Raw genomic sequence first — 57,671 nt, forward strand, 5'->3', positions numbered from 1 at the left:
AAGAATTTCAGACTTTCACCACTTCAGACGGTCTTCCGGACAATATGATATTAAACATCCTGGAGGATGCTCATCAAACGCTCTGGATTTCCACGCCGAATGGACTCTGCAACGCTGTTCCCAGACAAAATGATAACCACATCACTTTTGCAGTTGTTAATTACGATGCAACCAATAATCTGCAGGACCGGGAATTCAATGATAATGCGGCACTAAGAACACGGACAGGGGAATTGATCTTTGGAGGGCCGTCAGGATTTAATATCATCAATCCTGCCTCCATTAAACATCCTGTTGGCCACGCTGCAATTGTTTTTACCGGGTTTCAGATACTGGATAAAAATATAGAACCTGGTGAACGGATTAATAACCGGGTATTGCTGAACCGTGCTTTATCACAACTGCAAAGTATTGATCTGAAATATAAGGAAAATGTTTTCTCTATAGACTTTGCCTCACTTGATTTTTCCCATAACCGCAATGATAAATATGCATATATGCTGGAAGGGTTTAATGCCGGCTGGCTGTATACAAACGATAACCAACGTAGAGCCACCTATACGAATCTTAGTCCTGGTCATTATATTTTCAAAGTAAAAGTACTGGACAGGACGGGGGCATGGAGCGAAGTGAAAAGCTTGCAGATCAATATTGAGCCACCATTCTGGCGAACTCCCATTGCATACTTTATATATCTGCTGATCGCCGCTGCCCTGTTTTGGCTTATCCGGCGGATTACCTTAGACAGGATACATATGCGCTTTGAAGTCAGGCAGCAACGCAGAGAAGCCGAAAGGGCCTATGCGCTGGAACAGTTGAAGACAAAATTCTTTACCAATGTAAGCCATGAATTCCGTACGCCATTAAGCCTTATCATTGCGCCGCTGGACAAGATCATTAAACATACTGCTGACCGGGAACAGGTAGAACAACTGAACCTGGTTCAACGGAATGCAAAACGCCTGTTGAATCTGGTAAACCAGCTGCTGGATTTTAGAAAGATGGAAGTGCAGGAAGTAAAACTGCATCCTGCCGTAGGGGACATTGTCAGTTTTTGCAGAGAAACCAGCCATTCTTTCACCGATATTGCAGAAAAGAAGAAAATCCGGTTTTCATTCTCGTGCGACATTGACCACCTTGAGATTTATTTTGATAAAGATAAAATCGAAAAGATTTTATTTAACCTGCTCTCCAACGCTTTTAAGTATACCTATGACAATGGAGAGGTGCGTGTTAAACTGACCTATCATCCGCCTGTTGTTAATGAAGCCGATGGAACAATTGCCATCAGCGTAAAAGATTCCGGTATCGGTATTCCAGCCGCTCAGCATGAAAAAATCTTCGAACGATTTTTTCAGACCGAAGTACCGGAAAGTATGGTCAACCAAGGGACCGGTATTGGGTTAGCCATTACAAAGGAGTTTGTAAAATTGCATAATGGTATCATCACAGTGGAAAGTGAGCCCGAACAGGGAACCTGTTTCACTGTGCAGCTTCCAGCCAGGAAGATGTATGTTGCCCCCCCGTTTGTGACCCCGCCAATAGCTGCGGAAGAAGGGGAGCAATTGATAATTGAAGAAGTTAAGAAAAGGTCCGGGAAAAAAACAATTATGATAGTGGAAGATAATGAGGACCTGCGCTTTTATTTAAAAGATAACCTGAAAGAACGCTATCATGTAGCGGAAGCGACTAACGGAAGGGAGGGGTGGGAGAAAATAAAACAGATTAACCCGGATCTTGTGGTAAGTGATATTATGATGCCTTTAATGGATGGAGTTGAATTGGCCGGGAAAATTAAGTCTGAAACACTCACCGCGCATATCCCCGTTATCTTGCTTACGGCGATGGGTAGTGAGGAAAAACAGTTGGAGGGCTTGAAGGCAGGAGCCAATGATTACATTACTAAACCTTTCACCTTTGAGATTTTGTCCTCACGCATTAATAATCTGATAGCACAGCAACAATTATTGAAAAAGCGATTCCAGAAGCAGATAGAGGTCAGCCCGGAAGAGGTGACGATAACGCCCGTAGACGAAAAATTCCTGAAACAGGCATTGGAGATCATCGAAAATCAAATAGATAACCCTGATTTTTCTGTAGATGAATTCAGCAGACAGATGTTCATGAGCAGGGTCACCTTGTACAGAAAGATAAATTCCCTCACCGGCAAGTCACCGTTAGATTTTATACGGTCCATCCGATTGAAAAGAGCTGCTCAATTATTAAATAAAAGTGGAATGTCTATTGGAGAGGTGACATACCAGGTAGGATTTAATAATCCCAAAGTATTCCGTAAACTTTTTAAAGAAGAATTCGGAATTACTCCTTCAGAGTATGCCGCGAATCTTAAAAATAAGCACCTTTAATCACCCTCTTATCAGGATATTACCAATAATATTCAATCATTTGTAACATTTGAGTCCTGTTATTGAATCATTTGGGGCCCCGGTTTCTGATGGTGTAGCGCTAGTTTTACACCATCTAATCCACGTATATGAACTTTCGATTGTTGCTACTAGGTCTGCTGACTTTTGTATTCGTAAATAAGTTGGTAGCTGTGCCGCCTGCCTATATCACTTTGCCGAATGGGGTGATAATTTTCACGGATTCTCTTAGTACGGGTTCTCCACATGCCGTTAAGCTTGAAGTAATAGCAGATAATATTATAAGGGTAATTGCGGCGCCAGGTAAAGAAATAGCACCCGGAAACAGCCTGGTTACTGTTTATGAAAAGCGACCGGCGCTTACCTGGGATATCGTTCCCTCTAAGGAAAACCTGATACTCAGAACAAAAAAGTTAATGGTTACCGTTAACCGCAAAACCGGGGCGGTTACTTTCACAGACCTGACTGGCAAAAAAATATTGGCTGAAAAACAGCCATTTGGGCGAAATTTTCAGTCTGCCGTATTTGACGGCAAACGATACTATACGCTTACACAAACATTTCAGGGCTCAGATGGAGATGCGTGGTATGGACTCGGACAACACCAGGATGGTATAATGAATTACCGGGGCCAGCAGGTTACTTTCTTCCAGAATAACACCGAGGTCGCCGTTCCTTTTTTAATCTCCAATAAAAACTATGGTATTCTGTGGGATAATTATTCCCTGACCAGGGCAGGTGATATCAGGCCGCTTCATTCACTTTCTTCCATGCAGCTTTTTTCGAAAAAGGGTGAGCCAGGATGGCTTACGGCCTCCTATGCCAATGATACGCGTAAGCCGCAGGAGATAAGTATAGAAAGAGCAGAGACCAGTATAGATATGGAGTTCCTGGGAGAATCGAAGATCCATTTACCCGGAGAATTTACGCCTGCCACCGGTATGGTTACCTGGGAAGGGATGCTTTCCAGCAACCTGGCCGGTATTCATCAATTCCGGTTCGTTTATGGCGGCTCGCTGAAGGTGTGGCTGAACGGCAAGTTAGTACTGGACCGTTGGAGAAAGGCATGGAATCCGGCATCTGCAGTAGTTCCATGGGATTTCGAAAAAGGAGCAAAGGTGCCAGTAAAGATTTTATGGACACCAGAAGGAGGCGAATCCTATCTTTCTTTAAAATGGCAGGAACCATTGAACGAGGAGCAACAGAACAGTTTTGGTTTTTGCTCCGAAGCCGGTAAACAGGTTGATTATTATTTTGTGTATGGCGATAACATGGATGAGGTCATCTCCGGCTATAGAACGCTTACCGGTAAAGCGCCTATTGTACCCAAATGGGCATTGGGCTTCTGGCAAAGCAGGGAAAGATACAAAACACAGGAGGAAATCGTTTCCACTGTTGATGAATTCCGTAAGAGAAAAATCCCTATCGATAACATTGTACTCGATTGGAGTTATTGGAAGGAAGCTGAATGGGGCAGCCAGGAGTTCGACGAAAAACGTTTCCCTTCTCCCGACAGTATGATTGAGGTATTGCATAAAAAATACAATACCCAAATCATGATCTCTGTGTGGCCGAAATTTTATAATGGCATATCAGCCTATAACGAGTTTGATAAGAATGGATGGCTGTATAAAAGAAATATAGCCGATCGGCAAAGAGATTGGATAGGTAAAGGATACGTTTCAACTTTTTATGACGCCTTTAATAAGTCTGCCCGGAAAGGATTTTGGGACCTGATCAATAAAAAAATTTATAGTAAAGGAATTGACGCCTGGTGGATGGATGCCAGTGAGCCGGACATCCTGTCTAATGTAAATCCGGATAGAAGGAAACTACAGATGACCCCAACAGCTTTAGGTAGCGCCGCTGAATTTCTGAATGCCTATCCACTGCAAAATGCAAAAGGAATTTATGAAGGACAGCGCTCTACAGATCCCGACAAAAGGGTTTTTCTGCTGACCCGTTCCGGCTTTGCAGGCTCACAGCGTTATGCTGCTGCTATATGGAGTGGTGATATTGGTTCGACCTGGGTTGATATGAAAGCGCAGATAGTAGCAGGAGTGAATTTTTCTATGTCCGGGCTTCCCTATTGGACCATGGATATAGGAGGTTTTGTGGTGCCCGCGAAGTTTGAAAAACCGGATAGTGAAAGCCTGGAGGAATGGCGGGAGCTCATGACCCGCTGGTCACAGTTCGGCGCATTTGTTCCTTTGTTCCGCTCACATGGACAATTCCCTTATAGAGAGATATTTAATACTGCGCCCGATGATCATCCTGCTTACAAAAGCTTTCTTTATTATGATAAACTGCGTTACCGGCTGCTGCCTTACATCTATTCACTGGCCGGCTCAGCTTACCATGATGACTATACCATCATGCGCGGGCTTGCAATGGACTTCCCAAAAGACACTGCAGTATTAAATATTCCCGACCAGTATATGTTTGGTCCTGCGTTACTGGTAAATCCTGTTTGTGAATACCAACAAACCCAACGTGCCCTGTATTTGCCTGAGAGTGCAGGCTGGTATGATCTCTATTCAGGGAAGTGGTACGCCGGTGGTCAAAAAATTACAGCTGCTGCTCCTTATGAACGCATGCCCCTGTTTGTAAAAGCCGGATCCATACTCCCTTTCGGCCCGGAATTACAGTATACCACAGAAAAACAGGCGGATACTATCACCTTGAATATTTACACCGGGGCCAACGCATCTTTTAACCTTTATGAAGATGAAGGTGGTAATTACAATTATGAAAAGGGCGCTTTTGCTATCATCCCTGTAAAGTATGACGAAGGCACGGCGACGGTTACAATAGGAGACCGGAAAGGTTCATTTAGCGGCATGTTGAAGAAAAGAACATTTCGTATTAACATGATAACACCTGGTCATGCCAGGCGCCTGGATGTTGACGCAACATGCGATAAAGAAGTGGTTTATGAAGGAAAATATCTAACTATAAAAAAATAGCCAATTTAAATTCACACGTATGAAGTCAGCCAAAATTATTCGTTTGCCAATATTGCTGCTATGGGGTATTTTGTTTTTTACCCTTGGCAAAAATAGCTCTGCACAAACTGCGAAGGTGAGCGGAGCAATCACCAGTCAGATCACCTCCTTGCCGGTTTCGGCGGCATCAGTATCGGTAAAAGGTACTCAAACCTCCACTATTGCTGATGAAGCAGGAAAGTTCGCTATCACTGCATCTATCGGCGATATCCTTGTTATTTCTTCCGTTGGTTTTATCCCCCGGGAGGTGAAAGTAACATCGCATGAATTGAAAATTCAATTGCAGGATGCAGAAAGTCAATTGGAAAATGTGGTGGTGATTGGATATGGTGTACAGAAGAAAAAGCTTGTGACGGGGGCCAATGTGCAGGTGAAAGGTGCAGATATTCAGAAACAGAATACCACTAATGCACTGCAGGCATTACAGGGACAGGCGCCCGGTGTACAACTGACTACTTATTCCGGACAGCCCGGAGCTGGTATGAATGTGATTATCCGTGGCAAAGGTACCGTAGGTAATTTTTCTCCGCTTTACATTGTAGACGGGGTGCAAACCAGTGATATTTCCTACCTGAACCCGGCTGACATTGCATCAATAGACATCCTGAAAGATGCCGCTTCCGCCGCTATTTATGGCTCCCAGGCGGCCAATGGTGTTATATTGGTGACTACCAGAACGGGAAAAGTCAATCAGAAGCCACAGGTAACCCTGGATGCTTTTTATGGTGTACAGAACGTGGCGCGCAAAGCAAAATTACTGAATGCAAAAGAGTATGCTACCATCATCAATGAAGCGGCTGTCAACTCCGGTAAGGCACCCTACTTCAGTGACGACGTAGTAAACAACCTGCCGGTAAATACCAACTGGATGGATCAGATGTTTAAAAGCAATGTGCCTACCCAAAACTATGTACTGGGAATACAAGGTGGCGGAGCTAATTCTATTTATTCCATGTCTCTCGGATATACCAGTCAGGGTGGTATTGTGGGCGGTTCCGATATTTCTTATTTCGACCGTTACAATTTCAGAATAAACTCTGAACATAATCTGTATGAGAATATTGTTAAGATAGGAGAGCATCTTACATTCAATTATCAGAACAATCATGGTATTTTGGTAGATGGGCAATACAACAATACTTTACGCAGTGCTTTCGGCGTAAGTCCTTTTCTGCCTATGTATGATTCTGCCGGTAATTATTTCAGCAGTGACAGAAAAGGCTGGTATCCCGGAAAGCCTGACCAGTCGTGGAATAATGGAGAAGCCAATCCCTATGCCGTTATGGATTATACCACGAGGAACCGGAACAGCAGCCAGGGGTTATTTGGAGACGTATACATACAGGTAGAACCCATTAAAGGGTTGAAGTTCCGGTCAAGCCTCGGTTTAAATTATTACTCCAACCAAAGCCACGGCTATACGCCGGTGTATCACCTGTCTATTTATTCCTTTAATGATACGGCCAAGGTAACGCAGTCTATGGGTAATGGACGGACCATCCAGTTCGATAATTTGCTTAGTTATGATTTTAACGTGCATACGGATCATCATTTCAGTGTGATGGCAGGTAGTTCGTCGCTGAAGCAGCAAACCGTGGCTATGAACGGTAGTAACTGGGATCTGCGTATTGCCGATATGCAGCATGCTTACTTATCTGTTGCCCAGAATGTGAACAGGGGTGCACCTTATATGAGCGTTGGCGGTGGCCCGACTGCCAGTGCTTTGCTGTCTTTTTTCGGAAGACTGCAATATGATTTTCAGGAAAAATATTTATTGAATATCACTTTCAGGGGAGACGGATCATCGAAGTTTGCAGCGGATAAGCGTTGGGGTTATTTCCCTTCTGTATCTGCAGGATGGGTAACTACCCGGGAAAACTTTATGCAGGGTATTCAATGGCTTGATTTCCTCAAGATACGTGGTAGCTGGGGACAAGTGGGTAATCAGAATGTAGATGCTTATCAGTTTTTATCGCCTATCAGTTTCTCCAATGCCGGTTATATATTCGGACCTGTTGAAGGGGTAAACACACAGGGGGCTTATCCAAGCCGTATTGCCAATCCAAATGTAAAATGGGAAACTTCAGAACAGACCAATATTGGTTTTGACGCCGTTGTGTTACAGCGCCTGAATGTGACTTTTGATTATTATGTCAAAAAAACAAAGGATTGGTTAATCAGAGTGCCCATCCTGGCTACTGCCGGAGCTGATGCGCCGCTGATTAATGGTGGTGATGTGAAAAATACGGGTGTTGAGCTGGGCCTTAGCTATAGCAACAGTATAGGTAAAGATTTTAGTTACACGATTGGTATAAACGGCGCATATAACAGGAACAGGATAGGAAATATACCTACCAACGATCATGTGATCCATGGTAGTACCAATTCGTTATATGCCAATGCAGGCGAGTTTTACCGTGCCGCAAACGGAGAGCCTGTTGGGTACTTCTGGGGATATAAAACTGCCGGTCTTTTCCAGACTGCAGAAGACGTACAGGCTTATAAAGGAAAAACAGGAGCGCCTATTCAACCTAACGCCAGGCCGGGTGACGTTCGTTATGTTGACTTAAATGGAGATGGCGTTATTGATGCTGCTGACAAAACAAAAATCGGAGATCCTAATCCTGACTTTACATTTGGTTTTAACATCGCCCTTGGGTGGAAAGGTTTTGATTTCTCCGTGCAGGCATCCGGCGTATCAGGTAATCAACTGGTGCAGTCATGGAGAGGCCCGGGTGGTTTCGCCAATTACTCCACTGAAATTCTGGGCCGCTGGCATGGTGCCGGAACTTCCAACAGCATTCCAAGGGTAACAGAAGACGGCACCAACTGGGCCCAGTTCTCTGACTTGTATGTTTACGACGGCAAGTTTCTTCGCATCAACAATATTACGTTAGGCTATGACTTTTCGCATCTCGTGAAGAAAAGTTACCTGGGCAAAGTGAGACTATATGCATCTGTACAAAATGCTTTCATTCTTACCAAATATAAAGGCATGGACCCTGAAGTAGGCTATAATGAAGGCTTTTCGTCCGGGGTGGACGTAGGTTATTATCCGCGGCCCAGAACTTTTATGGTAGGCGCAAATCTCCGTTTTTAATTTAAAATGAATTGGCGATGAAAAACTTAAAATCTTATATACTGGTTACGGCGCTGTTATCATTGACAGCCTGTAAGAAAAACTTTCTGGATACAGAAGATGTAACCTCCGCAACCGAACAAAATTTTTACAAAACACCCAATGATGCCTGGAAGGCGCAGGTAGGTGTTTATGATGGGTTACAGCGGGTTTGGTCAGGGGGGATAGCCTTTCCTGTGGCTTCTACCATTATGTCTGACGAAGCATTTGGTGCTACCGGTAATGCCGACGGATTTGGCTATCAGATGATGGATGAATTTGACAAGCTCCGTTCTCCTTCAGATCAGGATCTGTTTGGTGATTCCTGGGGCCTTTACTATAAGGCTATTTACCGCGCTAATATGTTGTTGTCGCATCTGGATGGGGTGAATTGGGGCGGAGATGCCAGTTCACGTAATATCTACGAAGCGGAAACAAGATTTATCCGTGCCTATTGTTACTTTGACATGGTTCGGTTATGGGGGAATGTTCCGCTGATTACCAAGCCTACCACCGATAATGTGCCGCAGGCCAATGCCGATGATGTTTATAAGCTGATTACGGACGATTTGAAGTTTGCGGCTGCTAACCTGGCGGCTACCAGTTACGGTAGTCAGCCTGCCTCCACCCATGGGCGGGTAACCAAATGGGCGGCTGAAGCCTTGCTGGGCCGTGTATTTCTGTACTATACCGGTTATTATAACAAACCAGACCTGGTGGGAGCCGTGTCAAAAGCACAGGCCCTGGCCTATCTGGAGGATGTTATTACTAACGGCGGATTTGGCCTCGTTGAAAAGTTTGCCAACTTATGGCCGGCGGCTTCGCTGAATGACTATGTGGGAGAAGATAATAAAGAAACGGTATTTGCTATCAAGTATACTTATACCAGTGACTGGAATGGGAATTCAGATGGTAATAACTGGATGGTATTGTATGGCATTCGGATTCAAAGCATTTATCCTTATGGAATGGGCTGGGGCGGCGCCACTATAAATCCAAAACTCTGGAATGCCTTTGCGCCAAATGATAGCCGTAGAAACGCTTCTATTATTTCTATAAAGGATGAAAAACTTGATTTTCAGAATATAAAAGATCAGAGAGAATATACAGGCTATACGATTAAAAAGTATACACCGATGGCAGATGAAGCAGGAAGAAGCCTGGCGGAAAAAATGGGAGGGGCGAGCTTTATGATCAGTCAGTACCAGGACTATGTGTCTATCCGCTATGCAGATGTATTGTTAATGGCCGCTGAATTAGGGTCTGCCAATGCGCAAAAATATTTTGATGATGTCCGCAAGAGAGCATTGGGTGCCGCTTTTGTTCAGCTTCCGGTAAACCAGGCCAATATTATGAATGAAAGGAGACTGGAATTTGCCGCAGAGGGAATCCGGTACTGGGATTTACTTCGTCAGGGAATAAATGTGGCTGCTGCTGCTATTGCGGAATCAACCACTGTTCAAAATGGAGGCGTAAACACCACTAAAACTATTCTGGCATCCAAGGTAGTGGAAACAAAAGGCCTGGTACAAATACCGTATACACAAATCACTTTATCTAACAGCGTACTGAAACAAAACGCGGGATGGTAGTTCCTTGCGTCCTCTTTTAATTTAGATCATCCATTCTAATTATATAATCTGGAAAGCCGGGTGGGGAGAATTTGCGGATGTTGGATGAATGCAATCATGATGATCCCGGCTTTCCAGATTTTAACAACCGGGTGTTATTTCTATAACGCGATAACCGGAAGACAGGAATATATTGATAGAGAATGGATCCCAGACCAGGGGAAATGACAGGCCAATTGTAACAATTGAGGCCCATAGTTGAATCAATCGGGTACCCGGGTAGAGCTGTCGTCACTATATCTTTACAACATTTAATCCACGTATATGAAACTACAATTGATGCCACTCCGCATGCCCGGTTATATTCCCCTTAGGGAGTTTTTACCCGGCTATGCTACCCATAGGGGAGCATCCGGAGTCCTTTTTACCGTTATGAATGCTTTACTCTTTCACTTATCTCAAACTTTTAAAGTGCATGTCGTCCGACCGCACCAGCTTCCATTAAGCATTGTACTTTAACAGGTGATTCCTGTTTGAAGTGTACCAACGTTATGAAATTTCCTCTCCCACTGTTGGAGATAATCATCCACTTAAGAAAAAAATTAAAAATGAAGTCAACCAAAATGATTCGCTTGCGAATACTACCGCTATTGGGTATCCTTTTGGGATTCCTTTCCAGCCCCCCTCTTTCTGCACAAACAATTAAAATAGCCGGTAAGGTGATCAATAAAAGTAATTCCTCTCCCATCCCGGGTGCAACCGTTACCTTAAAAAATACCAGTCGCTTTGTTATTACAGATGAAGCAGGCAAGTTTACTATCGATGCTGCTACCGGGAATATACTTGTCATTTCAATAATAGGTTATCAGAAAAGAGAAGTTTTAGTTAACAAAAGTACTTCCATTGAAGTAGCATTAACAGAGAATATTTCACAACTGAGCGATGTGGTGGTGATTGGCTATGGTAAAGTAAGACGGCCTGATGTAACCGGCGCTATATCTTCTGTTTCCGGTGATGAAATCCGTAAAACACAGCCGGTCACCTTTGACCAGGCTTTGCAGGGAAAAGTTCCCGGGTTAGTGGCGCAGCAAATATCGGGTCAGCCGGGAGGAGCAGTGTCTGTACAGATCAGGGGGCTGTCATCTTTTGGAGGAAGTTCACCAATGTATGTCATTGATGGGATTATTATCGGTGGTACAGCCACATTAGGTGCCGGCGTGAATCCACTGGCGGGAATCAATCCATCAGAAATTGAATCTATTGATGTATTGAAAGATGCTTCTGCAACAGCCATTTATGGCTCCCAGGCGACCAATGGTGTAGTGGTAATCACAACAAAGCGGGGGCAGGTTGCTCCACCAAGCATTACCTACGATATGTACACGGGCTATCAGCAAATACCAAAGAGATTACCCCTGATGAATTTAAGAGAGTATGCCACGTTTATAAATGATAGAAACTCAGGATTGGGCTGGGGGTTTGATACACGTCCGGAATTTGTGAATCCGAAGTACCTGGGCAACGGCACCAACTGGCAAAAAGAACTTTTTAGAAATGCGCCCATGTCCAACCATACGCTCACCATTAGCGGAGGGGATACCAGAACACAATACCTGCTGTCCGGTTCTTATTTCAATCAGGAAGGTATTGCACTTGGGTCCAACTTTCGCAGGATGTCTTTAAGATTGAATCTTGACAATAAAACAACTGATTGGCTAAAGATAGGTACCAGCCTGCAATTGGTTAATATCAAAGAGAGTGTAAATTCTACCAGTTCGAATGTCATCAATACGGCATTGAGCCAGACACCGGATATAGCAGTGAAAAATGAGGATGGTAGCTGGGGCGGCGCTTACAATCCGAACGGATGGGTCAATAGTACGGTGAACCCTTATGCCATCGCCCTTATCAATAAAGACGAAGCAAAGAGAAACCAGCTTTTTGGTAATCTATATGCAGAAATAGCTTTTACCAGGGATCTGACGCTTAGAAATGAAGTAACAGGAAGCTTTTCGATGGCTACAGAAGACCGGTTTAATCCTTCCTATACTTTCGGTCTGGTAAAAAATAATACGAACAGTGCATCGTATAATTTTTCTCAAAACTCATATACCACGCTGAGAAACTTTCTGACCTATTCGCATTTGTTTAAAAACAGGTATAACGTAAATGTGTTATTGGGACATGAAGCACAGCTGGGAACCAACGAGAATTCCTCTACAGGCAGAAGTAACTTTCCGTCCAACAATGTGCAGGTAATCAGCAGCGGAGATCCTACCACTGCCACCAATTCCGGCAGCAAAGGCCAAAGTGCCCAGGAATCATATTTTGGCCGCATCAACTTTGGACTCAATGATAAATATCTCTTTACTGCCAATGTCCGGGCAGACGGATCTTCAAAGTTTGCTCCGGATAGCCGCTGGGTGACTACCTACTCAGGCGCCTTTGCCTGGAAGTTGAATAATGAAGAATTTTTAAAGCAGGTGAAAGCTGTGAATGAGTTAAAGTTGCGTTTGGGTTACGGTTTAACGAATAACCAAAATATCCGTGACTATGCCTATACATCCACACTTGCGACGGTAGCTACCGGGCTGACAGGTATTGCACAACTGACCCAAAATGTTGGTAATCCATATGTGCAATGGGAAAAAACAAAATATGCGAATATAGGATTGGACGGTACACTTTTCAGCTGGAGAATAAATTTCTCGGTAGATTTTTACAATCGTAAAACGGATGGATTGGTGTTGCAGATTCCTTTGCCTTTGTATTCCGGTACGGCTATTGGCTATTCGCCAGGATCACTGGATGCTCCATACGTCAATGTGGGTACAGTGAACAACAAGGGTTTTGACTTTAGAATCAGTTCTACCAATATTAAAGGAAAAAATTTCACCTGGAAAACAGATGTAACGGTTTCGCGTAATATTAATGAAGTATTGAAGCTCAATACAGATGGTGCGTCATTGGACAGGCAATATAGTAAAACAGTGGTGGGCAGGTCCATCGGCGAGTTTTATGGGTATGTGATTGACGGCGGTGTATTTGCAACGAAAGAAGATTTTAAGACACACGCTTTGCCTACTAAAAATGGCGTGCCATTGCCGGTAGGAGCTGCCGGTGGAAGTATCTGGTATGGTGATCTGAAGTTCAAAGATTTTAATGGTGATGGTGTGATTGATGAACATGATCAAACGTTTTTGGGTTCTCCCATTCCCAAATACCAGATCGGTATCAACAATACTTTTTCGTATAAAAATTTTGATCTGAATATATTTTTTGCTGCCAATATCGGCAATAAAGTATATAATCAGCTTCGTATAAATGGCGAATATCCCGGTACCAGTTATGGATATCTCAGGTCATTAATGGACTATGCGAAACTTACTTTGATTGATCCGAATGGAAGCGCTACCAGTATTGATAATATAAAGGTGACTAACCCAGAGACCAGGATTGTGGGTCTGCGAAATGACAATACCAATGATAATAACCGGAACTCTGATAAGTTCGTGGAAAGTGGAACTTTTTTAAGATGTAAGAATATCTCTTTAGGATATACGCTTCCCGAAAGCCTCATTTCAAAGGCCAGCATTAAGTACCTGAGGGTATATTTCAATGTTTCAAATGCTTTCATCATTACCAACTACAAAGGGATGGATCCGGAAATTGGATCATGGGATCCATTGACTGCTGGTGTAGATGGTGGTTATTATCCGCAGCCCCGCGTGTTTACCATTGGTGCCAACATTAAATTGACCAAATAAAATATTCATCTATTAATATCAATAGTTATGAGATCAATATTGGATAGAATAATTGCATTCCTGTTAATAATAATAGTGATGACGGGATGCTCCAAAAGTTTTTTGGATCGTCCGCCGTTGTCACAAATAAGTGCCGATAATTTTTATCAGAATGCCAGTGATCTGAGGTTGGCAACAGCAGCATTATATGCTGGCACCCCCTGGGCCGACTGGAATTACAATTGTTATTTACCTGTTGGCGAAGTGTTGAGTGGAAATATGGCGGTTGGTTACTGGGGAGATGCGGTGCAGTTGAATACGTTTACCGTTACCGGTATGAATGGAATTATGATTGCCAACTGGAAGTCGATGTATAAAATCATCGCTCATTGTAATGTGACCATTAATGCCATCCTGCAAAAAGCACCTAACACCATTTCTGATAAGGACAAAAATGCCGCTATTGCCGAAGCCCGGTTTATACGTGGATTTGCTTATTATAACCTGGCGGTGTTATGGGGTGCTGTTCCTGTTATTGAAGATAACAGCAAGCTGATTGTTTCTCCGCTGGTTAATCGTATAAAAACGGAAGACGTATATAAATTCGCTATCAATGATCTGACATTTGCTGCCGGGCATCTCCCGGCTAACGATGCTGCAGGAAGAGTTACTACCTGGTCTGCAAAGGGCATGCTGGCAAAGGTTTATTTAACGGCAGCCGGCTTGAATCAGCAGGGTACCAGAAATCAGCCATTTCTTGATAGTGCGGCAAAATATGCGGGCAATGTGTGTAAGAACAGTGGGCTGGCATTGGCGGGTAATTATGCCGATCTTTTTAAAACCCAGTTTAATGATAATCCAGAGTCATTGTTTGCATTACAATGGGCTCCGGGTGGCGGCTGGCTGGAAGGCAATATGCTACAGGTGTATTCTCCGGGTGGTACCGAAATATCTGCCAACGGCTCGGCTGGTTGGTTTGCCATCGCGCCAACTGTGGACATGTACAAGTTATACGCTACAAGAGATTCGGTAAGGCGTAAAGCAACTTTTATGATCAACGGCGACTATTATCCGGAACTGAATGCCGCCGGCGGTGGATTTAAGTTTACGGGAGCATGCGGATTGAAAAAGCATGTTATCGGCACCAACAAGGATAATAATGCGCCTACCATGACCTTAACATCTTCCACAGAGCACAATGCTTTATTAAGGCTGTCGGATGTTTATCTCCTGTATGCGGAAGCTATTTTGGGTAATAATGGTTCCACGAGCGATGCCGATGCCCTTTTGTATTTTAACAAAGTTCGTACGAGAGCCGGTATGCTCCCGGCACCTAAAATAGACGCCGACTCCGTGCTTATCGAAAGAAGAATAGAACTGGCAGGAGAGGGTCAGTACTGGATAGACCTGGTGAGGTTATCTTATTATAATCCGGCAAAGGCAATCAATAAATTAAAAGGGGAAGCACGCGTAACCTTTACACTGCCAGGTGGTGTTTTAACGCCTGCCGATCCATATGGGGTGATTACTCCTCCCACTATTCAAAGCTTTACTTTCCCTATACCTTCTTCTGAGGTGACTGCCAATCCGAAACTACTGGAACCTCCGGTATCATATTACTAACCACTAAAAATTATTATACCGTGAATAAAGTAACATTCCATCCGCTATATAAAAGTTTATCGCTTTTCACGCTTGCCGTATTGTTTACCTGTATACAATCGTCCTGTAAGAAAGATACAACAGGGGCAGCGCCGGAAATCACAAGCGTTAGAAATTATGCCGCATCTCCGGCCGACACCCTTGTAGAAACGATTACTACCGGCCAATGGGTAGTGTTGATAGGACATCACTTAAAGGATGCAGTACAGATATCTTTTAATGGGGTACCAGCTACTATCAACAGTGTGATGTTTTCCGATACCAGTGCTGCAGTGTTGGTGCCTGCTGTGATACCGTTTCCCTCCGTACCTGCGGAAACGTTGAATACCATCCGTTATATTACCCGGCAGGGAGCTACTACTTATACATTCAGTATTGCTGCGCCACCGCCTTCTATCACGGCTGTTTCCAACGAAAATGCGAATGAAGGGGACTCCGTGTATATCTCCGGGCTGAATTTATTTTTTATAAAGCAACTCAGCTTCGCCGGTACAGTGATTACAAAGTATAAGGAAGCCAACGACGGGACCTCTGTTGGATTTGTATTGCCAAAGCTTACCCAAAGCGGGCCGGTAGTCGTTACAACCAAGTCCGGTACATTCACTACGCCGTATAACGTAAATGATGTCAAAACAGGTGTGCTCTGTAACTTTGACGATATTAATACCTACGATTGGGGGGGCGACATTCTTAACAGCAGCATCGCTTATCCAGGTAACAAGGGCAGTTATGCCGTGCTGAAGTACGGCGCATTATCAGCCGGTGATGGTAGCTGGTGGGGCGGCGGACGGAGTATAAATATGAAGAAAGTACAATGGCTGCCTGTAGATAGCCTGAATGTGCCCGTTGATAATTATGCATTGAAATTTGAAATCAATGTTCCTGTACCATGGTCTGCTACTTCTATTTACGCGATAAAGGGCTATTCCTTCGATTATCAGGCCCGCTATGAACCCTGGCAAGGTACAAATGGCGCCGTTACTCCTTTTACTACAAAAGGCTGGAATACCGTTACCATTCCGCTTTCATTGTTCAGAACCAATGATGGAAAAGGCACTGCTGCCAGCGACCTGACTACTTTGCTGGGCGAAACCGCCAACGGTGAAATAAGTATCCAGACGAAAAATTATTCCGGCACTGCTACCACCTCGGGATTACAAGCTGCTATTGATAATATCAGGGTAGTGAAAATTAAATAGGATCCATAAATTTTAATCCAATTATATGAATATGAAAATCACCAGAGGATATACGATTATTGGCCTGGTCTTTTTTGCCGTAACCGCTGCTTACTGTAGTAAGAAAAGCAGCGTTACACCGGAATTATCCGTTTCTTCCTCCGAAATTATTTTTGCACCGGAAGGAGGTGCGGTGGATATCGCTGTTACCAGTAACGTAGACTGGAGTATGAATAACCCTGCTGATGGTTGGCTGCAAGTAAGCCAGCCATCAGGCAAAAGCGGAACGGCGACCGTCCATGTAAGCACTACGTCCAATACCACCGGTGCAAGCCGCTCCGCCGTGTTAGTGGTAAATGCCGGAACCAGCCAGGTACGCCGGGTTAACATAAAACAAGCCAGCAGCCTGTATCCTTCTTACAACCTATCACCGGTGCCGGCAGATGCCAGCGGCATGGGAAGCAACGCGGTACAACTGGCCGCCAAATTCAACCTCGGCTGGAATATTGGAAACACCCTGGAAGCAATTGGCGGAGAAACTGCGTGGGGAAATCCTTTGATCACAGAAAGCTATATCAAAGCGGTAAAGCAGCAGGGATTTAATGCTATCCGGCTGCCTTGCTCCTGGAACCAGTTTTCAGACAAAGCAACGGCTAAGATCCAGGATGACTGGCTTAACCGCGTAAAACAGGTAGTACAGTATTGTGTGAATAACGATATGTACGTTTTACTCAATATCCACTGGGATGGTGGCTGGCTGGAAAACAATATCAGCAAACTGAAACAGGATTCAGTTAATGCAAAACAAAAAGCCTTCTGGGAACAAATTGCTACCAAAATGCGTGATTTTGATGAACACCTGATGTTTGCCAGCGCCAACGAACCGGCAGCGGATATCCAGGAACAAACAGATGTACTGGCCGGCTATCATCAAACCTTCGTTAACGCAGTTCGCTCTACAGGCGGCCGTAACAGCTACCGGGTACTGGTGCTGCAGGGCCCTTCCACGAATATTGAAAAAAGTTATGAACAGATGAATACACTTCCAACAGATATCGTGAAAGACCGTTTGATGGTGGAAGTGCATTATTACTCTCCTGCCCAGTTTTGTATCCTGACGGATGGCGACGCCTCCTGGGGTAAAATGTTTTACTACTGGGGCACCGGCCATCATTCTACCATTGAGCCCGACAGAAACGCTACCTGGGGCGAGGAAAGCGATGTGGACAAGTCCTTCCGTTTGATGAAAACCAAATTTACGGATAAACAAATCCCGGTATTATTAGGCGAATATGGTACCTACCGCCGTGGCAACAGCAAGTATGTTCCTAAAGACCTTGCTACTCACAATGATGCAGTGGATTATTGGCTGACCTATGTTACCAGACAGGCCATTGCCAATGGGGTAAAACCTTTCTACTGGGATACCGGCGGCGCATTGGACAGACGTAATAATACCGTGCGTGATCAACGCACGTTGGATGCGCTCAGAGCGGGCAGTAATTAATGATTAAGTACAAACATGGTAAGTATGAAGTTTTCGATTGGCGTTTTTTTCTTTTTTTCTTTTTATGCATTGTCCTCGCTTGCTCAAAAGACAACCGTGCAATCGCCGGATCAGCGGATAAGTGTTGCTTTATTTTCTACTCAGGAAAATAATATAGGAGGATGGTATATTAAAGCATCTTACAATAATAAGGGAAAGGTGGTGGAAGTGATTCCCCGCATCGATATTGGACTGGTACGCAGCGATCAGGAATTTTCAAAGGAACTAAAATTTCTTAAAGCAGGTAAACCCAGGCTAATTCATGAACAGTATACTGCATCACATGGTAAAAGATCAGTTTGCACCAATGATGGGAATGAAGTAACTGTTTCTTTTGAGAATCCTTCCAAAGCTAAGATGAACCTTGTTATCAAGGCTTATAACGATGGCATTGCTTTCCGTTATGAGTTCCCGGAGAAACAGGGCACGTTTGTCGTAAAGGATGAACTGACTGCCTATACTATTCCTAAAGAAACAAACCGATGGATGGAGAAATGGAATACGGCCAATGAAGGATTTTATACTTCCATGTGCGATAGTAGTATTCAAAAACAACAATGGTGTTACCCGGCACTATTTAAGGTAAAAGATAATTCCTGTTGGTTCCTGTTACATGAAGCCGATGTAACAGGGACCTATTGTGGTACCAAACTCAGTAACACAAATGATGAATCAACATACAAGCTGACATTTCCGGATCAGGGAGACGGGAGAGGACTGGGTGCATCACAACCTACCATCACGTTGCCCTGGCAATCTCCCTGGCGTGTAATCATTGCAGGTACCCTGCCCGACATTGTAGCATCTACGCTGGTGGATGATGTATCTGCTCCTTCCGTTGTAGCACATACAGACTGGATTAAGCCTGGCATTGCATCCTGGAATTACTGGTCCAGCAATCACGGTACCAGGGATTATAAAATTGTTTGTGAGTTTGCCGACCTGGCAGCAGAAATGAACTGGCCCTATACCTTGCTCGACTGGGAGTGGGRTGTTATGAGTAATGGAGGGAACCTGGAGGATGCACTTCAATACATTCATTCAAAAGGCGTGAAGCCATTGATGTGGTATAACTCTGGTGGTCCTCATACTTATGTTGGTTCCACTCCCCGCGACCGGTTGCTGACCCATGAAAAGAGGGTGGAAGAATTTACGAAATTGAAGAAGCAGGGCGTTGCAGGTATAAAAGTCGATTTCTTTGAGAGTGAGAAGCAGGATATGATTCAATACTATCTCGATATCCTGAAAGACGCGGCGGATTTCGAAATCATGGTTTACTTCCATGGTTGCCTGGTACCAAGGGGGTGGACAAGAACTTATCCGAACCTGATGACATACGAGGCAGTACGCGGAGCAGAGTGGTATAACAATGGCCCCGATTTTACCATGGCTGCCCCGGCGCATAATACAATTCTTTCTTTCACCCGCAATGTAGTGGGGCCAATGGATTACACACCGGTTACTTTCACGAATTCCCAATATCCACATATCACTTCGTACGGGCATGAGCTGGCATTGAGTGTGGTGTTTGAATCCGGCATTCAGCACCTGGCAGATCGTCCGGACGGCTACCTCCAGTTGCCTGATGCTGCCAAAACATTGCTGAAAGAAGTTCCGGCTGCATGGGATGATACCAGATTGCTGGCCGGTTATCCCGGTAAAGAAGTTATGCTGGCACGCCGTAAAAATAATGCATGGTTCATTGGTGGCATTAATGCTGAAACGTACGAAAAGAAAGAAAAGATAAGTTTCAGCTTTCTGCCTGAAGGGATTAAATATAAGCTGACATTGATTAGCGATGGCGCGCATGATAAAGCCTTTACAACGCGGTATTTAACGGTGGACAAATCCAGTTCCGTAGAAGTTGAAATGCTGCGCCGCGGTGGATTTGTGGCAGTAGTCAAGCCAATACCATAGTAACAGCGATGGATATCGCCATCTTAGCTAACATGCAAAGGGAATCATTCGGGAAGTGCGTCTTCAACCTGGTGAAACCTAATAAAAGAACATATTGAAATTGAAAAATTGATGGAAATGAAAAGAATCGTAAGACAATTGGTACTTGGTTTTACTGGCCTGCTGATAGGAGGTATAGCCAGTGCACAATTGACGGCAAATGATAAGAAACAGGAGGAGAAAATCCGCTCATTGATCCATCGGATGACCCTGGCAGAAAAAGTTAGTTTGCTGCATGGGAATTCAAAATTTTATGTATCAGGAGTAGAGCGATTGGGTATCAGGGAATGGGCATTGAGCGATGGGCCTCATGGAGTGCGTGCAGAAATAAACCGGCACGACTGGGCCTATGCAGGATGGACTAATGATTCCGCCACCTGTTTTCCGCCGGGTACAGCGCTGGCTGCCACCTGGAATCCTAAGCTGGCTTACCAGCGTGGAATTGTGCTGGGTGAGGAAGCTCGTTTCCGGAAAAAAGACATCTTACTTGGACCGGGGATCAACATTATTCGTTCTCCGCTTGGTGGAAGAAATTTTGAGTACATGAGTGAAGATCCGTTGCTTATTTCAAAGATGTCGGTTGCCTATATAAAAGCATTGCAGTCGAAAGATGTGGCGGTAAGTGTAAAACACTGGTTGGCCAACAACCAGGAAACGCATAGGGATTCTGTGGATGTACATATGAGCGAACGTGCCCTGCGTGAAATTTATCTCCCGGGATTTAAAGCTGCGATAACCGAAGGCGGCGCCTACACGGTAATGGCAGCATACAATAAATTCAGAGGAGACTGGTGTGCGGAGAATGAATACCTGAACAGGGAAATCCTCCGAAAAGAGTTTGGTTTTAAAGGCGTGTTGATGACCGACTGGGCAGCTGCACATACCACCGTAAAAGCGGCTTTAACTGGTCTTGATCTGGAGATGGGAACGGATAAAAAGGATTACCATGAATGGTATTTTGCCGATCCGTTGATCAACGCTGTAAAAGAAGGGAAAGTACCGGTAGCCATTGTTGATGAAAAGGTAGCGAATATTTTGCGGGTGATGATGGCGACAAAAATGTTTGATGAAGGAAAACGGGAGAAAGGAAAAATGAATACGCGGGAACATCAGCAGGCAGCGTATAACGATGCCGCTGAGGCAGCGGTGTTGTTGCAGAATAATGGAAATATACTTCCTGTTGATTTTAAAAAAATAAAGTCAGTTGCCATTATCGGCGATAATGCTACGCGCAGGCATTGCGATGGTGGGCTGAGTTCTGAAATAAAAGCCCTGTACGAAATTACACCGCTGGAGGCTATCCGGAAAAAATTCGGCGCTGATGTGAAAATTAACTTTGCACAGGGATATGAAAAGCAGTCGACTTTTAAAGAAGGCAGCAATACAGGTCAGACAAGTGCTGATAAGATCGATTGGAAATTGATTGATGAAGCGGTGAAAGTGGCGAAAGCCTCAGAAGTGGTGATTGTTTTTGGGGGACTCAATCATGATTTTGATACGGAATCTTCCGATAAGCAAAATATGGATTTGCCTTATGGGCAAGATGTATTGATTCGTGAAGTTGCCAAAGCTAACCCGAATACCGTGGTAGTTATTATTGCCGGTTCACCAGTGAAATTATCAGGCATTGTTCAGCGGGTACCCGCCATATTATGGTCGTGGTTTGGTGGAATGGAAGCCGGCAATGCGGTGGCTGATTTACTGAGTGGTAAGGTAAATCCTTCCGGTAAACTACCATTTACGCTGCCGGTATCACTGGACCAGTCGCCTGCACATGCATTGGGCAATTTCCCCGGAAGAGATCTCAATGTAAATTATGAAGAGGATATTCTGGTAGGATATCGTTGGTTTGATACAAGGAAAATTGTTCCCCAGTTCCCATTTGGATATGGTCTTTCCTATACCGGATTTTCGATCAGTAATTTTTCTGCAGACAAATCCAGTTACGGAAAGGAAGAAACCATCCATGCAAGATGTACAGTAACAAATACAGGTTCCCGTGCAGGCGCGGAAGTGGTGCAGCTGTATGTCAGCGATCCGCAATGCTCCGTACTGCGTCCTGAAAAAGAGTTGAAGGATTTTGAAAAAGTTTTTCTTCAGCCCGGCGAAACGAAGGCCATTGAACTGACGGTAAAAGTGGCTGATCTGGCATTTTATGATGAGTCAAAAAGATCCTGGAATGTAGAAGCCGGAGACTTTGTACTACAAATAGGGAATTCATCCCGCGGTATCTCATCGGCTGTGAATATTTTGGTGAAGTGAGGTTAATCAATGAAAATAGGAATTCAGATGAATAAAAGTACCATAGTTGTTCTTATAGCGATTTTAATGTCAGGATTGACTGCAAGATCACAGCAAGTCAATAAATTTTTTCCTGTGGAAAACCTGATCACCACCGGCATCTATTATTATCCTGAGCATTGGAATGAAAACCAATGGGAGCGGGATATAAAAAAGATAGCCGACATGGGTTTCGAGTTTGTACATCTTGCTGAATTTGCCTGGTTTAAAATGGAACCTACGGAGGGGAAATTTGAATTTGAATGGCTGGATAAGGTGGTAAACCTCTGCACAAAATATCATCTGAAGGTACTGATGTGTACTCCTTCCGCTACCACGCCGGCCTGGATGAGGACCAATTATCCGGAAACCTTTGTGATGGACGGGCATTATATCCGTGGAGAGCAAGGTACACGGGGATTGGGATCAATTGTCAATCCTGCTTACCGGAAGTTTGTGCAGGCCATTGTAACGGAAATGGCTAAACGTTACGGAACCAACAAAAGCGTGGTGGGGTGGCAACTCGATAATGAGCCGGATGCAAAGGCGGATTACAGTCCTTCTTCACAGGAAGCCTTCAGACAATGGCTGCAAGGCAAATACAAAACTATTGATGCCTTGAATGCCGCCTGGGGAACAGCCTTCTGGAGTCAGTGGTACAATAATTTTGACCAGGTGATCATTCCAAATACAAACCTGGTAGGCTGGTGGGGTAATAATCCTCATGCTCTGCTGGATTTTAAAAGGTATTGTGCAGATGCGCAGGGGGCATTTCTCGATTTTCAGGCTGATATATTGCGGAATAATATCTTAAAAGATCAGTTTATTACTACTAATTATACGGCAGTTTCCACAGGAGCCGATCCCCGCCGGACGAATAAACTGGATTTCGCCACCTATACCGCTTATCCAAACGGAGGTACGAGTAATATAGGGGATCAGGGTTTTCGTTTGGGAAATGGAAAGGTAATTCTTTTTGCTGCGGAATATTATAAATCAGTGGGTGGCATATCCGGCGTAATGGAAATTCAACCGGGCCCGGTAAACTGGGGCAGCTATAATCCGCTGCTTTTACCGGGTACCGTGCGTATGTGGCTTTATCACACGTTTGCAGCAGGAGGGAAGCTAGCCAGTTCTTACCGGTTTCGCCAGATCAATTATAGTGCGGAGCAATATCATGCCGGTGTTATACAAACGGATGGTGTAACCCCTTCACCCGGTGGAGAAGAGTATATGCAATTCATGAAGGAAATAAAGGCGTTAAGAAAACAATACAAACCTGGCGCCGTGATGCCTGAAAAGTTGGCTGACCGTTCAACAGCGATTCTCTGGAACCTGGAAAATTACTGGACAATTGACCGGCAAAAGCAGACCTGGCAATGGGATACCTGGAATTACCCGGTTAAGTTCCTGGAAATAGCCAAATCATTCGGCGCACCAGTAGATATCATTCCCGAAACCGCTGATTTGTCGGGATACAGGTTTGTCATTGTACCTGCATATGAAATGGTGGATAGTGCTTTGGTAAAGAAATGGCAGGAGTATGCCGCTAAAGGAGGGCATTTAATTATTACCTGCCGTACGGCCACCAAAGATCGTATGGGGCACTTCTGGGAAACAGGATGGGCTGCTCCTATATCCGGGCTGATAGGGGCCAATGTTAAAGCAACTGATATGCTTTCAAACGGCGCTAAAGGAGATATTCTGATGACATCAACTCACTATGGCTGGAATAACTGGGCCGACATACTGGCGCCTGATAAGAACACTGCTTCTCTCGCAGTATATAACAACCAGTTTTATAGTGGAAAAGCAGCAGTAGTAAAACATAGCGTTGGCAAAGGCAGTGTTACCTATATCGGTGTGGATACGGATGATTCGAAACTGGAATCTGATGTACTACAGGAGATCTATACTGGTGCGGGGGCCACCACCGAGCATTATCCGCCGGGTGTGTATGTATACTGGCGGGATGGTTTTTATATGGCCGTGAATTATTCCTCTGATAATTATGAAATGAAAATGCCCGGCCATGCGAAAATATTGATCGGAAGCAAAGTGCTGGAGCCAGGAGGCGTATTGGTCTGGAACGAATAAAATAACGTTATAAAAAAATAAAATGAGTAACAGGTATTTATTTATTTCGATCATCTGTTTGATGGCCAGTCATATCTGTCCGGCTCAAACAGATAGCATCTCAGTTAAAGCGAACACGGTACCTACATTTTCCGACCCGCCTGCCGGGTATAATGCGCAGCATAGTAACGTATCTCATGGCAAATTAACTGTGGTGCAGTACGACTCAAAAACGCTTGGGAAACGCCGGGAAATGAATGTGTATACGCCTCCGGGATATTCCGCTGGGAAGCGGTACCCGGTGTTATATCTGCTGCATGGTTTGGGACAGGACTATCGTCAATGGACGGAATGGTGCCAGGCAGATAATATTGCAGATAACCTGATCGCAGATGGCAAGATGCCACCAATAATAATGGTTTTCCCCAACGGCGATAGCAAACTAACTGTAACAGATACATCAACAGCCGGCCGTTCCGGGAGAGCAGATGGTTTTGAAGGCTACAGAAAACCATTTGAGGAGGATTTACTGAAAGATATTATTCCCTACATCGAGTCACATTATGCTACGATTAATGACCACGAACATCGTGCTATAGCGGGTTTGTCAATGGGCGGGGGACAGTCGTTAAATATAGGGCTACATCATCTGGAAACTTTTGCCTATATCGGTGGATTTTCCTCGGCGCCTAATACGAATAAGTTTGGTGGCATGTATGCGGACGTCGAATTCGTTCCGGATATGAAGGCTGCCCGGGAGCAAATGAAACTGCTATGGATAGGATGTGGGAATAAAGATGGTCTTTTTGGAATTAGTGAAAAGGCGCATCAGTATCTTAACGAGATAGGTGTTCCCCACATCTGGAATGTAGATACTAACGGGCATGACAACAACGAGTGGGACCGTAATCTGTATTTGTTTTCTCAGCAAATTTTTAAAAGGTAGTAAGAAAGGTAAATATTTTAGAAGATGAAAAAGAATATCCTTCTTTTGATGCTCCTGTTTTCTGCCATTGCAGAAACATTGGTGGCACAAAGGATAAAAGAGAAGAAGCCAGCTATTCCCGAACGCGTTATCAATATTGACTTTAATAAAACAGCCGGTAAACTCAACACCATGTTTAATGAGTGTGTAGGCGCCGGCCGCGCCAATGAAGGGCTTCGGGCAGACTGGCAGCAGCAGCTGGCTTATGTAAAAAAAGAATGTGGTTTCAGATATATCCGCATGCATGGTCTTTTAACTGATGATATGGCGGTATATACGGAGGATGGTAAAGGAAATCCGGTATACAACTATATGTATATTGATGTGTTGTTTGATTTTTTGCAAAGTATTGGCATGAAGCCCTTTGTTGAATTGGGTTTTATGCCTTCTGCATTGGCGAGTGGCTCCAAAACAATCTTCTGGTGGCGTGGTAATGTAACTCCACCAAAGGACTACGGGAAGTGGGCGGCATTGGTACAGGATCTTACCCGGCATTTCACTGCGCGTTACGGCGCTGAAGAGGTGAAAACCTGGTATTTCGAAGTGTGGAACGAGCCTAACCTGGACGGTTTTTGGGCAGGTACGCAGGAAGACTATTTCAAATTATATACTTACAGCGCGAAGGCAATTAAAAGCGTTAACGCGTCTTACCGCGTAGGAGGACCAGGCACGGCCGGCGCTGCATGGGAACCAGAAATGATTGCGTATTGTGATAAACATCAGGTACCGATAGATTTTGTAAGCACGCATGCTTATGGTGTAAAGCAGGGATATCTCGATGAATTTGGCAATTCAGGTACTGTGCTCGATAAAAATCGGATGAGTGTGAGTGGTGATGTGCTGCAATCGCGGAAAGAAATTGCCAGTTCCACTATGCCTCACCTGGAGCTTCATTACACTGAATGGAGTGCTTCCTATACCCCGGCTGATCCTATCCACGACAGTTATCACGAAGCAGCATATGTTTTGCAAAAATTAAAACAGGTAGGCAACGCTGCCAACTCCATGTCATATTGGGTATTTACTGACATTTTCGAAGAACCCGGTCCCCGTTTTACGCCGTTTCACGGTGGTTTTGGCATGTTGAATACACAAGGTATTAACAAACCGGTATTCTACGCTTATCAGTTTTTGAACAGATTGGGACATATTGAATTGGAAAACAACGATGCTACTTCATGGGTATGCAGGGATTCCACAGGAAATATTCAGGTACTGGCCTGGGATTTTACCAATACTCATCCGGGAGATTCCGTGCATAATCAGCAATATTATATCCGTGATCTTCCTTCAAAATCAAAAGGAAAGTTGAAGGTCAATATTGCAAACGTACCTGATGGTACCTATGCACTTGAAATATACAAAGTAGGCTATCACAGCAACGATGCATATTCCACTTATCTCTCCATGGGGAAGCCGGCACAGCTAAACAGACAGGAAGTAGAACAAATAAAGAAGCAAAACGATGGTTCGCCTGTTGCCAGGGAAATTGTTAGGGTAAAAGCCGGAGTTCCTTTTTCAAAAGAGCTGGAGATGCGTGAGAACGATGTTTTCTTTTTGAATATGATCAAACTGTAAAGATATAGGTTATTAAACGACACCGTTCCTGGTGGATGGGGCGGCAGAACTTTTGGGTAAAAATTCAATTGCAAACAATTAGTAAAAAAACAAAACAATGAGTAAGAAAACCATATTGCTTTTGTTGTGCCACGTTTTGCTTTATACAGCCGTTGCACAAAATGTTACTATTTCAATTAATTCAACTCAAAATAAACGACTGATTTCCCCATACATATATGGCCGAAACGAAAGCTTCGATAAGCCGGTACAATTTTATAAAGACGCAGGTTTACGTTTCGCTCGTATGAACGGAGGAAATAACGCAACAGGTTATAACTGGCGTAAAAAAATTACGATCCATCCCGACTGGTATAATAATGTTTATGGTACTAACTGGGATACATATGCCCAAAACATTGCGGCTAATTACCCTGGTATGCAGGGTATGTTTGCTTTTCAATTACTGGGGAGAGTGGCCTCCAACACCAATAATAACTTCGATGACTGGGCTTTCAACCAGGCTCAGTATTGGGCAGGAGTAGGGCAGAATTTGGCTGGGGGCGGCACACCCAATACGCAAAATCCTTCCGGCAAGGCGTTGGTGGAAGGGAATATTAATTTGTTTACGCAGTTATGGCCTGCCGACTCTTCTGTGGGAATTCTAAATTATTGGTTTGGAACCAATGGTTTAGGACTGAACAAAAATCAGTTCTTATACTGGAATATGGACAATGAAGTAGATATCTGGAGTGGTACACATGACTATGCGATGCCAACACAGATATCTGCCACTGCTTTTATGGATAATTATATTGCACTGGCAAAGAAAGCGAAAGCTTTATATCCTGGCATTAAGCTCTGCGGCCCTGTTACCACCTCCGAATGGCAGTGGTACAAATGGTCAAATGAAAGTATCTACGTAAATGGCAGGTATTATTGCTGGCTGGAATATTTTATAAAACGCCTTGGAGATGAGTATAAGGCAACCGGTATCAAGCTGGTAGATGTAGTAGATATTCACAACTATCCCTGGTATAATAGCGATGACGCTGCGGCACTGCAGGGGCACCGGATTTATTATGATACAACATATGACTATCCGGGTTCAAATGGCATAAGAACACTCACCGGCGGATGGGATGCCTCATTGACAAAACAATATATTTTCAGGCGTATTGACGACTGGTTGACTGAACATTTTGGCGCCAACCATGGCATCACCTGTGGTATCAGCGAATGGGGCACCATGTCAAGCAGCAACCCAAGCCTTGAATCTGTTATATATGCTTCGCATCTTGGCACATTTGCAAACAATGGTGTTGAATTCTTTTCGCCGTGGAACTGGTCCATTGGGATGTGGGAAACATTGCATCTCTTTAGCAGGAATGCAAAGAAATATAGTGTTTCAAGTACTTCTTCACTGGAAAATACAGTATCTGCCTACTCCTCTGTAAATGAAAATGCCGACTCCCTGACGGTGATGCTGGTAAACCGCGACAGGACTAATTCCCGCACTGTTACTATTAACGTGAGTAATTTTACTGTTGCCAATGGAAATTATCAAACCTTGCAGTTGTCATCTCTACCGGCACAGGAAACTTTTGTATCGCATACGCAAAATGCGCTTCAACAAAGTACCGTGACGGTCAGCTCAAATTCGCTTACTATCACTGTGCCCGCACTTTCAACAACGGCAATTCTGCTGGTGAAGGCAGCCACTTCAGTGACCTATGTTACATTGGCTAACCGCGCCAGCGGACTGTTGATAGACGGCATGTACAGGTATACCGATGGAGCTAATGCAGGGCAATGGAGTAATAGCAGCAGCGATGCGCAGCAATGGTCGCTGGAAACAAACGGTAGTTATGTGAAGTTGAAAAACCGCGGTTCTGGTCTATATCTTGATGGTATGGGCAGAACGACCAACGGTGCAGTGGCTGGTCAATGGAGCAATAGTAGCAGCTATAATCAGCAATGGCAACAGATTGCTTCCGGGAGTTATGTAAAGCTAAAGAACCGCGCTACCGGATTATACCTCGACGGTTTAGGCCAAACTGCCAATGGTGCAGATGCGGGGCAATGGTCAGAAAGCAGTAGTTATAACCAGCAATGGACAATGGGAACTGTTGCACTGGCAAGAACATCAACGGTCACAGATACTCTGTCTTCGCTGAAAATACAGGGTTCGACCAATAACCAGGTGTCAGTATATCCCAATCCTTTTTCATCAACATTCAATATAATAATTGATAAGCCTGATGAGGTAGAACGCATTATTATATTCGACCTCGCAGGGAAGCAGATAGAAACGGTTAAACGTACTTCAGTTTCAGCCTTAATGTCATTGGGAACATCGCTGAAAGCTGGTACATATATAGTTCGGGTAGAAGCCACAAAATGGGTAAAGACATTTAAGGTTGTAAAGATAAATTAGCTCAAAAGAATATTAACAATATGATCATTCGTATGATGAGATATTTGCTATGTGGAATCGCTTTTTTCCTGTGTTCAATCAGTATTAACTATGCCCAGACAAAAGCGCCTGATCCGTTTGGACCAGTACCAACGGAAAACCAAATGAGATGGCAGGAAATGAAATACTATGCTTTTGTTCATTTCTCCTTAAATACTTACACAGATCAGTCGTGGGGGTTTGGTAATGAAGATGTCAGATTATTTAATCCGTCGAAATTGGATTGCCGTCAGTGGGCACGTATATGCAAAGCAGCAGGTATGAAAGGAATAATACTTACCGTAAAACATCACTGCGGTTTTTGCCTCTGGCCTTCCAAATACACCGAATATTCTGTGAAAAATGCTCCGTGGAAGAATGGTAAGGGAGATGTGGTTCGGGAATTGGCAGATGCCTGTAAAGAATACGGCCTAAAGCTGGGTATCTATTTATCACCCTGGGATAGAAATAGCCCGGATTATGGAAAGCCGGAGTATATCACCTATTTCAGGAATCAGCTGACTGAACTACTTACGAACTATGGACCGATTTTCGAAGTATGGTTTGACGGTGCCAATGGCGGTTCAGGATACTATGGCGGCGCTAATGAAACACGCACCATTGACCGTACTACCTACTATGACTGGCAGAATACCTATAAGCTGATCCGCAGGCTACAGCCCGACTGCGTAATATGGAATGATGGTGGCGATAGGGCGGACCTGCGCTGGGTAGGTACCGAAGGTGGCGTAGTGGGCGAAACGAACTGGAGTTTGCTAAATGCCAAAGGCGAAGCAGGGTGGAATATGTTGCATCATGGTCTGGAAAACGGAGATTCCTGGGTACCGGCAGAAGTCAACACGTCCATCAGACCGGAATGGTTCTATCATCCACATGAAGATGGCCAGGTAAAAACAGTGCCGCAGTTAATGGATACCTACTACAATTCCCAGGGCCGCAACGGCACACTACTGCTTAATTTCCCAATCATGCCCAATGGGCTCATTCATCCGAACGATGAAAAAGCCGCGCTTGGCTTAGCCAGGGCGGTAAAGGAAGCATTTGCAGTGAACCTGGCTATAAATAAGAAGGTGAGTGCCACCAATGTTCGTGGAAATGCCAAAAAGTTTGGACCTGATATGTCTGTTGACACCAGTAACGATACCTATTGGACCACTGATGACGGTGTGACTAACGCATCGTTAACGATAGATTTTGGTAAACCCACCACATTTAACCGTTTCCTGGTGCAGGAATATATCCGGTTGGGGCAACGCGTGAAGTCTTTCACAGTAGAAGCGCTTGTGGACGGAGGTTGGCAACAGCTGGCCAAAGCAACAACCATTGGATATAAGCGAATCCTCCGTTTCCCGGTTGTAAAGGCAACGCAGGTTCGGTTTACTATTACCGGTGCAAAAAGCTGCCCGTTAATTTCCGGTATCGGTATTTATAATGCCCCGCAGATCCTTGCTGCTCCTTCCATTACAAGGAGTCGGTCCGGCGAAATAACTATCACGCCGGCAGATGCGGAGTCAGTTATTTACTACACGTTGGGTAACGGGCAGCCAACTTCCAAATCAGAGAAATACGCCGGTCCTTTTTCGTCAGAAGGGAAATTGGAAATCAGTACCATTGCTTACGAACCAGCTACTGGTAAAAGCAGTCCTGTGTCGCGGGAGAAATTTGATATTTCCCGAAAGAACTGGAAAATCATCGGACAAAACGATGAAAAGGCAAATCTAATCCTGGATGGAAACCCATCTACCGCATGGCATCAAAGCAACGACCAAAAAGCACCGATTGATCTGTTGGTCGATTTGGGAAATGAGCAACAGCTTTGCGGTTTTAAATACCTGCCAGACCAGGGTAGTTCCACTGGAGCAATTGCAAAGTACCAGTTTTTTGTTTCGCAGGATAATACCGTGTGGACGCTGACCGATGAAGGGGAATTCCMAAACATTAAAAATAATCCCTTATGGCAAACGCGAAGCTTTACACCGGTAAATGCCCGCTACATAAAGTTTCGCGCTGTACGTGAGGTGAATGGTAATAGCGATGCTGGATATGCGGAAATAGACGTGATCACAAAATAGTTCACCACTTGCCCGCATACCTGGAATTTCGATGTGTTATCGCGGGAGTAGATAATGCTGATATTAAGGATACAGATCCCTATGTGGGCGATACACGTAAAGCATGGCACGGTCGTGCGTTAGTGGTTGTCAAAAGTACGCAACGCGCGGGTGATATTCAGCTTACGGTATCTTCCCCTGGCTTATCAGAAAATACATTGCGCATAAAAGCACAGTAGCGTTGGACGTTTGAATGTGGGCATGCCATTCAAACGTCACGAAGCCTTCCCTTTCTATACCATAAGGTATGGAAAGGGAGGGCTTCGTGACTTTATTATTAAGTATTCATCCCGCAATAATATTGTCAGGCAACCAGCGTTTATATTTTATCGTATATATTTATTATTGTCATTTTAACATTTATTTAATTGAAAAACCTGTGAAATTAATGAATTTAAGTACCATTGGAGGAATACTATTATTTTTCGTGGTGACATCCTGTAGAAAAGAGATGGCCGATGCTGAGGGAAAATTAGCATTAAACAATCATGACACTGTTTTTGTGCATCCCGGATTACTGCATAAACAGTCTGATTTCGACCGGATGAAAGGTAAAGTGGATGCAAAAGCGGAGCCCTGGTTATCCGGCTGGAACCAGTTGGTTACTAATTCGCACAGTACACTTAGCTGGCAGCCTAATCCGGCAGATACCATTTATCGTGGGAGCGATGGAATTCATCATGAAAACTACGGTCAGCTGTATAATGATGTTGCTGCTGCCTATGCTACAGCATTGAGATGGAAGATCTCGGGCGACAAACAATACGCCGACAAGTCGATACAAATCATGAACGCATGGTCTGCCAGGCTAAAGGGCATCGCTGGTAACAACGATGCGAACCTGGCAGCGGGGTTATACGGTTACCAGTTCGCCAATGCCGCAGAAATAATGAGAACATACAAAGGTTGGGCGCCTGCGGATTTCTCCAGATTCCAGAAAATGATGTTGCAGGTTTTTTATCCCATGAATCATGCATTCCTGACAAGAAAGGAAAAGTGTATGAGCCACTTCTATGCAAACTGGGACTTGTGTGTGATGAACTCCATCCTGGCCACCGGCGTATTGTGTGATGACAGGGATATATATAATGAAGCAATTAATTATTTTAAGTATGGCGCAGGTAACGGCGCAGTCACCAACGCCATTTATTTTATTCACCCGGATGGCCTGGGGCAATGGCAGGAAAGTGGCCGCGACCAGGGACATACTACGTTGGGTATCGGCCTGATGGGTACATTTTGTGAAATGGCGTGGAATCAGGGCGATGATATGTATGGCTACGATAATAACCGGTTTTTAAAGGGGGCGGAGTATGTGGCTGCGTATAATCTTGGCGATTCGGTTTCTTTTAAACCCTATGCCAATTGTGTTGGTGTTGTACAGAATGTTATCAGCAGTGGCAGCCGGGGAAATATACGCCCCGTTTGGGAGCTGGTGTATAATCATTATGTGAACCGCAAAGGACTGGCGGCTCCAAATTGTGCAAGGTTTGCCCAGAAAGCACGACCGGAGGGCGGTGGAGGAAATTACGGACCCAATAGTGGTGGCTACGATCAACTGGGATACGGAACATTAACCTGCTCGCTGAAATAAGCACTGATGCTTTTAAAAGAACAAGCCCCTGCGCTAAATGCGCGGGGGCTTGTTCTTTTAAAAATTGGAAGAGGCATGCAATATCTATAAACCCAATTAATTACTTTATCGTATAATCCCTTACGTCCACTTCTGATAATCTGAAGTATCCATAAGCAAAGTTTGCGAAATGGGTTTGATTGATGATATTTCCCCTCACCGAACCTGGTGTTGTTTGAAACGGGCCGGTACCAGCCCCGGATGCTGCTAACAATTTTCTGAAATAATCATAATATCTCCTGGAAATCCCATACAGCCTTATGTTTACCAGATCTCCGACCTTCAGGTCTTTGTCAGAAAAGTATTCCTGCATTCGGTTGCCCTGACTGTTCTCGTCATTTTTGGCTTTATAATCCGGAAATGTTGACACAGGTGACAAAATACGGTGCAGATAATAATTTTCCTCATTGCCATTATCCTGGTAGTAGTATTTGATTTCCATTTCATCACCTCCAAATCCGCCGGTATTATTTTGTTCAATATTATTTTCAATATTCGGCACACCTATGCAGGTTTCAGTTGCGGTATAAATCTCCCCATTTAAAACTACTTTTAATGTATAGGTTTCCCCGATAACCGGCTGGAAATTGGAGCAGATATATTCTCCCGTACCGGGATTTTCTATAAAACTAAAAACAGTATTTGCTGAATTTGTTATAACTACATTGGCTCCTGAAACTGTTGGAAATGTTTTACTGTAATATCCGGTTGTGGTAGACAGTTTGATTTTCTGCTCATTGCCTGCCGTACCCTTTACCCAATCAATTGACGCGTCAATTACCAATTTCGGTTCTGCTGTTTCTAAGTCCACCACGACTACTTTTGTGCAGGAGAGCAAAAAAAAGCAGCATGAAGCAATCAGGTATTTAAGTATGTTTTTCATTTTTGTATTATTAGAATTAAAATCTGAAATTGTAAGTCACACCCGGAATGATACCGAAAATAGATATCCTCTTCGCTTCACTTAATCCTGTTTCTCTGTTTTGCTCAAACATCATAGATGCGGCGTTGCTTTTATTATAAACATTGTAAATACTGAACACCCATTCACCTTTCCACCTTTTTTTGCTGTCAGGTTTCGGTGTGTAGGTGGCTGATAAATCCAAATGATGATAGGCRGGAAGCGAGTTAATATTTCGCTCTCCGTAATTCGCAATCGTAATTCCCTGGTACTGATATTTGCCGATTGGATAGGTGGCAGCTTTCCCTGTTTGGTAGGTAAAAATGCCGCCAAAACTCCATTTCTTCGTCAGTTGATAAGCGGCTGTAAGTGAAAGATTATGGGTTTTATCATAATTGGCACGATACCATTCGCCATTGTTAATGCCGGGTTCTTCTGCATTTCTTCCCGGTGTGCGCTGCTCTGCTTTAGAAAGGGTGTAAGAAAGCCAGCCTGTCAGTTTCTCACTATTTTTCTTCAGCATCACCTCAAGTCCGTAAGCCCTTGCCTCCCCGTTTAGCAATACCTGTTCTATGGCTTTTTGGGCAATCAATTCGGCACCGTCAATGTAATCTGCTTTGTTTTTAATTTTCTTATAGAAAGCTTCTGTTTCCAAAGAATATTTTCCATCGCGGAAATTTCTGAAATAGCCCAGCGCAACCTGGTCAAGAATTTCGGGTTTCAAATATTGGTCGCTCGGTGCCCAAATATCGAGTGGAGAAACGGAAGCTGTGTTGGAAATTAAATGGATATACTGACTCATCCGGTTATAACTCGCCTTAATGGACTGATCGTCATTTATGGCATAAGAAACTGCCAAACGAGGTTCTAAATTTCCAAAATCAGTAATCTTTTTGTTTTTATTGTAATGTGTTGTACCCGTAGGCGTTCCTTCCTCGTAAATTTGTAACTCGGGGTTGAAAATCACTGCCTGGTTATTGGCATAATTATTTACATTCTGTTCCCCCAACCGTAGGAAATGGCTATATCGGAGTCCATAGGTCAATGATATTTTATCCGTGAGTTTTTGTTCGGCACTGATATACAATGCATTTTCCCAGGCATATTTTTTTTCAATCTGGTCGGGATTGATAGATGATGTACTATCTATAGGTTTTATTGTGCCGGGATTGAACTGGTAGTAGATGGAATTGACGCCATAATTCAAAATCAGCTTATCAGACAGGTAATGGCTAAAATTGTACTTAAAGTTATAATTACGGATGTCCGATACCCAATCGATGCCTACATATTTTATCTTCAGGCCATAATCGTACTTACTGTAAATGATCGAGGCATTGGAGAAAAATTTCTCGGAGAAGTTATGATTCCAGCGAAGATTAAAGAATGAGTTCCCATAATTGTTGCTGAAAAAATTGCTAAAATCCATTTTATCCTTGCCGAAATATCCTGAAAGGAAAATCCTGTTATTGTCATTGAGCTTAAAATTCAGTTTGGCATTCAAATCATAAAAAGAAACAGCATTGGGGTTGTCAGCCAGTTTCATAAACAATTGAGCATAAGAGGTACGACCAGCAACTACGAAGGAACTTTTATCTTTTACAATTGGGCCTTCTGCCAATAATCTGCTCGAAATCGCCCCAATTCCACCCGTTACGTGATATTCTTTGTTGTTTCCTTCTTTTTGATAAATATCCAGAACAGCCGAAGTGCGCCCACCGAAATTAGCAGGTATTCCACCTTTGTACAATTTCAAATCTTTAATCACATCAGCATTAAAAACGGAGAAGAAGCCGAACAGGTGTGAAGTATTGTACACAATGGCTTCATCTAACAGTATCAAATTGCCGTCAACCGAACCGCCCCTGACGTTAAAGCCTGTTGCTCCTTCCTGGGCAGTGGAAACTCCCGGAAGTTGCAGAATAGCTTTCAAAATATCCACCTCGCCCATAACTGCCGGCATCTTTTTGATGGTGGAAATACTGAGTTTATTCACGCTCATTTCCGGTTTTCGGATGTTGCTTGCCGAGGGCTTATATTTTACCACTACTTCATCCAAAGTTTTGCTTTTTTCAAGCATGGAAAAGTCTTTCCTGATATTTCCTGTCAGAGAGATATGTTCCTCAATATTCTCAAATCCTATGCAGCTGATAACGATTGTATATTCTCCTTTGGGGAGGGTGATAGAATAAAAACCGTAGGCATTGGTAACTGTTGAAACTTTTGCGCCTGGGATGAAAATACTTGCCCCGGCTATTGTTTCCGTGTTTGTTTTTATGGTGATTATTCCACTCAACGTGACTTTCCCCTGTGAATAGGCCCCCAATGAAATGGTTATAAACAGTAGTGTATAAATGAACTGGTATCTCATCTTTTAAAAATCGATTTAATAATTACAATTGGATACAAAACTATTCCTTTGGACAAGCGGCTTTTTCTAATTATACCAAACATGGCATCTTTTATAGCAAAGTATGTTGGGGTGCAACAAAATATATTTCTTATTTTATGCGTTTTCATGCTTTCGTATAAAAAGCACACACTTTCGTATAAATGCAGATCATGCATAGCTTAAAATGTTAAGTTTGTTCTATACAATTTTATAAATGAGTGATTTTACCCATCAAAAGCTTATTAGCGAAAACGTGCTTTTTCGCTTCCTGATTTCACCTGAACGCAGGATGTTCCGGCATCTGCTGTTTATTGTTTTTATAGGTACTGTGTTGTATAACAGCACTTCCATCATTGCCAACCCGATAGCGGTATTTGTATATTTTATTATATTATTCTATGTAAATATGTATGTGCTGGTGCCGAAGCTTTTGTTCAGGAATAGAAATACTGAATACTGCTTATCGGTGATGAGCATCGTTGTTGTAGTGGCTGTTTGCGGTTATTTTTTCAATCCTTTTAATAAAGAAAATGCGCTGAATATCCCGCTTTTTTCCTTCCTTACCGTGTTGCTGTTAGCGGCTTCATCGTCCATAAAACTGTTTCAGAAGGGAATGATGGACAAGCAATTGATCTACGATCTGGAACAGTCGAAAACTTACGCAGAATTGGAGCAATTGAAAAATCAAATCAACCCGCATTTTTTGTTTAATATGCTAAACAATGCCAATGTTCTGACGAAGAAAGACCCCGATAAGGCCTCGCAGGTTTTAATGAAGTTGAGCGATCTGCTTCGCTACCAGCTTTATGACAGTGCAAGAGATAAGGTGTTGTTGACTTCAGACATTCATTTCCTGGAAGATTTTTTAAATTTGGAGAAAGTAAGGCGGGATAGTTTTGATTTCCTGATTTCAAAAGAGGGGAATTTGAGCGGCGTGCAAATTCCTCCTTTGTTGCTCATTTCCTTTGTGGAAAATGCGGTGAAGCACAACAATGACGCAACAAAGTCGTCTTATGTAAACCTGTATTTCGATGTTAGGAACGATGAACTTTTCTTTAAATGCATCAACTCCAAACCTATGCTTAAACCCGTTAGTAATGCAGGCGGATTGGGGTTGACTAATGTTAAACGAAGACTGGAGCTGTTGTTCCCTGGAGCACATAGTTTAAATATCGAAGATGACTCAGACAGCTATTGCGTAACTTTAACCATAAAGCTATGACTTACAGTTGTAAGAAGGGAAGATTCAAATATCAAAGGCGAGTATTTCGTTATATAAAAAATAGTATAGCATTATGAACTGTATTATTGTAGATGATGAACCATTGGCAAGAGAAGCCATAGAGATGTTGATTGACCAAACCGCTGATTTAGATTTAATCGGTTCGTTCAAGAGTGCGGAGGCCGCCGCAAATTTTATAGAAAGCAATACAGTTGAATTAATCTTTCTTGACATACAAATGCCGGGAATTAACGGAATTGAGTTTGCCCGAACCATTCCGAAAGAAACATTTGTGATTTTTACAACCGCCTATTCTGAATTTGCTACCGACAGCTACGAAGTAGAAGCGATTGACTACCTGATAAAACCTGTAAAATCAGCGCGTTTTCAAAAGGCAGTTGAAAAAGCCCACACGTACTCCAAACTATTCAAGGCGGATTACACTAATAACAATATCGAACAGGTAGCAGACGATTTTTTCTTTGTGAGAGCAGACCGAAGAATTTTTAAAATCTACTTCAATGACATACTTTTTATCCAGGGCTTAAAAGATTATGTCGTGATGCACAGCGAAAACCAGAAAGTAATGACGGCGGCGATGAATATCAAAACTATCTACGATCAATTACCCAAAAATATATTTGTGAGGGTAAGTAAATCCTATGTCATCAATGTTAAGCATATCGGTTCTTTGGATAATAACACCGTGTACATAGGTACAAACGAAATCCCCATTGGAACTATTTATAGGGATTTCTTCTTCAGCGAATTTGTAACAAAAAAGATTGTGGGCAGGTAATAGTATTCCTGGGGAAGATCGGGAATCCCTGTAGTATGGCTTGATACGTTAGGGGATACTGATAAGGCTTAAGAAAGTAGCACAAAAAAAAGTTGCAGGAATATCCTGCAACTTTCTAAGACGGATAGTTTCCATCAATATCCGGGATTCTGCACGATCTTCGGATTCCGGTCTATTGCATCCTGCGGCACCGGATTCAGGTACATTTTCTGTGTGAATACATGGGGATGGTTCAACGGCACAATTTCGTGTTTCCACACACCGGAGTTGTTATCCGGTATCGTATTGGTGATCTTCATGGCGTGTTTGTCTACATTCATTACTGTATTTGCGGTTTTCCAGCGGATGATATCATAGAAGCGTTTGTTTTCAAAGCAGAGTTCCACTCTTCTTTCCTGGTAAATAGCGGTCCGCATCTCTGCCTGTGACAGTCCCGGTGCGAGGTTGGGGAGATTTGCTCTTTTGCGGATTTGGTTGATGGCATTGTATACAGTAGCATCGGGCCCTACGGCTTCGTTTTGCGCTTCTGCATATCCCAGCAATACTTCCGCGTATCGGTAATAAATGAAGTTGGCACCGCTCACAGCGCCGCCACCGGGTCGTACCAGTGGGTTGAGCCGCTTTTTAAAATAATAGCCCGTATTACTTACGTCATCGGTTCCAAAATCAATCTGGTTTTTGGAAGGGTGTACTTTGTCAATGCGGGTATATATAGTGTCGCCTTTGTCCATCCAATCCATTTTATAAGGTGCGCCGTCATATACGATCCAGTCGTAGAAGCGTTTCTCGCGACCTGCGTAGGGATGCTGCGGATCATAGCCTGAAGCAGGGTCCGTGATGGGCTTTCCATTCGCCATATAAAACTGGTCTACCAGTTCCTGCGTAGGACAGTAGTTCCCCCAGGTGTAGTAGACACCGTTGATCCACACAGGACCGCCATATTGTTCAAAGGATGATCCCATGATGTTGGCCACTACCTGGCGGTCCCATACCACTTCTGAATTATATTTATTGGCTTCGTACCAGATCGCGGATGGATCTGGAAACAGTTCATATACTTTGCCGTTGCCATAAAGGTCAATGAACTGTTTGAAGGTAGCAGCGGCCCTGACCCAGCGTTGGGCATCGTAGTTATTATAACCGGCCATTTTGTGGGGATCGTTGCCCGCAGCGGGTTGTGCATCGTTAAATGCAGGGCTGGCGGCATATAATTCTACCCATCCTTTCAGTGCCAGTGCGGCGCCCAGTGTAGCCCGGCCGGTATTTACGTCGCCTTTATTGTATTTGGATACCAGGTAGTTGTTTTTAACAACGGAGTCCAGTTGGGAGGTGATAAAATCTACTGTTTCCGCGAAGGTACTCCTGGGTATATATATGGCAGCGCTGTCCATGGTAAGCCTTTCCGGTGGCGTGGTAATAATAGGTAGCCCGCCGATGTGCATCCACAGCTCACTGTAGAAAAAGGCGCGGATAAAGCGGGCTTCGTCAAGTCGCTTGTTCAGCCATTCCGGGGAGAAGTTGCCGGCATTTTTACGCACTTCTGTAATGAATGTATTGCATTTGCGGATGTTGGTGAAGGTAGTAGTCCAGTTGGTGAGATCTCCGGAACCGGTAATGCCTCCCCATATCGTATAATCGTTCGAAGAGGCTACTACGATGCCTTGTTTCCAATTATAAGACGTATAGTAAAAACCGGCATCGTTGTCGTCAGTGAAGTTATCCAGGTTTTCCGGCTGGTTCCAGTAGTTGGGTAATGCGCTGTAGATATCATTGAGGAAAAGGTCGGCATTTCCTTCTGTACTCCACTGGATGGCATCCGTAAGTTTTGACTTATTCGTATTTTCCAGGAATTCCTTTTTGCAGGAGAGGATACCGAGTAATAGTATGGCAGCAGGCAACAATATGATGTATCGTTTCATGATCGCTTGTTTAACAGGATGAATCTAAAAAGAGACGTTTAGTCCAAACACAAATACCTTCTGGTTGGGGTAGGCTGTTTCAAGATCGGTATAGCCTACTTCCGGATCCATGAATTTCATTTTGCTGAAGGTGAGCAGGTTTTGCCCGGAGAAATAGCAACGGAGGCGTTGCATTTTCATCGCTTTGGAAATCCTGGCGGGAAGAGTATATCCAAGTACAGCAGTTTTTAAACGCAGGTAACCTGTTTTCATCATCCAGAAATCAGCATTTTGGGTATTATTGGCGTAGGGCGACTGATTGGCACGTGGATACCTTGCATTGGGAGTGTTGGATGTCCAGTGGTTGTTATAGTATTCATAAGCTGAATTACTGTTATTGTTGTTAAAGGGTACGGTTTGAAAACCACGGATGTTCAGGCCGGACAAAGCAGATCCCTGGAAGAACAGGCTGAGGTCAAACCCTTTCCATGATGCGCTGGGGGTAAAGCCGTATGTGATGAAAGGATATACCGGGTTACCGATCACGGTTTCATCATTGGCGTCTATTTTTCCATCGGGTTTTCCATTGGGCCCGCTGATGTCTGCATAGCGGATATCGCCGGGATGAAGTACGCCAAACTGGGTGACATTGTAGCCGTCGTCGCTGTTGATAATACCATCGTGATTTTTATCGTCTGCCTGGGAAAATAAACCCAATGCCTGATAGCCGAACTGCGTACCGAAAGGTCTGCCTGTTCTGCTGCGATTAGGATTATCGTGGGTGGCAGCGGTTTCAAATATCTGCACCATTTTATTCCTGGCGTAGCTGAAATTGCCAGTCAGATTTAACTGCAGGCCATTGGAAAAACGATAGTTGGTACCTGCAGAAACTTCAATACCCTGGTTTACCATGATACCTTCGTTTTCATCGGAAAGATTCAGACCATATTCAACTGGTACCGTAACGGCGGGCGGCAGTAGCATGCCCGTTCTTCTTTCATGGAAATAGTCTGCTTCCAGTGTGAGTAAGCCTTTCCATAATGACAGATCCAACCCTATATCTGTTTTGGTGGATATTTCCCAGGTGATGTTGGGATTAGCTTCCCGGGTGATGTTGGAGCCTTGTACCATATTGCCGTTTCCAAAGGCATAGGCGTTGCCGTATAAATTATAACCGTTCAGGTACTGGAATGCCGAACCGGCCAGGTTACCTGACTTACCCCAGGAGCCTCTCAGTTTAAGGTAGTTGAGTACGGAGAGATGATCTGCCATAAAGTTTTCTTCAGAGATGATCCATCCTGCAGAGAAGGCGGGGAAATAGCCCCAGCGTTTGCCGGGAGCGAAGTAGTAGTGACCATCATACCGACCGGCTGCCTCAAAAAGATATTTATGATCGTAAATGTAGCCCAGGCGATATACAAATCCAAGTTGACTGCCGGTAACTGTGGAGCCGTTGTTGTCAAAATCATTTTTATTGGAGCTGCCCATGCCCAGTTCATCGATGTTTACAGCAAAATTGTTGCGCCGGGCGGAGAAGCCCGTGGAATCATTCCTGCGGGCTTCTGCAACGAGCAGTCCGGTGAAGTCGTGTTTGCCAAAACTATTATGGTAGTTGAGGAATCCCTGGTAGGTAAAGTACTGGTTTTTCGAATACTCCTGGTTAAGCCAGGTGTATGGAGCGGCGTTACCTTCGGAGGTGGATATCTGTTTCGTATAGGTGTAAGGGGTAGTTGCTGTATTCTGTGAATAAAAGTAAAACGGTGTATGCCATCCTTTAACGGTGAAGTCGTTGGGGTCATAGCTGAAAGTTCCCTTGATGCTTAGTCCTTTAATGAAAGGCAGTTGTTGTTCCACGGAAAGTGTGGTGAGCAGGGACGTGGCATTACGATGGGAGTACCCTGCATTCAGGATACCTACCGGAGAGTTGCCGGCAAACTCGCCCCAGAGGCCATTACTATAATATAGATTGGTAATGGGGACCAGTTTGTACGCGGCACGAAACAGCTGCCCCGGTGTGGTAGCAGCATCTACGCTGTTGGTGTTTTCAATGGCGCCGATAAGCGACAGTGACACAGTAGTGGAAGCAGTTGCGCTTACTTCCATATTAACGTTATAATCATAACGTTTGTATTTCACCGGGGCGAACATCCCATCCTGATTAAGAAAGCCCAGGCCGGCATAGTATCGCACTACTTTGGTGCCACCACTTAATTGCAGGTTATAATTTTGAATGGGTGCACGCATACGCACCAGGTCTTTCGTATTGCTGATAGGATATTTGTCGGGATCTTTGGCATGCTGGTTTGCATAATTATTAATGAAATCATCTGCGAAAGGCTGTTGTGTACCACCAGGGTTTTCATTCATATAGGCTTCATTACGCAGGCGCATGTAGTCCTGCGCATTCAGCATTTTCGGATAGTAGGTGGGAGTTTGCCATCCGTAATATGCATTGAGTGAAAGCGATGGGATACCTGTTTGTCCACGTTTGGTGGTGATAAGGATTACACCGTTGGCGCCACCTAATCCATAAGGTGCAACGGCGGCGGCATCTTTCAATACGGTGACAGAGGCAATGGAGCTGGGAGAGATTTCGTTGATATTATTGCGGATGATACCATCTACTACGATAAGTGGTGAGTTGTTACCGGTAGTAGCGATCCCCCTGATATGAATATCCGGGTTATCTCTTCCCGGCTGTCCACCATTAGGGCGCATGCTAATGCCGGAAATATTTCCTGCCAGTGAATTGGAGATGTTGGTAACCGGCGATTTCGCCAGTTCCTTTCCTTGAACAGCAGCTACAGACGCTGTTGAAGATGTTTTTTTCTGTGTGCCGTAACCCACCACCACTACTTCATTAAGACCGCTGGCACTTTCTTTCAGGATAATGTTGAGAGGATCGGCGGTACTTACTGCTTCGGTTTGTTCGTAGCCCACGTAACTGAATACCAGCGCAACACCTGTAGAGGCCTGCAGTTCAAAATGACCTTTTTCATTGGTCACGGTACCAATATTGGTACCTTTTATTTTTACGGATACGCCCACGAGCGGATCGCCGCGCTCATTTTTTACAGTGCCACTTATTTTTACAGCGCTTACAGGTCCGGATGCAATTACAATGACGTTGTTATCCATTGCAGCGTAGCGAAGTGATGTACCGGTAAAGGTTTGGGCCAACACTTGTTCTACGGTGGCGTTTTCTGCATGAATGGATACCGGAGGTTTTTCCGGTAGGATGTCGTCGTTGTAAATAAGCCGGTAGCGGCTTTTTTGTTGAATGGTTTTCAACACTGTTTTAATGCTGACTTTTTCCAGGGAGATGCTGATCTTTTCCTGAGTTGCAGAGGTAGCATAAGCGGGCATGATGCCGGTAAACAGCAAAGCGAGGATGAGTAGACGTGGCAGCCCGCTATGCAGACTTTTATTAAAAGTCCATACGAACATTATTTTCATAACATGGAATGTAAAAGGGTGAAGGAAAGTAAAGTAAATGGATGTGAGTCTTTTTATGTCATGGTATTTATTTTTGAAGATGAAGAATATGGTATCAGTTACTAATCCGAACTTCTTTCCCGCTGACCTGGAAATTAAAGGGCCTTGATAGCTGTAACATTTTCAGCGTTTCGTCTATTGATTCTGTATCTATGATGCCGGAAAATCGCAGTTGCTGCAAACCGGGGGATTCGAAATGAAAAGTGACGCCATACCATTGGCTCATTTTAGCTGCCAGGTCACCAAAGCTTTCATTATCGAATACCAGTTTGTTATTTAACCAGGAAATTTCGGGGAGCTGGCCGCTGCTGTCCTTTTCCAGGTGTTTTGGCTGAAAAACAGTTGCCTGTTGGATGATCGGCACCGTTAGTTTTTCTTCCGGCTGCAGTACCACGGTTTTTCCCTGGAATGAAACTGCGATTTTTCCACTGACCAGCGTAGTGGACACTGTGCTGTCTCCCGTATAGGCTTTCACGTTAAAAGTAGTGCCGAGTACCTGGATATTTATTTTTCCGGCATGGATAATAAATGGAACACCTTCACTTTTTGCGATATCAAAAAAGGCTTCACCAGAGAGTGTGATTTCGCGATATTGTTTGCCAAAGCTGTTCTTTTCGTAATGGAGTTGTGTATTGGAATTGAGCCATACTATAGAGCCATCGGGAAGCACAGCCCTGGATTTTCCACCAGGAGCGGAGCTAAGTTGTTGCAATACAGGATTGTGCAGGTGTATATGTTGCCATCCGATGACGGCAGCAACCAGTACCGCAGCAGCGGCTGCTGTTGTCACCAGCCTGCGTAATAAATGGCGATGGCGGTGAGGGTGAAGTTCCGGCCTCACTACTTCCCATATACTTTCTTTACTGTTGTGAGCAGCGGTCATTTCCTGTATAGGTGTCTGCCAGACGGTGGCAGCAAGTTCCCGCGAAGCAGCAGCGGCTGGATCACTTTTCAGCAATGTTTCCAGTTCTGACAGCTCTGTGGAGGAGATGTCGCCGCTAAACTGTTTGCCAAGTAATATCCATATACGGTCGTTGCTCATAATATTATTGAAAATGGTTGAATAAAGATGCTCAGGGATATAAGACAACAGGAAGGAGGTAATACCCCTAAAAGGAGGAAGAATTTTTTTAGAGAAGATTATTGATTGCCGGGCAGCGTAGTGATGAGGAATGCTTTCATTTTGGTTAGTTTTTTCAGGGCGATGCCTACCTGGTTTTCTACAGTTTTTATGGAGATATTGAGCAGAATGGCTACCTCTCTGTATTTGAGCCCATCTTCCTTTACAAGTTTAAAAATGAGGCGGCACTGCGGTGGCAGCTCGTTGATAGCCTTGTTGATATGCTGCATCATTTCGTTGCTGATGAGTTGTACTTCCGGGTTTATTTCATATTCCAGTAAATATGCTTCGTCAAGCTGCAGTGTTTTTTTGGAGCTATATTTACGCAGATAGTTCAGTGCAATGTTACGGGTGGCTGCATAAAGGTACCATTTCAGGTTACTAGCCTGATATAGGCCTTCCTTTTTTTTCCATATGGCAATAAATACGTCTGCTACTATTTCTTCCGCCATTTCCCTGTTATGAATGATGGCCAGGGCTAACTGCAGCAATGGAGTACAAAAGCAATCGTATAATTCTTTAAATGCTTGTGCGTCACCACCGTATATTCTTTTTTGCAATTCGGGAATATCGTCGCGCATGAAGTAAAAATACCCAAATTATGCAAAGACACAAATGTTTAAATATTAAGTGTCTTTTGTACAATAATACTATTTTTTGGGATCTATTAAATTGTGTCTATTATTATGTTTATTGTTTGATTGACATTTATTATTTTGAAACAAATTCCGCGATATGAAAAAAACGATATTTAATCTTTCCATTTTTCTATTATTTACCATACCAGCCTTTACACAAAACGTCGTTGAACAGGCATCGCCTGGTTTTGACGCGCTGCGTACAACTATACCACACGGCAGGATTGATACGATCAGTTATCATTCCACCACAGTGGGTAGCCAGCGCAAAGCGCTGATTTACACGCCCCCCGGCTTTTCCCCACAGCAAAAATACCCGGTGCTATACCTGCTGCATGGTATCGGTGGTGATGAAAAGGAATGGTTAAGAGGTGGTGCACCTCAGGTAATCCTGGATAACCTCTACGCCCAGGGAAAAATTGAGCCGATGATCGTTGTTATGCCTAACGGCCGGGCCATGAAAGACGACAGGGCCACCGGTAATGTAATGGCACCCGATAAGGTGCAGGCATTTGCTACTTTTGAAAAAGATTTGTTGAATGATCTCATTCCCTATATACAAAAGAAGTACCCGGTTTACACCGACAAGGACCATCGGGCCATTGCCGGGCTGTCGATGGGAGGAGGGCAATCATTGAATTTTGGCCTTGGTAACCTGGACAAGTTTGCATGGATAGGTGGCTTCTCGTCTGCCCCCAACACGAAAACACCAGAGCAGTTGGTGCCGGATCCTGCAGCCGCAAAGCGGCAAATAAAGCTACTCTGGATCTCCTGCGGCGCCAGTGATGGATTAATTACTTTCAGTAAACGCACACACGAATACCTGCAAAAAAACAATGTACCACATATCTATTACATTGAGCCGGGTGTACACGACTTTAAAGTGTGGAAGAATGGATTATATATGTTTTCCCAGTTGATCTTTAAGCCGGTAGATACTGCTACATTTTCAAAATACCAGGCGGAGGGCATATCCGCGGAAACCAATGTGCGTAATGCAAAGTATCCGCAGGTATCAGCTGATCATCGGGTGATTTTCCGCATTAAAGCGCCGGAAGCGCAGAATGTACAGGTAGACCTGGGCCGTAAGTATCATATGGTGAAAGATACCGGCGGTTTGTGGACTGTAACAACGGATTCCATAGGCGAGGGATTTCATTATTATTCCTTACTGATCGATGGGGTAGCTGTGGCAGATCCGGCCAGCGAAACCTTTTATGGCATGGGCAGAATGGCAAGCGGTATTGAAATACCCTTTACCGGTAATAACTATTATGCATTGAAAGATGTGCCGCACGGAGACATGCGGATCAGGAAGTATTTCTCAAAGGTGACCGGTTCCTGGCGGCAGTTGTATATTTATACGCCGCCTGGCTATGATAAAAATACCAACGGGAAATATCCTGTACTCTATATTTTGCACGGTGGTGGTGAAGACGAAACCGGCTGGGCCACACAGGGCAAAACTGACCTGATCATAGATAACCTGATTGCTTCAAAAAAAGCGGAACCCATGCTGATCGTGATGCCAGATGCTAATGTGGGTGGCCCTGCTTTCGATGAATCCGTGTTGAAAATTTTTGAGTCGGAGCTGAAGGATGTAATTATTCCCCTGGTAGAAGAAAATTTCCATGTTGACACCAGCGCAAAAAAAAGGGCATTGGCCGGTTTATCCATGGGAGGAATTCATACGCTTTATACCGGTATTAAAAATACGGACCTGTTTTCGTACCTGGGAGTATTCAGTTCCGGCTGGATGCAGCCCAGGCAGAGTAGCACTGCAGCAGCCCAGTATGATTTTATAAAAGCTAACGCACCCACCATTAATAACAATTTGAAAGTGCTGTGGATTGCAATGGGTGGAAAAGAAGATATCGCTTATAAGAACTGCCAGCTGATGCTGGAAAAATTGGATGAACTGAAAATCAAACATACTTATAGCGAATATCCCGGCGGCCATACCTGGCCCGTATGGAGAAATAATATGTTCAACTTTGCGCAACAGCTGTTTAAATAATTCTCGTTGCTAAATGCCCATGCATAGCAGAAAGGCCTATCCACGGTTGGTCCTTACGTTTGGCATTGCTTTTCCGCTGTATCATTAGCCTGATACCACCAGCTTCCATTAAATCATCTTCTATGGTATAATCGGTGTATGCGCTATCCCCATATATGCTGCTTTCTGCCGCAAACCATATTCTTTAACTGGGAACTTGGGTTATTTACTTAATTTTGCGTCTGAAAATACAGCGCGTATGACAACACAGGAATTTATTGCTGCAGCATTTCTCGAAGACGTGGGGAGTGGCGATTACTCTACACTGGCATCCATACCAGTCGATGCTAAAGGTAAGGCGATACTCAAAATAAAAGAAAAAGGCATACTGGCAGGTATGCAGGTGGCGCAGGATATTTTCCATCATTTGGAAGAAGATGCAAAATTCACCATCCATAAAAAAGATGGCGATGCTGTAAATAATGGCGAAACCGCGTTTACCGTTGAAGCCAGCGTGCATACTATATTGAAAGCAGAAAGACTGGTGCTTAACTGCATGCAACGCATGAGCGGCATCGCAACGCTTACCAATAAGTATGCTGATAAAATAAAAGGCTACAAAACCAAGATACTCGATACCCGCAAAACCACGCCGCTGTTCCGCGAATACGAAAAGCAGGCAGTGCGCATTGGCGGCGGTTACAACCTTCGCATGGGCTTGTACGATATGATTATGCTGAAGGACAACCATATCGATTTTTGTGGTGGCATAGAGCAGGCCATACAGAAAACCAACAAGTACCTTGAGACCAACGAGCTTAACCTGAAAATAGAGATCGAGACCCGTAACCTCGATGATGTGCGCCGTGTGCTTGCTGTGGGCAATGTACACCGCATAATGCTCGATAACTGCTCGCCGGAACTATTGGAAGAAGCAATTGAGCTAATTGGCGGTAAGTACGAGACCGAGGCGTCGGGTGGTATCAATCTCGATAACATTATCTCCTATGCCCGTACTGGTGTCGATTACGTCTCAATAGGCGCTATCACAAATCGTGCTGTAAGCATGGACCTTAGTTTAAAAGCACACCAGATATAGCGCAGATATTATCGCGGTTGTTATTATCTCCCTGTCAGTAACCCTGATACGGATGTCTTCTTTATGAAGCGCGCAGATTCGCTAGGCGGCGAACACCATCGGGAAATGCAGATGTTGAATTTTCAACACATCCCAGTTTATGCTTCTTCTTCACTTTTTTTCATGCCGTCATATCTCCTGGGCGTTTCGCCAAATTGTTTTTTGAACTCACGGCTGAAGTATTTTGGGTCGTTGAAACCAACGGTGTAAGCAATTTCGGACACTGTTAGTTTTCCCTGCAGCACAAGGTGGGCCGCTTTCTTCAGGCGTAAGGACTTGATAAAGTCATTTACTGACATACCGGTTACTGCCTTCATTTTTTTATATAGAATGGGAGGGCTCATTGCCACTTTTTTCGCGAGCATAGTCACGCCAAACTCTGGATGGTCCATGTAGGTTTCAACATACTGCATCACTTTCCCGAGAAATTCTTTGTCTACTGCGTTAAGGTCGCTCTCCTCGGCCAGTGCATGATTACCTTCGTCTGTCGGAGGAGAGGAAATGCTGGTGCTGAATTTTTCCCGCATTTTTTCCCTGGATGCAAGTAAGTTCCGGACGTGTAAGACAAGTATTTTAGTTTCGAATGATTTGGTGAGGTATATGTCGGCCCCTGTTTCCAGTCCTTTGATATGGTCGTGTTGTTCACTCCTGGCCGTCAGTAATATAACCGGGATGTGCGATGTCCGTTCATCTGATTTCAGCGCGTGGCATAGGGTATATCCATCCATCCCAGGCATCATTATATCACTGATGATAAGGTCGGGAATATTCGTGGTAGCACTTTCCCATCCTTCATATCCATTGTCACATTCCAGGATATGGTAATGAAAATGGAATGCTTCACGGACCATCGCCCTGATGCCTGCATTATCTTCTACCAGCAAAATAGTGAAAGGCTTATTGTTGGTTTCCTGTTCGTTAGGTGCTTCCGGTAATGAGCTCTCCGTCAGGAGTGGATCAGGTAATGGGGCCGATGTAGGTAAACCGTCCTGTAATAATATGTCTGCCGGAAAATGATCTTTTCCTGGCAGCAGTTCCACGGTGAAACAGGTATGGCCTTCTGTATTGCTGCCTGCGGGCTGACTGGTGACGGTTAGATTTCCTTTATGCAGCGCTACAATATCTTTGGATAATGCAAGGCCAATGCCATACCCGGTCTGCTGGATACCATAGTCGGCTACCTGGAAGAAATTATAAAAAAGTTTGTCGATGTATTCCGGGGAGATCCCACGTCCGTTGTCCGTTACACTGATACAGAGATGGGTAGATGAAGAGGTGACTTTCAGGATGACCCCACCTCCCGGAGCAGTAAACTTGAAGGCGTTGGTGAGCAGATTGAAGAGTACTTTCGATAGTTGCTCTTTGTCAAAATAAGCGGGTATCTTATCCGCTGTATGTTCAAATGACAGGTTGATTTGCCTGAGTACGGACAGCTCCTGAAATGCCAGGTATATATCCTGCAGAAATGCGACAAGGTCATGAGAGGCTACCTGTAAGGACAGATGACCGGTTTCCGCTTTCCTGAAGTCCATTAACTCATTCACCAGCTTCAGTAACCGGTCGGCATTATTTTTTACATTGCCCAGCTGTTGCCGGATGAAATCATTTTGCTGATGGTTAAGCATCGTCTCCACCGGCGCCATGATTAATGTCAGATGCGTGCGTATTTCGTGGGAGATGTTGGTAAAGAAATTCAGTTTTAACTGGTGTAACTGGTCCTCCCTGCGTAGGAATGCCCGCATATAAAAGTAGCGGACAATAAAAAAAGTGATGATGGAGAGCAGGATGATATAAAGGCACCAGGCCCATCCCGTTTTCCAGAAAGGGGGAAGTACCTGTATCTTCAGCTGTGTGGGCAAACTCCATACGCCATCGTTATTAGCGCCCTTCACGGACAAGGTATAAGAGCCGGGGGGCAGATTGGTATAGGTGACCGCCGGGACATTGCTTTCATGCCAGGTTTTATCAAACCCTTCCAGTTTGTATGCATATTTATTTTTGCAGGGCTTGATAAAATTCAGTAGTGCAAATTCAATGGTAAACACATCCTGGTCGTGGGAAAAGATCAGTTGTGATGTGGCGTTGAAAGATTGTGGTAACAGTTTGTCCGGTCCGTTGACCACCACGGCATGATCAATCAGTTTGAGATCTGTAAATATGATGTCAGCAGGATTGTTATTGAGGTGGATATGTTCCGGGAGGAAGCTGGTGAATCCATTCACCCCGCCAAAAAACATTTCACCATTGGAGGCCTTATAAAAGGCGCTTTCATTAAAAGTATTGTCTGGCAGTCCATCGGTGACCGTAAAGGTCCTGAATGTATGTTCGCGGATGTCAAACCTGGTGAGCCCATTGTTGGTGCTGATCCACAGATTGCTTTGATTATCTTCCAGTATACCGGCAACATTGTTATTGGGTAATCCCTGTTGTTGGGTATATAGTGTTATAGTTTTTGTTGATGGATGATATGCCGCCAGTCCTGCATGATTAAGCCCCAGCCATAAAGTACCATCAGCACTTTGCCGGATGCAGTTGATATCTGCATTTTCCAGTAGCGTGTTGGCAGTACCGGGAGCTGGCACAAAAGCCTGGGTGCCGGGAGAAAATAGGTAAAGCCCATTTGGGGTGGTGGCCCATATCTGTTTGTTGGCCGATTGGAAAAGCCGGACGGTTGATGCAGGGGGAATATTTCCAACTGGGATATTAACGGGGTGGGTCAGGATGTCCTTATTTTTCTGGAATAAGGTAAGTCCGTTGGTAGTGCTCCACGCCCAGAGTCTTCCTTCTTCATCTTCCAGGATGGATGACACCTCTGCACGCAGCGAGGATATATCATTGCGGGTGCAAAGGTATTGCCTGAAATGCCGGTGTACAGGATCAAAAACATTTAATCCACCGCCATGGGTGCCTATCCAGATAATGCCCTGCTTGTCTGTATAGATTACTTTTATGAGGTCGGACCCAATACTGTTGGTGTCTGCAGGGTTGTTCCTGTAAATGGTGAAGTGCCCGGTACCGGGGTTGTAACAGTTAACTCCTCCACCTTCCGTTCCTATCCACAGTTGACGATCATTGTCTGTTGCGAAGGAGCTGATGATATTGCTACTCAGACCTGTAGGGCTGCACCGCCAGAGCCGAAAGTCGGCGAGGTTCCGATGAGCTATGTTGGCAGCGCCGTAAAAGGTGCCCACCCAGATACTGCCCTGTTTATCTTCAAAGAGACTGTAAACGGAATTCTGGCTGAGACTTTCTTTGCTGCCAGGGTTATGCTGGCAGGACACAAACTGCCGGCTGCCAGGTGCTAGTATGTTCAGTCCGTCCTGTGTTCCAATCCACAATTTTCCCTCCTTATCAGTGAGCAGCTGTCGGATACTATTATGAAGCAGCCCTTCTTTACCGCTATGGGTAAAGGTGGTAAACGTGAGGCTGTCAGGATCATAACATAATAGTCCGCCATTTTGTGTGCCGATCCAGATATGATGTTCGAGGTCTTCTTTGATGGCTGTAATATAGAGGTGGCTCAATTGGTGTATCCGTAACTGTTTGTTTTTGTCGAGGTACGCCACTCCTTTGGATGTGCCCATCCATAATCCGCCATACTTGTCTGCATACATGCAGGTTATTTTGTTATCAGCTATTCCGGGGATAGTAAAAGCTTTAAATGTCTTTTCACCGGAAGGCAGTGTAAAGAGACCTTTTACTGTTCCTGCCCAGATGGTGCCGTTCCGGTCTTCGCAAAGAGCATTAATAAACACGCGACTTTTATCTGCTGCTGTTCCCGGGAGGGGTATCCTTTCAAAACAGTCTTTTCCCGGGATATACCGATTGAGCTGGTTGCTGGTACCTACCCACAGATTTTTGCGGGAATCGTTGAGCAAGACGGTGATACGATTGTCGGAGAGAGTGGTACTGTCGGAATTATTGAAAGCATAGGATTTGATGTGATAACCATCATACCTGTTTAACTGATTAGTAGTTCCCAACCAGATAAATCCCTGGCTGTCCTGGGCAATGGCCATCACAGATATGTCAGACAGTCCATTTTCAACGCTAAGGTGACTGAATGAAAATGTCTGGCCATTTCCTTCAAAATAAGCCAATAAGCATAGTAAAAGGATAAGCGCAGCTGTTGCCCGCCTGTAAAAAAATGTACTCATTGTTCACCGTAAAATAGAAGAAGCTGTAATTGTCTAACGAAAGTTAATGAATTCTCTCACATCGGGAGAATTTTTCTTATTGATAAATAATGAGTTATGACATCGTTTATAAAATTCCCCCTAATCTTTTATGATTTTCCTCCTGGGCCCTGAGCTGTTGACCAATATTTACAGGAAAGGAATCCACAATATGATAAAACGATACAACCAAAATTTACACGTGGCTGTTTGGTGGCGGCTGGGACTTGCCGATTATCTGAAAAAGTCATTTTTATTATTATGGGCCATGGCTCTTTCATCCATTGTGGTGATGGCCCAACAGGAAGTTATTATACATGGAGAAGTGAAGGATGCAGGTACTCAGGCACCTATTCCGGGGGCTTCCATTTCTATAAAAGGAAAAGGTCAGGGGGTAGCTACTGATGCAAATGGTTTCTTTTCCCTCAAAGCACCATCTGGCAGCAGGTTGGTTTTTACATCTATTGGCTACGGTACCAAAGAAATGATCTGGTCAGCCGGCCGGGTGTCGGTATCTCTGACGCCGGTCAATGCAGAAATCGGAGAGGTGATTGTGATTGGTTATGGTCAGAAGAAAAAGGCTACCAACGTGGGGGCCTTGTCTACTGTTACGGCCAAAGAGTTGAAACAAAGCCCGGTAGCCAATATGAGTAACGCCCTGGCCGGGCGGTTGCCGGGGCTGGTATCACAGCAACGTGGGGGAGAGCCGGGACGTGACGATGCCACCCTGTTGATAAGAGGTATTACAACACTCAGTACCACCAGTGCGGGTCCGTTGGTGTTGGTTGATGGCGTGGAAAGACCTTTCAGCCAGATTGACTTTAACGAAGTGGAATCTGTTTCTATTCTGAAAGATGCGTCTGCCACAGCCGTTTTTGGGGTGAGAGGCGCCAATGGTGTTATCCTGGTCACTACCCGACGGGGAAAGTCAGGCAAGGCCAGTATATCCCTGTCGGCCAATTATGGTCTGCAAAAGGCTACGAGGTTGCCTAAATTCCTGGGCGCTTACGACTATGCAGTGCTGAGAAATGAAGCGGTGCTCAACGACAATCCTAACGCAGTAGTCCCTTTTTCTCCGCAACAACTCGATGGGTTTAAAAATAAAACGGACCCATACCTATATCCTGACGTGGACTACGTAAAGGAATTTATCAGGGATTATACCCCGCAAAGCAATGTGAATGTGAACATCAGCGGTGGAGGGGAGGTAGCCCGTTATTTTGTGTCCGGCAGTTATATGGATCAGGAAGGACTATACAAACATACTAAAGGTGATTTTTTTGACGCCAGCTCCCGCTTTCAGCGCTTTAATTTTCGCTCCAATGTCGATATTAATGCGACTCCCACTACAACGTTGTCCGTTAATATGGCAGCGCTGGGCAGTATTAAAAACAGCCCTTATGCCTTCAGCGGTGGTAGTGGTAGTGCGGGAGATATCTTCAGTGGCATCATGCGTACGCCACCAACTGAAATGCCCTTGTTGAATCCTGATGGTACCTATGGCGCCAGCAACCGGCCAGCGAGGATACAGCGGAACATACTGGCAGACCTGCAGGAAAGAGGCGTGTCCCGGGAATATAATAATACAGTGGAGATGAGCCTCATCGCAGAACAAAAACTGGATTTCTTCCTGAAAGGATTAGTGGCGAAAGTCAACATGTCTTTTAACGGGTATTATACACAGTTTAACGACACTTACCGTGGTAACAATGGTGATCTTCCCTCTGCGTACCGGCGGTACAGTGTTGACGGTGTAAACAGCGATGGCAGCTACATCTATACGCAGCGCACCGGTGCTTATAATCCACTGATCACTACTGCAAATTCCTATACCAATGCAAGCAACCGTAACTACTACCTGGAAGGCTCGCTTTTCTGGCAGGGCAAAAAAGAGAAACATGATGTAACCGCCTTGTTGTTGTATAACCAGAGTCGTAAAACCAGCAACGTCAGCACACTCGACTGGCCTTTTTCGAGGATGGGCTTTGTCGGCCGCGTTACCTATTCCTACAATGATAAATATCTGGCGGAAATAAACGCCGGATACAACGGTTCTGAAAACTTCCAGAAAGGACAACGTTTTGGATTTTTCCCTTCCATTTCCGCCGGATGGGTGGTTTCTGAAGAAGCCTTCCTGAAGGGAAGCCCGGTGATTTCTTACCTTAAGCTGCGGGCTTCCGCAGGCCAGGTGGGCAATGACGCTATCGATGGCCGCCGCTTCCTGTTTATGAACAACCCCTATGGTTCCGGTACCGGTTATTCCTTTGGCCTTTCACAAGGTACATCCATCAGTGGCCTCGTAGAAGGGGCACTGCCTACCGTGAATGCTACGTGGGAAAGAGAAACCAGCTACAATGGCGGACTTGAAATGAATCTGTTCGGAAAAAAGCTGGGACTTGTGGCGGATGTGTTTTATAAGAAGCGTAAAGATATCCTCACCCAGCCAGCTACTACGCCGGTGGTTACTGGTGTCACGTTGCCGGTGATGAACCTCGGGGTAGTGGAAAACAGGGGTTTTGAAATAGAACTGAACACCACTCATAAAATAGGGAAAGCCACAGTATGGGCAAAAGGTAATTTTTCATTCGCGAGAAATAAAATATTGTTCCGGGATGAACCGGTACCACGCTACGAATGGATGGCAGCCACCGGGAGAAGCGTAGGACAAAACTGGGGATATCTTACCGATGGTTTTTTCAACAGCCAGGAAGAAATAGACAAACGTACCGTGATCGCCAATTTCAGCGGCCGTTTGCAGCCAGGTGATTTTAAATATAAAGACATCAATGGCGACGGCGTCATCAATACCTATGACCAGGTGCCAATTGGTAAACCGGTATACCCGGAAATTATGTATGGTTTCAGCGCCGGTTTCAGCATTGGTCAATTCGATGCCAGTATATTGTTTCAGGGAGCAGGTAACACATCGATGCTCGTTGGACAGGAAGCTGCCTGGGAGTTTTTTAATGTAGGCAAAGTGTTGGATTATCACCTTGGCAGATGGACGCCGCAAACAGCTGCCACCGCCACCTATCCAAGGCTCTCCAGCGATCCGACAGGCAATGACAACAACTATCAGAACTCTGATTTTTGGTTAAGGAATGCCAGTTACCTCCGGTTGAAAAATGTGGAGATAGGTTATAACCTGCCCAACAGATTGATCAAACGTTTACATCTCACCAGTGGGCGGTGGTACTTAAACGGTCAGAACCTCTTTACCTGGTGCAGGGGCATCACCTATCTCGATCCCGAGAACAGGCAAAGCCGCGGCTGGTATTATCCCCAGGGCATTGTGTACAATACCGGCTTCTCTGTTACCTTCTAAACTGATCATTATGAAAAACAAGATATTTCTATTCATCACCATCGGCGTGTTAATGGCAGGATGCACCAGGGATTTCCTGGCGGCGCCTCCCAATAATGTAAATGTCACCGATTCCACCGTATTCAGTGATGAGATAAAAACAAGGCAGTTCCTCGCTAATACTTATTCAGGTCTTCCTGGCAACGCTACCAATAAAAACAATGGACAGCTGGCGGATGGTTGTTTTGAGTCGGAGCAGGGTATCCAATGGTCGCCCTTCCAGGTGTATAATATGGGTGGTTACAATCCGGGTGTTAACAATATAGACAATGCCTATGGTACCTATTATACCATGATACGTAAAGCGAACCTGTTCATCCGCAATGAACGCTACATGACCTTTAATCCGCAGAGCGTAGCCTATTTTAAAGGAGAGAACCGCTTCCTGCGCGCCTTCGCCTACTTTGAGCTGTTAAAGCGTTACGGCGGCGTGCCCCTGATAGATTCCGTCAGCATCTTCAGCTCAACAGATATAGATCCCGTTTTCCGCGATAACCTGGAGCGCAATAGTTTTGCGGCGACCGTTCAGTTTATTGTCAACGACCTGGATTATGCGGCCGACCGTTTGCCCTGGATATGGCCCAACGCCAACAATGATTTCGGGCGCGCCACCAAATCGGTTTGCATGGCTATGAAATCCAGATTACTGCTGTATGTGGCCAGCCCATTGTTTAATACAAACGTGTCTTATTTGTCTGATGCCAGCTGTCCCGATTCATTGGTAAGATATCCTAACTATGATGTAAATCGCTGGAAACTGGCAATGGAGGCAGCCAAAGCTTTCCTGGATTCAAACCAGACCAATGCATTGAAATATGCCTTGTATAATGGTGCAGCTGCCAATAGTTATGGCGACCTGTTCATCAATGTAAAAGGGAATGCCGCCAACAGGGAAGTGATCTTCTCCCATCCGTCCGGCCTCAGTACGAACCTGTCTAATCCTACACTCAACCTGGTGGATATGTACGACATGGCCAACGGAAAGGAAATCACAGATGCGACTTCAGGATATGATCCACAGGACCCTTATACAGGCCGTGATCCGCGCCTGAAGCAAACAATCCTCACCAACGGAGCCCCCTGGAACGGTACCCCTTTTGAAGTATTTATAGGAGGGAAAGATTATAACGGTGACCGCACCATCACCTTTATGCTGCAGAAAAAATATATGGGCATCAACGGCCCTTCCCAAAATAATGCCCGCTGGATATTTTACCGGCTGGCAGAAATTTATCTCAACTATGCAGAA

30 protein-coding genes and 1 pseudogene (2 of these 31 cut by a window edge) are annotated in these 57,671 nt (G+C 44.5%); 23 read left to right on the forward strand and 8 right to left on the reverse strand.

What is annotated here, in order from left to right:
• The 17 genes from AB4Z08_RS21955 to AB4Z08_RS22035 form a co-directional block, all read left to right on the forward strand.
• On the forward strand, nucleotides 1-2,366 hold the 3' portion of the coding sequence (locus tag AB4Z08_RS21955; protein ID WP_441575927.1) for a hybrid sensor histidine kinase/response regulator transcription factor. The gene continues 1,720 nt to the left of window position 1, outside the view; only the last 2,366 of its 4,086 coding nucleotides appear in the window; its start codon lies beyond the left edge, outside the window; its stop codon occupies nucleotides 2,364-2,366.
• A gap of 128 nt (nucleotides 2,367-2,494) precedes the next feature.
• A complete protein-coding gene (locus AB4Z08_RS21960) occupies nucleotides 2,495-5,350 on the forward strand; it encodes a TIM-barrel domain-containing protein (RefSeq protein WP_441575928.1) in 2,856 nt (951 codons plus the stop codon).
• Nucleotides 5,351-5,369: 19 nt separating this feature from the next.
• A complete protein-coding gene (locus AB4Z08_RS21965) occupies nucleotides 5,370-8,489 on the forward strand; it encodes a SusC/RagA family TonB-linked outer membrane protein (RefSeq protein WP_441575929.1) in 3,120 nt (1,039 codons plus the stop codon).
• Nucleotides 8,490-8,506: 17 nt separating this feature from the next.
• The gene (locus AB4Z08_RS21970) at nucleotides 8,507-10,099 is read left to right on the forward strand and encodes a RagB/SusD family nutrient uptake outer membrane protein (protein ID WP_441575930.1); all 1,593 of its coding nucleotides are present in this window, start codon (nucleotides 8,507-8,509) and stop codon (nucleotides 10,097-10,099) included.
• Nucleotides 10,100-10,686: 587 nt separating this feature from the next.
• Nucleotides 10,687-13,845, forward strand: coding sequence for a SusC/RagA family TonB-linked outer membrane protein (locus AB4Z08_RS21975; RefSeq protein WP_441575931.1), 3,159 nt, complete (start codon nucleotides 10,687-10,689; stop codon nucleotides 13,843-13,845).
• A 27-nt stretch (nucleotides 13,846-13,872) separates the two neighbouring features.
• The gene (locus AB4Z08_RS21980; protein WP_441575932.1) at nucleotides 13,873-15,447 is read left to right on the forward strand and encodes a RagB/SusD family nutrient uptake outer membrane protein; all 1,575 of its coding nucleotides are present in this window, start codon (nucleotides 13,873-13,875) and stop codon (nucleotides 15,445-15,447) included.
• 20 nt (nucleotides 15,448-15,467) lie between these two features.
• Nucleotides 15,468-16,685, forward strand: coding sequence for a glycan-binding surface protein (locus AB4Z08_RS21985; protein WP_441575933.1), 1,218 nt, complete (start codon nucleotides 15,468-15,470; stop codon nucleotides 16,683-16,685).
• A 31-nt stretch (nucleotides 16,686-16,716) separates the two neighbouring features.
• Nucleotides 16,717-18,171, forward strand: a complete 1,455-nt coding sequence (locus AB4Z08_RS21990; protein WP_441575934.1) for a cellulase family glycosylhydrolase — start codon at nucleotides 16,717-16,719, stop codon at nucleotides 18,169-18,171.
• A 24-nt stretch (nucleotides 18,172-18,195) separates the two neighbouring features.
• Nucleotides 18,196-20,127, forward strand: a complete 1,932-nt coding sequence (locus AB4Z08_RS21995; protein WP_441575935.1) for a glycoside hydrolase family 97 catalytic domain-containing protein — start codon at nucleotides 18,196-18,198, stop codon at nucleotides 20,125-20,127.
• Between the two features lie 117 nt (nucleotides 20,128-20,244).
• Nucleotides 20,245-22,428 carry a glycoside hydrolase family 3 C-terminal domain-containing protein gene (locus AB4Z08_RS22000; RefSeq protein WP_441575936.1) on the forward strand — a complete coding sequence of 728 codons (2,184 nt, stop codon included), beginning with the start codon at nucleotides 20,245-20,247 and terminating at the stop codon, nucleotides 22,426-22,428.
• Between the two features lie 114 nt (nucleotides 22,429-22,542).
• On the forward strand, nucleotides 22,543-24,543 hold the full coding sequence (locus tag AB4Z08_RS22005; RefSeq protein WP_441575937.1) for a beta-galactosidase: 2,001 nt from the start codon (nucleotides 22,543-22,545) through the stop codon (nucleotides 24,541-24,543).
• Between the two features lie 22 nt (nucleotides 24,544-24,565).
• Nucleotides 24,566-25,468 carry an alpha/beta hydrolase gene (locus tag AB4Z08_RS22010; RefSeq protein WP_441575938.1) on the forward strand — a complete coding sequence of 301 codons (903 nt, stop codon included), beginning with the start codon at nucleotides 24,566-24,568 and terminating at the stop codon, nucleotides 25,466-25,468.
• Nucleotides 25,469-25,492: 24 nt separating this feature from the next.
• Nucleotides 25,493-27,085, forward strand: a complete 1,593-nt coding sequence (locus AB4Z08_RS22015) for a GH39 family glycosyl hydrolase (protein ID WP_441575939.1) — start codon at nucleotides 25,493-25,495, stop codon at nucleotides 27,083-27,085.
• A 286-nt stretch (nucleotides 27,086-27,371) separates the two neighbouring features.
• Nucleotides 27,372-29,501, forward strand: coding sequence for a glycoside hydrolase family 44 protein (locus AB4Z08_RS22020; protein ID WP_441575940.1), 2,130 nt, complete (start codon nucleotides 27,372-27,374; stop codon nucleotides 29,499-29,501).
• A gap of 32 nt (nucleotides 29,502-29,533) precedes the next feature.
• Nucleotides 29,534-31,612, forward strand: a complete 2,079-nt coding sequence (locus AB4Z08_RS22025; RefSeq protein ID WP_441575941.1) for an alpha-L-fucosidase — start codon at nucleotides 29,534-29,536, stop codon at nucleotides 31,610-31,612.
• 8 nt (nucleotides 31,613-31,620) lie between these two features.
• Nucleotides 31,621-31,830 (forward strand): hypothetical protein, encoded by a 210-nt coding sequence (locus AB4Z08_RS22030; RefSeq protein ID WP_441575942.1) that lies wholly within the window; start codon nucleotides 31,621-31,623, stop codon nucleotides 31,828-31,830.
• 209 nt (nucleotides 31,831-32,039) lie between these two features.
• Nucleotides 32,040-33,245, forward strand: coding sequence for an alginate lyase family protein (locus AB4Z08_RS22035; RefSeq protein ID WP_441575943.1), 1,206 nt, complete (start codon nucleotides 32,040-32,042; stop codon nucleotides 33,243-33,245).
• A gap of 100 nt (nucleotides 33,246-33,345) precedes the next feature.
• Here AB4Z08_RS22035 and AB4Z08_RS22040 read toward each other — a convergent pair whose 3' ends face one another.
• Both AB4Z08_RS22040 and AB4Z08_RS22045 read right to left on the reverse strand, forming a co-directional pair.
• Nucleotides 33,346-34,167: a DUF4249 domain-containing protein gene (locus tag AB4Z08_RS22040; protein ID WP_441575944.1), complete on the reverse strand. Its 822-nt coding sequence runs from the start codon at nucleotides 34,165-34,167 to the stop codon at nucleotides 33,346-33,348.
• 16 nt (nucleotides 34,168-34,183) lie between these two features.
• Nucleotides 34,184-36,556, reverse strand: coding sequence for a TonB-dependent receptor (locus tag AB4Z08_RS22045; protein WP_441575945.1), 2,373 nt, complete (start codon nucleotides 36,554-36,556; stop codon nucleotides 34,184-34,186).
• 235 nt (nucleotides 36,557-36,791) lie between these two features.
• Here AB4Z08_RS22045 and AB4Z08_RS22050 point away from each other — a divergent pair, with 235 nt between their 5' ends.
• Entirely contained in the window at nucleotides 36,792-37,799 is a 1,008-nt protein-coding gene (locus tag AB4Z08_RS22050; protein ID WP_441575946.1) for a sensor histidine kinase, read from the forward strand.
• Nucleotides 37,800-37,872: 73 nt separating this feature from the next.
• Complete coding sequence (locus AB4Z08_RS22055) at nucleotides 37,873-38,598, forward strand: LytR/AlgR family response regulator transcription factor (RefSeq protein WP_441575947.1); 726 nt, start codon at nucleotides 37,873-37,875, stop codon at nucleotides 38,596-38,598.
• A 134-nt stretch (nucleotides 38,599-38,732) separates the two neighbouring features.
• Here the strand turns inward: AB4Z08_RS22055 and AB4Z08_RS22060 are convergent, their stop codons facing one another.
• The 4 genes from AB4Z08_RS22060 to AB4Z08_RS22075 all read right to left on the reverse strand — a co-directional run bounded on the left by AB4Z08_RS22060 (nucleotide 38,733) and on the right by AB4Z08_RS22075 (nucleotide 45,692).
• Entirely contained in the window at nucleotides 38,733-40,517 is a 1,785-nt protein-coding gene (locus tag AB4Z08_RS22060; protein ID WP_441575948.1) for a RagB/SusD family nutrient uptake outer membrane protein, read from the reverse strand.
• 24 nt (nucleotides 40,518-40,541) lie between these two features.
• The gene (locus AB4Z08_RS22065; protein ID WP_441575949.1) at nucleotides 40,542-43,952 is read right to left on the reverse strand and encodes a SusC/RagA family TonB-linked outer membrane protein; all 3,411 of its coding nucleotides are present in this window, start codon (nucleotides 43,950-43,952) and stop codon (nucleotides 40,542-40,544) included.
• Between the two features lie 94 nt (nucleotides 43,953-44,046).
• A complete protein-coding gene (locus AB4Z08_RS22070; protein WP_441575950.1) occupies nucleotides 44,047-45,033 on the reverse strand; it encodes a FecR family protein in 987 nt (328 codons plus the stop codon).
• A 98-nt stretch (nucleotides 45,034-45,131) separates the two neighbouring features.
• The gene (locus AB4Z08_RS22075; RefSeq protein WP_441575951.1) at nucleotides 45,132-45,692 is read right to left on the reverse strand and encodes an RNA polymerase sigma-70 factor; all 561 of its coding nucleotides are present in this window, start codon (nucleotides 45,690-45,692) and stop codon (nucleotides 45,132-45,134) included.
• A 154-nt stretch (nucleotides 45,693-45,846) separates the two neighbouring features.
• Here AB4Z08_RS22075 and AB4Z08_RS22080 point away from each other — a divergent pair, with 154 nt between their 5' ends.
• On the forward strand, nucleotides 45,847-47,766 hold the full coding sequence (locus tag AB4Z08_RS22080; RefSeq protein ID WP_441575952.1) for an alpha/beta hydrolase-fold protein: 1,920 nt from the start codon (nucleotides 45,847-45,849) through the stop codon (nucleotides 47,764-47,766).
• 37 nt (nucleotides 47,767-47,803) lie between these two features.
• Here AB4Z08_RS22080 and AB4Z08_RS22085 read toward each other — a convergent pair.
• Nucleotides 47,804-47,938, reverse strand: a pseudogene (locus AB4Z08_RS22085) (IS982 family transposase); the annotation flags it as partial.
• 66 nt (nucleotides 47,939-48,004) lie between these two features.
• Here AB4Z08_RS22085 and nadC point away from each other — a divergent pair.
• Nucleotides 48,005-48,844 carry a carboxylating nicotinate-nucleotide diphosphorylase gene (gene nadC, locus AB4Z08_RS22090; protein WP_441575953.1) on the forward strand — a complete coding sequence of 280 codons (840 nt, stop codon included), beginning with the start codon at nucleotides 48,005-48,007 and terminating at the stop codon, nucleotides 48,842-48,844.
• Nucleotides 48,845-48,981: 137 nt separating this feature from the next.
• Here the strand turns inward: nadC and AB4Z08_RS22095 are convergent, their stop codons facing one another.
• Nucleotides 48,982-53,040 (reverse strand): hybrid sensor histidine kinase/response regulator transcription factor, encoded by a 4,059-nt coding sequence (locus AB4Z08_RS22095; protein WP_441575954.1) that lies wholly within the window; start codon nucleotides 53,038-53,040, stop codon nucleotides 48,982-48,984.
• 130 nt (nucleotides 53,041-53,170) lie between these two features.
• On the opposite strand from AB4Z08_RS22095, the gene AB4Z08_RS22100 reads away from it, so the two are divergent.
• Together AB4Z08_RS22100 and AB4Z08_RS22105 are read left to right on the forward strand one after the other, a co-directional pair.
• A complete protein-coding gene (locus tag AB4Z08_RS22100; RefSeq protein WP_441575955.1) occupies nucleotides 53,171-56,383 on the forward strand; it encodes a SusC/RagA family TonB-linked outer membrane protein in 3,213 nt (1,070 codons plus the stop codon).
• A 10-nt stretch (nucleotides 56,384-56,393) separates the two neighbouring features.
• Nucleotides 56,394-57,671 carry the 5' portion of a RagB/SusD family nutrient uptake outer membrane protein gene (locus tag AB4Z08_RS22105; protein WP_441575956.1) on the forward strand. The gene runs 384 nt beyond the window's last position, so the window shows 1,278 of its 1,662 coding nt (coding positions 1-1,278); its start codon is at nucleotides 56,394-56,396; its stop codon lies off the right edge, out of view.

The organism is Chitinophaga sp. RAB17, from assembly GCF_052114225.1.
GTDB lineage: Bacteria > Bacteroidota > Bacteroidia > Chitinophagales > Chitinophagaceae > Chitinophaga.

Coding starts and splice junctions, on each gene's coding strand:
- AB4Z08_RS21960 (WP_441575928.1), top strand. CDS start 2,495: ATGAACTTTCGATTGTTGCTACTAGGTCTGCTGACTTTTGTATTCGTA.
- AB4Z08_RS21965 (WP_441575929.1), top strand. CDS start 5,370: ATGAAGTCAGCCAAAATTATTCGTTTGCCAATATTGCTGCTATGGGGT.
- AB4Z08_RS21970 (WP_441575930.1), top strand. CDS start 8,507: ATGAAAAACTTAAAATCTTATATACTGGTTACGGCGCTGTTATCATTG.
- AB4Z08_RS21975 (WP_441575931.1), top strand. CDS start 10,687: ATGAAGTCAACCAAAATGATTCGCTTGCGAATACTACCGCTATTGGGT.
- AB4Z08_RS21980 (WP_441575932.1), top strand. CDS start 13,873: ATGAGATCAATATTGGATAGAATAATTGCATTCCTGTTAATAATAATA.
- AB4Z08_RS21990 (WP_441575934.1), top strand. CDS start 16,717: ATGAAAATCACCAGAGGATATACGATTATTGGCCTGGTCTTTTTTGCC.
- AB4Z08_RS22000 (WP_441575936.1), top strand. CDS start 20,245: ATGAAAAGAATCGTAAGACAATTGGTACTTGGTTTTACTGGCCTGCTG.
- AB4Z08_RS22010 (WP_441575938.1), top strand. CDS start 24,566: ATGAGTAACAGGTATTTATTTATTTCGATCATCTGTTTGATGGCCAGT.
- AB4Z08_RS22015 (WP_441575939.1), top strand. CDS start 25,493: ATGAAAAAGAATATCCTTCTTTTGATGCTCCTGTTTTCTGCCATTGCA.
- AB4Z08_RS22020 (WP_441575940.1), top strand. CDS start 27,372: ATGAACGGAGGAAATAACGCAACAGGTTATAACTGGCGTAAAAAAATT.
- AB4Z08_RS22035 (WP_441575943.1), top strand. CDS start 32,040: ATGAATTTAAGTACCATTGGAGGAATACTATTATTTTTCGTGGTGACA.
- AB4Z08_RS22040 (WP_441575944.1), bottom strand. CDS start 34,167: ATGAAAAACATACTTAAATACCTGATTGCTTCATGCTGCTTTTTTTTG.
- AB4Z08_RS22050 (WP_441575946.1), top strand. CDS start 36,792: ATGAGTGATTTTACCCATCAAAAGCTTATTAGCGAAAACGTGCTTTTT.
- AB4Z08_RS22055 (WP_441575947.1), top strand. CDS start 37,873: ATGAACTGTATTATTGTAGATGATGAACCATTGGCAAGAGAAGCCATA.
- AB4Z08_RS22060 (WP_441575948.1), bottom strand. CDS start 40,517: ATGAAACGATACATCATATTGTTGCCTGCTGCCATACTATTACTCGGT.
- AB4Z08_RS22065 (WP_441575949.1), bottom strand. CDS start 43,952: ATGAAAATAATGTTCGTATGGACTTTTAATAAAAGTCTGCATAGCGGG.
- AB4Z08_RS22070 (WP_441575950.1), bottom strand. CDS start 45,033: ATGAGCAACGACCGTATATGGATATTACTTGGCAAACAGTTTAGCGGC.
- AB4Z08_RS22075 (WP_441575951.1), bottom strand. CDS start 45,692: ATGCGCGACGATATTCCCGAATTGCAAAAAAGAATATACGGTGGTGAC.
- AB4Z08_RS22080 (WP_441575952.1), top strand. CDS start 45,847: ATGAAAAAAACGATATTTAATCTTTCCATTTTTCTATTATTTACCATA.
- nadC (WP_441575953.1), top strand. CDS start 48,005: ATGACAACACAGGAATTTATTGCTGCAGCATTTCTCGAAGACGTGGGG.
- AB4Z08_RS22095 (WP_441575954.1), bottom strand. CDS start 53,040: ATGAGTACATTTTTTTACAGGCGGGCAACAGCTGCGCTTATCCTTTTA.
- AB4Z08_RS22100 (WP_441575955.1), top strand. CDS start 53,171: ATGATTTTCCTCCTGGGCCCTGAGCTGTTGACCAATATTTACAGGAAA.